The sequence below is a fragment of the Desulfuromonas sp. CSMB_57 genome, from assembly GCF_020194955.2.
Classification (GTDB): domain Bacteria; phylum Desulfobacterota; class Desulfuromonadia; order Desulfuromonadales; family Syntrophotaleaceae; genus JAFCIY02.
Genome location: NZ_JAFCIY020000004.1, coordinates 1 through 48096, shown reverse-complemented (window position 1 = coordinate 48096; position 48096 = coordinate 1). Strand labels below are relative to the sequence as shown.

Below are 48096 nucleotides of genomic sequence, written 5' to 3'. Positions count from 1 at the left end.
AAGCGATGCCACAGGTCGCCAGAGATACGTTCACGATCACTTTGCCGCTTTTGGCCTGCTCGGCCGCAGCCTGCAGTTCCTGGCGTTTCTTCTGCAGTTCCGCCATGCTCGAAATCTTGGTCATTGCTTTATCTCCCCGTTATTATTGGAAATCCGCGATGATGTTCTTGACCTGGTCGGGGGTAACGTTGGCATAGACCTTCTCGCCAATCATGACCACCGGCGCCAGGGCGCAGGCACCGACGCAGCGCAGACAGTCGATGGAAAATTTACCATCCTTGGTCACTTCGCTTACCGCGACGCCAAGCTGCTGCTTGAAGGCATCGGTAACCTTGTCCGCACCCTTGACAAAGCAGGCGGTACCCATACAGATGCTGATGGGAAACTTGCCCTTGGGGACCATGGTGAAGAAGGTGTAGAAGCTGACCACGCCATAAACCTTGGCCAGGGAAACACCCATCTGATCCGCAACGAACTCCTGGACTTCCCGGGGCAGGTAGCCAAAAATGGCTTGTGCCTTGTGCAGGGCGGTAACCAGATGGCCTTCCTTGGTCGGCAGCGTAGCGATAAAATCCGCAAGCTGCTTGTAGAGATCCTTGGGCAGCGTGGCACGATCTGGAATCCTGCAATCCCCGGTCATCTGACATGTTGACGTTTGCATACTGTTCTTCCTCTCCTTTTGATTCGCCAAATCGTCATTTGGCGTGGGTTTACGGAAAAAATCTAGAATTTTCTTTAACATTATGCCCCCTCCTTGAAACTAAAATCACCCGCTCATTCAATCATGTGGCTGCCAAAACTCGATTCAGGAAACCACCAAATGGAAACTTGACCTCTGCTCAACAGAGCCTGCACGGCAAGCTCCGACTAGTAAACCATAATCCACGGTTCCGATCCACTATCCAAGGCCTTGTTTTACCGAATCTTTCAGAAAATTTCCGATAATCGGGCCAGTCATTTCAGCCAGCCCCCCTACTGCCCGACAAATCCCCGCCAACCAGGGAGCGCACCCGCAAAGGGACAAATATCAACTCTAAACTTGGAGCACAGTGAAAAAAGCAACGAAAAATCGAGATAAAACAGCTCGGACCAGGGAAAGGCCTTCTCCTCCGAAAAGCTGTTTTACGTATACGTAGTGCTGTTTGCCAGTATACAGAAGAAGTCACGTCAGCTCCGCCGAACAGCAGTTAGTTTCCCGAAGGCATCGGGTCAATTCTGACGGCGGTATATAAACATTTTTCCGCAGCAGGGTCAATCGTTTCTTTTCGTCATTTTTGGTTTTCCTTCGTTTTTTTTAGCTTTAGCCTCGGGAAGGCAATAATTAAAATACCGTTTCAGTCAGTTATTATCACCTACCGTTAGACCTGCATCAGTATGCTGTCGGGCCGTCCGGAGAACTTCTCCGACAGACCGGAGTTTGGTGGCCTCCCAAACCTGGTATCCCCTGCGGCTAGTCGTGAATTCAAATTCCGGCCTTTTGGGTCCCTGGCTGCGTTCCGCTTTCTCTGCTCAACTCTGGCCAGGCTGCGGCAGCGCCTTGGCGGCAACCAAAATCTCTCGGAATTTCTTGACACGACTAACCGCACGGGATACTGGGTCATCGGAACCCTCGCATAAAAAGAACTGGCCTTAACGGACCGATCCTGCTATAAGCGATGTTCCAATTTCCTTTATAAATAGCGGAGGTTATGCATGACAGTTGGAAGAGCGTTGAAGGGCAGTCAGATCCGTTTCCTGCGGGCCAAAGGTCACCATCTCAAACCCATCGCTCTGGCAGGAAAGGACGGCCTGAGTGAAGCGTTTCTGCAAGCTGTGGGTACAAGCCTGGAATGCCATGAGTTAATCAAGGTGAAATTGCTGGAAACCTGTGCCATCGACCGGCACGAAGCGGCAACGGAACTGGCTGAGAAGACCGGCTCACATCTGGTGCAGGTTCTTGGACGCTCCATTCTTCTTTACCGGGCCGGAGAAAAACGGATCATCGAACTGCCCCAATAATGAATTGAGACATTGCCTCTGGCGGGTTCAGGCGCCGGCAATGGAGGCAAGCTTTGGGGAAGATTGATTCACGGACCGTCAGGGTTCGTACAATCGCTTGTACTCCTCCATCGCATAACGGTCGGTCATGCCGGCAATAAAATCGCAAACCACGCGTTCCTTGCCGAATTTTTCAAAGCGCTGCCGGTAGGAATCCGGCAATAGACGAGGATTTTCGATATAACTGGAAAAAATGAGACTCAGGAAACGCTCCGCCTTGACCCGCATCCGCTCCACTTTGTAATGGCGATAGAGTCGCTCCCGCAGAAACTGCTTCAATTGTCTATTCTGTTCCTGAATGATTTCGCTGAAGGCCACCAGGCGCCTTCCCTGTCCGCGCACACAGCCCTGGGAACAGATATTCAAAAGTCGCAGGTTGGCCGCCGTCGTGTCGACCACATCACTGATTAACTGACCGATGAGATGGCTGATGGTCTGGTAGATATGGCGTTCCCGATCGGCCATGGGGTATTTTTTTCCAACCCGCTCAAAGGCCGCCTGCCACAAGGGCACGCCCTGTAATTCTTCGAGGTTGATATAGCCCGCTTTGAGGCCGTCATCGATGTCGTGATTGTTATAGGCGATTTCATCGGCCAAGTCGATGATCTGGGCCTCCAGGGTCGGCTGTTCGCCGGGCAGATACTCCCCGGCTTCTTGGGGATATAGAGTTCCATCACCGGAGTGTTTGATGATGCCTTCACGGGTTTCCCAGGTCAGGTTCAGCCCCTGGAATCCGGGGTAGCGCTCTTCCAGAACTTCGACGATGCGCAGCGATTGACGATTGTGCTCAAATCCCCCATATTCGGCCATCAGACGGTTGAGGACCTCTTCGCCCGTATGCCCAAAAGGAGTGTGGCCGAGATCATGGGCCAGCGACAGGGCCTCGACCAGATCCTCGTTGAGCAACAGTCGGCGGGCGATGCCGCGGGCAATCTGGGCCACCTCCAACGAATGAGTGAGCCGGGTCCGATAATAATCGCCTTCGTGGTTGACAAAAACCTGGGTCTTGTATTCCAGGCGGCGAAATGCAGCACAATGGATTATGCGATCGCGATCGCGGGCATATTCAGAGCGATCGTCCTTATAGGGCTCTTTATGGCGCCGACCGCGGCTGTCGCTGCCGCGCGCCGCATAGGAAGCGAGATCGGGTCTTTCCATGTCCTGGCCTTTCCTGAAATAGCCAAGTCATCTTGACCACTTCGACAGCGGTATGCTAGTGTCCCTACACTTGATTGCCATGTCGATACAAATTGAACTCTGACCTAAGTTGCATCAAGAACGCAGGTTGATTCCAGTGAGAATAATCAGCGGCTCCGCCAGAGGTAAAAAACTGGGATCCTTTGCCGGGACCGGCATCCGCCCCACCGCCGATCGGGTTCGGGAAGCCCTGTTCAGCATCCTGACCAGCCGCCTCGGCAGTCTGGCCGGATTGAAGGTTCTGGATGCGTTTGCCGGAACCGGGGCCCTGGCCCTGGAGGCGCTGAGCAGAGGCGCGGCCGGCGCCGTGCTCATCGAACAAAATGCCCAGGCTTGCGCCCTGATTCGCCGGAATGCCGACCACTGCAGATTGTCCCACCACCTTACCCTGCTTCGCGGCAGCGCTCCAACCCTGCTGTCCCGGCTGATCGACCAGAAGCCCTTCGATTTGATCTTTCTGGATCCTCCTTACGGACGGGGATTGTTGCCCCCTGCCCTCACTGCCGTCTCCGAACAGGCATTGCTGGCACCGGAGGGCTTGATTTGCGTCGAATCGCCCCGGACAGAGTGCTTGCCGGAGCGGATCGGCGATCTGACGGTTGTTGATCAGAGACATTATGGCGATACGACCCTGACCTTTCTTACCCTTTCTCCCCGGAAAGCTCCGCAACCATGAAAAAGCGCATCGCGGTTTATCCAGGCTCCTTTGATCCCATCACCAACGGCCATCTCGACATCATCCTGAGAAGCCTGCAAATTTTTGACGAGCTGATTGTAGCGGTTGCGCACAATGTGGCCAAAAAGAGTCTGTTTTCCATCGAGGAGCGCCTGGCGCTGATTCGGGAAACGGTTACAGCCTATCCGCAGGTGCGGGTGGATACCTTTCATGGCCTGTTGGTGGATTATGTGTGCGAGCGCGGCGCCTGTGTGGTTATCAGGGGATTGCGAGCCGTGTCGGATTTTGAAAACGAATTCCAGCTTGCCCAGATGAACCACAGCATGAACCCCCGATTCGAAACCCTCTTCATGATGACTTCGGTACCCTACGGCTACCTGAGTTCATCCATCATCAAGGAGGTGGCCTCGCTGGGCGGCAACATCGAGGATTTTGTTCCGCCCGGCGTTCGCATCGCTCTGGAGAAAAAGTTTTCCGACCAGCAGCAAGACTGATCTCCCCTACTCCTGCCAGTTTTCAAAGGTGGTCACGAAACGATCCAAGGCCGCTACCACCAAGTCTTCAATCCGCCGGCCTTTTTCGGCGCTGGCCTGGCCCGGATCGCCCCATACGCCGCCCGGCCAATACCTGGTTTTGTTGCGGACCAGGATCCCCGGGGGAAAGGAGGGGAACTCCCGCGGCGCCGTCCCCCTGACCCACTGCGGACAAGAATTCAGCATGCGCGAGGTTTCTATTTCTCCGGCATGGGAGTCCCCGGCCGTCTCCACCAGCCCCCTGCCTTCACCGGCCGCCAACTGATACTCGGTCAAAACGGCCACCCGGATATCATCATAGGCTTTCAGCAGTTCCTCGCCGGCATCGATCAAGGCGGCATTGTGGGTGCCTCCGGCATGCCCGGTGAGCAGAATGAAGTTGCGCAGGCCCTGTCCATAAAGAGCATCCACCACATCGGTTACCAGAGCCTTCAGGGTGGCGGTACGAATGGTGATGGTACCCGGGTGGCAGGATGTGGAACGGCATACCCCATAGGGAATCGCCGGAGCGATGAAAATCGGGCGCAATTCAGCCAGACGCCAAGCGACATCCCGCGCCTGGAAGGTGTCGGTGCCCAGGGGCAGGTGCGGTCCATGCTCTTCCGTAGCGCCTATGGGCAGCAAAACCGTGCGCGTTTTTTCTAATCCATCGACAAATTCAGGGGTAGTCATCTGTTCGACAATCATGGCATCCTCCCGACAGGCACGCCCGCTCTCACAGCAGGTTCAAAAATACATGAGTCTGGGGAATGACCCGGATCAAAGGATGGTGTCCCGCGGCCAGGCACTGCAGGTCCATGAGCCATCCGAACCGGCGATCGGTCGCCCCCTTGCGGGTAACCGGTTGCAGAATCACCGGCACGTGGGGAGCCAGGGCCTGTACCATGCGCACCGCTTGAACGACTTCTTCGTCCGGGGTTTCCTCGCCCACCACCAGCTTAACGCTCCAACCCGTCGCACCGGCATGGGCCAAAAAGGCTTCATGGGCCTCCCAGGGCGTGGCCGCGCCGGTCATGGATTCCAGCTTCACGTCCATGGACACCCAGTCCAAATAGGGCAGCAATGGTGGCAGTGCCGCAGCCAGAGTACCGTTGGTTTCCAGGTGAATGGGCAACATACTGCATAAAACGGGCAGCCAGGCTGCCCAGACGGAAGCCTGCAGCAAAGGCTCGCCGCCTGTCAGGCTGATGGAGTGGTGCATGCCTGGTGCCTGCCGCAGCCAGGTGTCGATTATCGCCGACAGGGTTTCCAGAGCGACGGGATTAGGCAGGTTTCGAAACAGCCCGGCACCCGGGGCCTCTTCCATGCGGCAATGACTGCGCGAGGCAAAATCGGTGTCGCAATAGGCGCAGGTCAGGTTGCAGCCCGCGGCACGAATGAAGATCTGCCGGCAACCGATGAGCAATCCTTCGCCCTGAATGGAAGAGAAAATCTCGACCAGATCGGCCTCAGTCGGCGGTGTAACTGGCACAGGCATTGTCCGACTCCCAAACCTTCACGCTCTCCATCCGAACCTGACGTTCGGCAAAGCGCTGAACCAGGCTTTCATAAAGAAACCGGGCAATATTTTCCGATGACGGACTGACCTCCCGAAAGAACGGCAACTCATTGAGATACTTATGATCCAACTGGTCCAGGATCTGATTGGTTTCCCGTTTGAGAATCTTGAAATCGATACCGAGCCCGGCGGCATCCAACTCCCGGGTGGCTACGGTAACTTCAATCTTCCAGTTATGCCCGTGCAGATGCTCGCAGTCACCTTGATAGTTCATCAGTTTATGCGCAGCGGCGAAATGCGTCTTAATAGTAAGGTGATACATGAGATTTCCTCTTTAGGTATTTGATTTTTAGTATTTTTCAGGATTCATCATCATTTGAAAACTCCTCCGCCGGTTCTTCCGCGGGGACCCGGTAGCGTTCATCCACCCAGGCCCCGAGATCCATGAGACGACAACGCGGGGAACAGAATGGGCGGTCAGGGTTATGGTCCATCGGACTGGGTCGGCCGCATTGTGGACAGGGAAAAATGCGGATGGTCGAAGGTGTGTTTTGAGTCATCCTAGGTCGCCTTGCATGGAAAAAAACATTTGGATACAGGCTAGCACAGGCCTGGCCTGACGAGCAACGTCCGGGCATAAAAAAACTCCGACCCTCATGCAGGAATCGGAGCTTCAAATAGGTAATTGGAGCGGGAAACGGGATTCGAACCCGCGACCTTCAGCTTGGGAAGCTGACACTCTACCACTGAGTTATTCCCGCTTGTCGAGACGCAAATTATAGGAACCGTCAGCCAGGTTGTCAAATGTTTTCTTTTTCAATGAAATCAGAAATTTTCGGGCCTCCTCCAGGTTTTCGACCTGGCCGCGGATTTCGGCATCCGCCAGGGCTTCCTGCAACAGTCCGACCTGTGGCCCGGATACCAATTGGCAATGCTCCTGTATCCATCGGCCATCAACCAGGGGGGCAACGCGCCCTTCTACCTGGTGAGCCAGGTAGGCCTGCAGTGCCCGCCCAATCAATTCGCGGGTCAAGGCTCCGTCGTGGTACCAGCGACTCAAACCGAGCAGACTGCCGAGGGCATCTCCAGGCAGTTTGGCTACCCAGAGAGCCAGTCCCCGCTCCTGACAACGCAATGCCGCCAGACCTGCGGCCAGTTCGGGTGTCGACTGCATGTATCCGCCCAGCGCCCGAACCGATCTGCGGCCCAGTCGCCAGCGTCTGGCCAATTGTTCACTGCCGACCGAAGGCCCGACGCCAAAGAATGCCGCCATTTTCAGCAAAGCCCGACGAGTGAGGCGCTCTTCAAGTTCTTCCTCGAGGAGGGTGGCAATCGCCTCGGCCCCCGACCCGTCGGCCAAATGCTTGAGCCCGGCCTCAACCTGAAGCACTGCATCCCGGCAATGTTGCAGCATGGTCGGGGAAATAGGTCGATCCCACAGGACAGGAAGAATCCCGGCATCTCGTAGCAACTCGAAATGGTCTCCCAAGTCCTCGACATGGAAGATTTCCCCCACCTCACCACGGATGCGTTCGGGCGCGACTTGAGGGAGAAGGTGCACCGCCTGCGCCATTTTTTTCAAGGTTTCCGGAAGCGCTTCCAACCCGAGAGACAGGCAATGCCTCACCCCCTTGAAAACGCGCAAAGGGTCATGCAGAAGCACATCCGGTGAGCAGACCCGCAGGTGCCCGCCGAGCAAATCAGACCAGCCACCAAGAGGGTCGATCAACTCGACGGACTTGGAAGCTGCCCCCAAAGGGATGGCCATGGCGTTGATGGTGAAATCACGCAGGCGCAGATCCTGCTGCAGGGTTGGCGCCCGCAGCGGAGAAAAGTCGAAGGTATGAATCAGCCCCTTGCGCTTGATAACAACCCGATGCTGGCGCCGGACCGGATCGAGGGGCACCCAGGTACCCTGGCGCAACTCGGCAAAATCCCGGGCCAGTTGGGTGGGGTCACCGGCCAGGACCAGATCCAGATCCCGACTGGGGCGCCCCAACAGGGCATCGCGGATACTGCCGCCGACCAGGTGACATGGCGCATAATTTTGCAGAATGTGCTGCAGGGCGCATAAGTCCTCCTGCTGCATCAGTTCCTGCAGAGCAACCGGGATGGTCATCACCAACTCCCTTCGGCCGGGCTTCGGGATGTACCGGGATGCCGCCGGGCCAACCGGTAACCCCGGCTCAGACGGTCAGATCCCGTACCGCCTGATGAATCAACTGGAACAGTTCGGGAATATCCTCCTCCTCGATGCAGGAAAACGCGATACGCAGATCCGTTGCATTGATGGCGATGGTGCCCACGCCATAATTGTCGAGGAGATGCAGGCGCAGGCGCTCGGCATCCACATTTTTCAGTTTCAGGCACATGAAGTAACCCGAATTGAAGGGATAATATTCCCACGCCTGTTCAAAACCGCCGGCATCCAAAACTGCTTTGGTTTTACGGGCCCGGCCCCGGAGAATCTCGAATTTCTCCAATTTTTGAGCCTCGTAATCCGGCGATTTGAGAGCATCGATGACAAACGTCTGGGATGGATGGGGACAGTTGGAGATAGTTCCTCGAATGATCCCCATGGTCTTGGTTTCCAGCGCGGTCAGAACCTCGGGCTGCGGGCTGTCATGGCCATCGGCAAAGGTGATGAAGCCCGTGCGGAATCCCCAGGCGAATTCTTCCTTGGTTGCGCCATCCAACTTGACGGCCAGCAATCGCGGATGGCGGTTGGCCAGGCGGGCAAACAGGGATTCCTTCAGGACCTCCTCATAGAACAATCCGAAGTAGGCATCGTCCGTCACGGCAACCACGTTGCAGCCTGCCGCCGCCTCTTCATATAAGGCCTGTACCAAGGCATCGGCTTCGGACTCGGTGGGCGTGTAGCCACTCGGGTTGTTGGGGAAGTTGAGCAACACGACCGCCTTGCCTCGAGCCGCCGCGGTTTCCCGCAACGTCTGCCGGAAGGCGTCAACATGGTATCCGCCCGCTTGATTGAAGGTAACGTGCTTGCGCAAAATCGCTCCCCGCCGGGTAGCGAAAGTGAGATTGTAATTGCCCCACAGCATATCGGGCAGAATGATGTGGTCACCGGGCTCGACGAACAGATCGGCGACGATGGCCAGGCCGTGGGTCAGAGCATTGGTCACAATCGGGTTACTGAATTGTTTGCTCCGCAGCCCCGGATTGTCCCGCAACATTTTCTCCCGCCAAAGGCGGCGCAACTCGGGCTTGCCGGCCGGCGGTGCATAGGGGAAAATATCCTTGGGCGCAAAGGCACTCAACTTGGCCCCCATGCAAGGCAGGAACATGGGCTGGCCCTTTTCCGTGGCGATACCGATGGTGGCATCGAAGCGGTGGGCTTTTTCCTTGGCTTCCGCCGACTGGCTGAGAATCCCCTTGGGGAAAAACAGCTCCTTGCCCAGGGTGGAAAGCATGGCCAAAACGGCCGGACTGTGCTGCTCCAACTTTTTGTTGAGTTCGATTGCCAGCGGATTCACGCCTTTTCCTCCAAGGTCCGTTGCGTCGTCAAGTCCTGTTCGGAACGGGCTTTTCCCGGGCCGAATCGGGCCGCATTAAATCAGGATTGCGGTTTTTTTTCAACGGAAATATCCGTAGCGAACGGGCTCCCGCCAAAGCTCTTCACACCACCTGAAACGTGATTTTGCCCACCCCGAAGGCAGAAGCCTGCCAATTCATGTAAAGGGTTCACGCCGACCATTGAACAATGCTATTCCCAGTTCTCCTTGCTACCAGGTCCTGGCTGGGAAAGTGTCGATGCCGGCATGGTATCCCACTGCCTTGTAAATCTTGACCCCGTCCCAAGGACGTCCCAGGATGCCGTCATGAATAGCCCAACTCCGGCCGCGTACCGTGCGTTCCATGCCCGGTTGCCGAAAGGGCGAAGTACCGTCCAGCCGTCCAAAAAGGACGCCTCCAGGCTGAAACTCCCGATCGATCCAGAGCATCAACTGCTTGCCGGTGATATAGTCGAATCCAAGCTGTTCATATTGAATCGCATTATTGTAGGAAAGAGGTTCCGCAATAATCGTGTCCCGACCCAACTGCCCGACAAAGGCTTCGAATTCTAGAAAAAAATCCCTGAACAACCCTAGTCCGGGTCGCACCTGGTGAGGACAGAGACCCGCCTGCATGGCGAGGACCTCCGCCTCCAAGTTGCGGCGCACCGTGGCGAAAAGATTGTCACGCCCCGAAGCATCCCGGTCCACGTCGAAACGGGGTCCCTCCGGCGCATTGATGATGCAAAAAGCCAATTCGATTTGTCCGTAAGGAGTATCCAGCATCTCCAGAAAAAACAGGCAATCCTCATCGTCCGGCCGAAGGCGTACTTCGATGCGGGCCAAGCCCAACCCTTCGGGACCGACGAACAGCACGCAACCGGTTTGCTCAAGGGAGTATCGCTGAAACAGACGGGCAGGTATCAGGCGACGATACCACGCTTCCTTTTCCCTAATCGGCAGGGCATTGATATCCCTCAGGCTGTTTGGCGCCATTCCCGGCATATCGATAGTCGATTTCCGATCGATTGCCATTACTAGCCCCTGGAAGGAATTCCATGCAGTGGAAACAGGCGCCGCTCCAGAAAGGCCACATGGCGTTCCAGAGAATCCTGGGCCCGGCAAAAGTCGTCTGGATGAGCCAGATGCGGCAAGTCCCGCAAACGACCGGAATGATATCCCAAAGAGGAGGCCAAGCGATTGAATCCGGGGGGCAACAGATCGGGTACCGAACAGCCCGTCATGATGGCCCAAACCAGGGACCAACCTCTGGCCACATTGATCTTATCATAGCCGCCACCGCCAAGGGCCACCCAAGGCAACCCGGTATGCAGAAAACAGCGGGCGGCATATTCCACGGAGCCGGTGGTCAACTCCAATCGGGTCAACGGATCGGTACGAAGCACATCCATACCCAGTTGCGTGACCAGGATATCCGGACGATATGCCGACAACAAGGGCAGCACGACACGCCGGAAGGCCTGTTCAAAAATCAAATCGTCGGAATGGGCCACCAAAGGGACATTTGCCGCATAGCCATAGCCTTGACCGCGTCCCATTTCCCTGGGAAACCCGGTATGCGGAAAGAAATCCTTGCCGGTTTCATGCAGGGAAATGGTCAGCACCCGATCCGTGTCGTAAAACGCCTCCTGGACCCCGTCGCCGTGATGGGCGTCGAGATCGACATAGGCCACCCGGCGCCCTTTGCGCACCGCCTCCTCAATGGCGATGACGGCATCGTTGACATAACTGAAACCGGATGCGCGGGCGGCATGAGCATGATGCCACCCGCCGGCAATATTGAAGGCGCGCCGGCACCGCTGATCAAGAACCTGCCTGACTGCTTCCAAGGTACCGCCGCAACCCAACAAAGCCCACTCAAAAAGACCTGGAAACACAGGATTTTCAACATCGCCCAGACCAAACATGAAGTTGGCACGGCCGCCCTCGCCCTGACTGAATTCCCTCAAGGCTTGAACGTAGTCCCGACGATGAAAGACCAGCAGATCCTCTTCGCGGGCCGGAGGGCATTCAACTAAATCCACGGACTTTCCATCCAGCAACCCCAATTCCTGGCATAATTGGAAAGTCAGCGCCAGCCGCTGGATCTTGAAAGGATGGTCCTGTCCAAACGAAAAGGCGTTGAACCGGTGCGAATAAATCCAGGCGACGCACTCATCCATACAATTCTCCACCGAGCCACGGCACCTAAAACCCTTTGGCGCCGGGCCATTTGGCCATCAATCAGCGTGCGGTGGTTCTCATTGCCATCCAGTCTGCCAAAGAACCGGGTGCAGAGATGTTGGGTAAGTCATCCCACGCCGCAAGACCGGTCTTTTGTTTTGCTACAGCTTCGGCAGCAGCCTCTGGGAGGGGGTAAGACCCGAGTTTTTCCGTATCAAACCACAAGCCATAACTCCCGGACGGTTCGACGGCAATGGTAAAAGTTCCATGCGAGCAGTAAAAGTACCACATGTTTGCCTCCTGCGGACTGGTTTGAATATAGCCGGCACAGAGAGCCGGCGTTAGGCCGTGAGCCCAAACGTAGAACAGAAACGTATGAATTCTAGAAACTTAGCATTCTTGCTCGAAAAGCGCAAACAGAGAAAATCTAAATTCCAAAAGAGAGGCAATCTATTTTTTTATAATTAATTATACTGAATTTTTTTGCTACAGATCTTTTATAATAGAAAACACATAGTAGAATGGTAGCAAACATTCCTGCCTACACATTCTTGTTGAACTTTTAGCCCAAATAGGAGAATTTTCAAATATGAAGATTGCTATCCATGGAGCCGATGGTGACTTTTCTGAAAGATGGATTGAATATTGTGAAAAAAATCATATAGATTTTCAAATTGTTGATTGTTTTGATTCGAAAATTATTAAAACACTCGAAAATTGCAAGGTATTGCTATGGCATTGGCGGTGGATTCAGCCAGAAAGTCAAATTGTTGCAAGGCAAATCATTGCATCTGTTGAAAAAATGGGAATACTTGTATACCCAAACCTTGATACATGTTGGCATTACGATGACAAAATTGGGCAAAAATATCTACTGGAAGCACTTGGTGCACCATTAATTACAACAGATATCTTTTATTCAAAAGAAAAGGCCCTTGAATTTATTAAAAACGCTCATTTCCCTAAAGTTTTCAAGCTCAGATGTGGATCTGCATCAACCAATGTAAAATTGGCAAAAACTCGCAAGGAGGCTGAGCGTCTTTGCCAAAAGTCTTTCTCTTCTGGATTTAAACCAATGGGTGAATTTTTTGCTGACAGCAAAATAAAAATTAAACATACAAAAGACATGTCACATTTTTTCGAAAAAATCAAAAGAATGCCCAAATTTTTTATTAAATACTACTATGCCAACAGAATAATTCCCAGACAAATTGGTTACATATATTTTCAAGATTTTTTGCCGGGAAATGATTTTGACACCAGAATTACAATCGTTGGCGATAGAGCGTTCGGGCTTATAAGACACGCAAGGAAAGATGACTTCAGGGCCTCCGGCAGCGGATCTGTTGACTACGATCATAAAAAAATAGACAAAAGATTTCTAAATATTGCCTTTGAAATCACCGAAAAAATCGGTGCCAGAACCCTGGCTTTTGATTTTCTCCTTGATGCATTCGGTGAACCGAAAATTTGTGAAATAAGTTACTGTTTACCAAGTTTTCGAATCTTCGAGTCTGAAGGATATTGGGACAAAAACCTGGTATGGCACCCTGGGAATTACTATATAGAAGATCTCATAATTCAAGACATCTTGCAAGAATTGCAGATTAAAAGATAACTTTACCATTGGAAAAATATTGGATGTTTCTGGTATCCAAAATTTTCATTCGCTATCTGATAAATGCTTACGTCAAGGGACAGAATTTCAATTGCATTGTACCAGCAATGCAGAATCGTTTAGGTCATTCCCTCAAAAAAAAGCCGCCCAATCAATTTTCGGGGCGGCCCTTCTAGTTCAAAACAACTTTCGGCATCTACTATAAAAAAAGGGCCACGGAAATGTCGTGGCCCTTTGTAGTGTATGGCTGGGAGACTAGGATTCGAACCTAGGTTGACGGAGTCAGAGTCCGTAGTCCTGCCGCTAGACGATCTCCCAAAAACGAGGACAACTTTTAACAAAGTCAGGTTTGACTGTCAAGGAAAAATCGCAGCATTTGTGTTCTGAAAAGCACCCCGTCGCCAATGAAAAAAATGTCTTGTCAAGGACAAACCGGCTGTGCTAGGTTACCCAAAATTGTAAATTTGTGCATTGTAGCGTCGACGAAGAAAGCCTGCCGCACGTCTTTCGAAGACGGTGCGGCTTTTTGTTGGGTCGAACTGCTCTGCACCCCTGAGAACTTGGTTGAGCCAAGAAAAGGAGCAAGACGTGGCAGAAGGCACTGTGAAATGGTTTAATGACTCCAAGGGCTACGGTTTCATTCAGCAAGACAATGGTCCGGACGTATTTGTCCACTTCTCAGCCATCCAGGGCGAGGGTTTCAAATCCCTGGCCGAAGGGGAGCGGGTGCGTTTCGACGTGGTACAGGGTCAAAAGGGTCCCCAGGCTTCCAACGTCACCAAGCTCTAAGCCCCATTCCATCCCCTCGTGATTGACTACAGGCTCCGCGGCGCTGAAACCGCGGAGCCTTTTTTGCAGGCCATTTTCGCCCCTTTGACCTTCAGGCCAGCATCCCTATGGCTTGCCGCAAACGCGCCAGGGTCCGCTCTTTTCCGAGGAGAACCATGATCTGACAGATACCGGGTCCGGCACTACCTCCCGTGAGAGCAACACGTACCGGCTGGGCCAATTTGCCGAATTTCAGGCCGGTTTGATGCAACACCTCTTCGAAGGCCCGCTCAAGGGTGGATTCCTGCCAATCCCCTTCCCCTTCCATGCGACGCAGAAGAGTTTCAAATGCCGATCCCAGGGCAGGAACCAGAAACTTTGCCGCCGCATCCGGATCGAAAACCACTTCGGAACGATAATAACAGGCCGCCTGCTCAGCCATTTCCAGTAAGGTCTTGGCACGTTCCTTGAGAGCATCCACAACGGCAGCAGGAGCCGGCCCGTCGCCCACCTCAATGCCTTTTTGGACCAGATGTCCGGTCAGCAATTCGCCGAGCCTTTGGGAGTCGCCGTGCTTGATATAGTGGGCATTGAGCCAAAGTAATTTCTCCGGGTTGAATACACTGGCCGATTTTCCGACTGCTTCAAGGCTGAACTTCTCGATCAATTCCTGCATGGAAAAGATTTCCTGATCGCCGCAGGACCAACCCAGGCGTACCAGATAGTTGACCAAGGCTTCAGGCAGGTAGCCCATATCCCTGTAAGCCATGACGGAGGTGGCGCCATGCCGTTTGGACAAGCGGCTCTTGTCGGCACCCAGGATCATGGGGACATGGGCAAAATCCGGCACCGGATAGCCCAGCGCCTGATAAAGCAGGATCTGACGCGGCGTATTGTTGATATGGTCATCACCGCGTACAACAAGGCTGATGGCCATCTCGGCGTCATCCACCACGACCACGAAATTATAGGTCGGTGTGCCATCGGACCGCTGGATAATCAGATCGTCAAGTTCCTCGTTCTGAAAGGTTATGGGGCCCTTGATGCGATCCTCAAAAGTGGTGGCACCGGAACCTGGAGCTCGAAACCTCACCACGAAGGGTCGCTCTGAAAAAGTCCCCTGCAACGCGCGACAGGTCCCGTCATACTTGGGCTTACGGCCCTCCTGGAGCGCCTGCTCACGCTTGGCTTCCAGTTCCTCCGCAGTGCAATAGCACCGATAGGCCAGGCCTTGGTCCAGCAACTGCCTGACCTTCTGTCGATAAAGATCAAAGCGGGCCGATTGAAAAACCGGCCCTTCATCGCACTGCATTCCCAGCCATTCCATGGCCTGCAGGATGGCATCCACCGACTCCTGGGTGGACCGGGCAACATCCGTATCCTCGATGCGCAAAATGAAGGAACCGCCTTCCTTGCGTGCCAGCAAATAATTGAACAAGGCGGTTCTCGCGCCGCCGATATGGAGATAGCCGGTGGGACTGGGGGCAAAACGTACACGCAACTTCGACATGCTCGACTCCTGTCAGGAAGAAATCCATGCAGAGGTTCATTCCTGAAATTAAATACTGAAATTGCAACATTCTAAAACGGATGGTTTGGTGTGAACATTTGGAATGCGGAAAAAGGAAGGGGCTGTCCCTGACAGCCCCCCCTCTTATACTGCAATCCTGCCGGCTTGACAAGTTCTTTTGCCGCTCCCGCTAATCAACCAAAACGCCTGAATAGCCCACAACTTCGGCTTGGTCGCCGGTTACGTCACCCGAATTGCCGTAGCGAATGACCGTTCCCTGGCGCCCACCCAACTCCTGCGCGGCGGCCAGCATGACCACGGCCGGAACCACCCCGCACATGCTGATATTATGCTTGACGACCGTGGAGAAAAGACCCTCCGCGTCCAAGGCACAGATGTGGTCCAAAGCCAGTTGGTCCTTGCGGCGAGCGGTGGCGCCGGGTTCGTAATGGGTCATATCGGAACTGGCAACCAGCAAAATCGGCTCGGTATGGGCGCTGATCACCCGAGCCAGTATCCGGCCCAAGTCAAGCAGTCGTTCCAGGGGAACGGGGGCGAGGCAAATGGGGACGATCCTGGCCGTAGCAGCCAGAACCTGAATGAAGGGCAGTTGCACTTCCAAAGAATGTTCGAAACGATGGGCCAGGGCATCGTCGGTCAAACCGCTATCCGCAGCCAGGATTTCACCGGCAAGATCGGCATCGATAGAAGTCTCGCCAAGGGGCGTCACCCATTCCCCGGCTGCGGCCACCGCCATGGGCTTGCCGTGTCCAGTATGGTTGGGGCCAAGAAGAATGATTCTGGGAGGCAAAACTGCCGCAGCAAAGGTGGCTCCGGCAATGGCGCCAGAATAGAGATAACCGGCATGGGGCACCATAAGACCAATGGCCGGTCGAGGCGCCACAGCGGTGGTCACATATTCTTCCACCAGCGCCCGCAATTCAGAAGATTTGCCAGGATAAAACTGACCGGCCACCGCCGGCGCACGTCGCATGGCTGACCTCCCCGTTCTGTTTGCCCGCTCGGCGACCTCACGCAAAAGGCAAGTACGAGGTTCTGCCATCCGGACAAAAAATACTTGTCGCCGCAACAGTTAGGACGACTATGCCAAATCTAGCATGAAAATGCCGTCTAGCAAGAACGGTAATTGGGACGGTACAAAAAAAGCCGGCTGGCGCCGGCTTTTCAGTTTGATTTGGAGGCCCCGACCAGATTTGAACTGGTGATGGAGGTTTTGCAGACCTCTGCCTTACCACTTGGCTACGGGGCCCTTCAAAAGCTCGATATTGATAACAAAATGGGCCTTGAGGTGTCAAGGATAAAATTCAAAAACCGACCACTTGGCGGGAATCGCCGGCCATGAACTGCAGCAGATCGGACAGAACCGCGGCGGCTTCCCTGGCGTAAGGATCTTTTTTCAAGATGCTGGAAAGATCCCCGTTTTTCGTGCCCCTGCCGCCGAACCACCCCGGCATTTCCGCTCCCTCATCAACGTTGCGCAATTCCGCCATTTCCTGCACCATTGCGGCGAGACGCAGGGAGCGCAGGCTGTTTTTGCTGCGTTCCACATTGCGCCGGTTTTCCGTTTTTATGGCGGCGAAGTCCGCATCCCTCGATACCCTGGCCCGACTCTGCCGTCGCAAGGCCTCCAAATCGGGCCGTGGCTCGGACCAAGGCTCAAAGGACACGGCCGCCACGGTATCCCAGGGCAGGGGGTTTTTGCTGAACTGTTCGCCGCTTTTCAAAAATTCCAGGCTGTCGGGCAGAACAATGTCCGGCACCACTCCTTTGACTTGCGTCGAGGCACCGGTGATGCGGTAAAATTTCTGCATGGTGACTTTCAAAGCGCCCAGCGGGCCGAGGCCTCGCAGGGGCCCATATTCCAGGGCCTGATCGAGACTGAACACTCCCTGTACGGTTCCCTTGCCATGGGTACCGTCACCGCCAACCACCAACCCCCGCCCATAATCTTGAATAGCTGCCGCAAGAATCTCAGATGCGGAGGCACTGAACCGGTTGACCAGGACCACAACAGGGTCGTGATATACAATCCGCACATCCTGATCATTGAAAACAGTCATGTCGCCTTGGCCGTCGCGAACCTGCACCATAGGTCCCTGGGGCAGGAACAGCCCGGCAATACTGATGGCGTCGGTCAGTGCCCCGCCACCATTGTTGCGCAAATCCAGTACCAGACCGACCACACCCTGGTCCTGCAGCTGTTTCAGTTCCCGCTCGACATCATCCGTAACATTCCGGGCCACCCGGCCATTGCGATTACCCTCAAAATCCCGGTAGAAGGAAGGAATGCGCAAATAGCCGATTTTAGCGGACCCATCTCCGGGCAGCGGCAGCACAGCAGATTTGACGAACCCTTCCTCTATTTCCACCACATCTCGGATCAGGGGAATGACCAGGGTTACACCGGTCGGTTTGCGGACCGTCAAACGGATCTCGGTCCCTTTTCGGCCACGGATCAGGCGCACCGCCTGGCGAACCCGGGTATCAGTAATATCCACCGGTTCGCGCTTGCCTTCGGCCACCTTCAAAATAATGTCTTCGGGTTGCAACTGCCCTTGCCGGGCGGCCGGACTGCCCGGCAGAATTTCCACCACCCGAATAAAACCTTCGTCCTCTCGCAAGGTCGCACCGATGCCCTCCAGCGACCCCTTCATGCTGATTTCAAAATCTTCCATTTCGTCAGGAGCCAGATAGTTGGTATGCGGATCGAAGGCCCTGGCAAAAGCATTAAGGTAACGCTCCAGATGTTCCCGCTCCGACTCGTTCAGCAATCGCGTCAAGAGATGCCGGGTGCTGGACAGGGTTTTTTCCCTTGCCTGCCGCAACAGGTCTTCATTCAAGGGTTTTGCCGCCAGCGCCGCCGGATCCGCCTTGGCCTGCTGGTCCAGAAGCAATTCAGCATAGTGCAGCAGAACCTGGTATTTCAGCATCCGGCGCCAGCGCTCGCGCAGTTCCTGCAGAGTGCCGCAATAATCACGCTTGGCCGGATCGGTCTCAAAAAATTCCTGCTTTTGAAAATCTTCTTCCTTGGCCATCAACTGGGGCACCATATCCTGCACCGCGGCAATGCGCAGGCGCAGCAACCGGGAACCGGCACGTACCAGCTGGATGTCGCCACTGATCATTTCATCGTCGATGCGATCGGCATAATGCCGGAGTGACTCCACATCCTCCCGGAGCAGAAAACGTTTTTGAAAATCGAGTTGTTCCAGATATAGCTCGAAAGCCGCTCGGGACAAGACGTCATCCACGGCTTTGCCGCTGTAGTGGTTTTCCGCCAACTGGTTTTGGATCAGGTGGGCCAGCAGTCGGGTACGCAGGGCTTCCGTATCGCCGGAATCCTTGGCCAAGGGAACCGCCCAGAGACCGAAAGCACCGCAGGCGACCAGAACCAGAGCGACGAAAATGACAATATTTCTGACTTTGCGGACCATTTTTGGATCATCTTTCAAAAAGTGCAGTCCGATTTGACCGGTACCTGAACTCTGAGCATACCTTGCGCCTGTAAGTCAGGGAATCTCTGCCTGCAAAGTATGCATGGACCTGACTCGGAGAGCAACCCGGGCTTCTGAATTTGCAGGAATGGCGGAGAGGAACGAAAGACAAGATGGAAGACCAGCGCCCTAATCCCGCGCCAAAGGTTGGTCTAAAGCGGTGGCCCGGGACCTTGATGCGGCCCGTTCCCCGGGCCTTCCTCGGCCACAGCCCCTATGACTCATACCATGTTTTGGAGGCGAGGACAAACAATAAAAAAGCTTTCCACCCCCCCGGAGCAGGGGCGAAAAAACAGCCAAGAGGTGGCAATAATTATCCATCAACAATCTGAGAGGGGGAGAAAAATCCAGGGCCGTTCATACCCCCTGTACCGTGCCTGGACCGGGAAACGCGGATCCATGACGAGGAAATCGGCTGGTGATTCACTCCTTGAACGCCCGCAGCAGATGCGGTAGCAACTGCTTTTTGCGAGACAGAACTCCTTTCAGTTCGAACAGGTTGTTTTCCTGCATCGGAAAACCGATGCGCCGGGTCAACTCGCGAGCCCCGGCTACCAGTAAAAGGCTTGTCTCCCGGACGATGTCGGTCACCAGCAGGGCGCCGAGATCGATACCGCGTGCTTCCACCAGGCTCTTCAAACTGTGTGCGATATCCTCTTTGCGCGCATCGAATTCTACGAAATTGACCACTTCCACCTGCCCTATGCCAAACAGACGGTTGCCGATACGGTATTCCTTGAAATCGGCCAGAATGAGCTCTTCCGATGTGGCATAGGCGCTCAGCACGCTGCCGGCGGCAAACAGCTTTTCGCCCAACTCCATGGCATCCACCCCGGCCAGTTCGGCGAGCCAGACGGCCAGTTCCCGATCCAGGTCGGTAGTCGTCGGCGATTTGAGAATCACGGTATCCGACAACAAGCCGCTCAGCAACAGGCCGGCAATCGGCCGGTCAGGAACCAGGCCGGCCTGCTGATACAGGCTGGCGACAATGGTACAGGTGCTGCCCACCGGCTGATTGATGAATCGAATCGGCAAATCGGTATGAAAATTACCCAGCCGATGATGGTCGACCACCTCGAGGACCTCGACCCGCTCGGCCCCCGGCACCGATTGGCTCAATTCATTGTGGTCGACCAGGATCAACCGGATGGGGCACGGCGCCAGCAGCGTGCTCTTGGTGCCAACGGCCTCCACCCTGCCGTCCTCATCCAGAACCACAACGCCGGGCAGACCGCTTTCCAGCAGTTTGAAACGCAGCTCATCCAGCGGTTCATTGATGCCGACGGAGGCCCATTCCGGTTCCAGCAATTCCGAAACCGGGGTGGACAGCCGCGCCAACCAGGTGGCGGTTGCCGTATCGAAGGCTGTTCCCAGCACGGTAACACCCTTGTCCCGGGCTTCCGCCAAGAGTTCCTCGGCGACCGGTTTGCCGCCGGTGACAACCAATATTCTTGCTCCCAGGCGGATGGCGTATTCCTGAATTTCGCGCCGATCCCCGGTAAGCACCAGCAGGCGACGGCAATCCGTGCCCTTCAACCGCTCTCGGAAACTGGCGAACTCCATGGCGCCGACATACAGATCAAGGTTTTCCACATTGGCGGCTTGAACCGCGTGAAGAACCTGCGCCTGCAATGCTTTAATCAGGCCGTCGACCGTTGTACGCACCTGTCGCAGCCCCTCATTCTGCCCGGCCACCAGAAAACGTTTGGCAACCTCCTTCAGCAGCAGCAAACCCAGAGGCGCTCCCATGGCATCGAGCACCGGCAGCAAGCCGATGTCATGCCTGTGAAACAGATCCACGGCCCAGGCCAGAGGGGCATTCTCAGCAATGGTTACCGCCGGCCGCCGGACCAGATCGCCGACCCGCGGCACGACATCCGTGAGCAGTTCGGGTTGCGGTACGCCGAAGTATTCGAGGGCGAATTCCGTCTGACGATTGATGTTGCCCGCGCGCGCCGCCATTACCTGGGTCAGCCCCTGCATCCTGCGCAGCTGCGCATAGCCGATGGCACTGCAGATGGAATCCGAATCAGGATTTCGATGTCCGACTACATAAATGCGTTCCACTCCCATGTTCCTCCCGTAAACCGGTCCTGCCGGCCTAGGTGCATGCAATGCCAACTGCATAGGCCCCTGCATCCGGATTGGGGCGTTCTCGTTCGTGGTCTTCAGAGGATGGACGGCGACCGATCAGGGGCGCAAGGTGCCCCGCACATCGCCAAAACCGACCACATTTTTCACTATCACCCGTGCCGGCCGTCCCTGGGCGTCAAACCAGACATAGACGGTGCCGTCCCCCGTATCGAAGACCTCCGGATCCATGTTCACCCGAATCGCCAGACCATTGGATGGCAGCCTGGCCCTGAGGGCCTCCTCCGACGTCAGCACCCGAACCTTGATTTCCGATTCCTGCCCACGGGCAAAGGTGGGAATCCGGAATTGGGCACCAACCGTCAAAGGACCAAATGCACCGGCGCGAAAATTGTAAAAGCCGGCCAAAAAATCAAAAGGCATGGGACCATCCAAGGTAAACACCTCTTCGGGGTTCCGATTGCCGTTGCGCACCACCTGCTGGATGATTTTCCGTCCTTTTGCATCGTAACGGAGATGTTTCAAACGACTGCGGGTCGCTCCCCGTTTGGTGGAGTGGGTGTCGGAATCATGTTTCAGGGTGCGCAGAACCCCCTTCTCATCCTTCTGTACCAGACTGACGAAACGCTGTCGGCGATCCCCGGTCGCCCAAGCGCTCAAACCGAGGGTTTTAGCTTCGAGCTCCACCCGAAAACGCCCGTCATGGCCGTCGGGCTGTAGGGATATTTGGGCTTCCGCAGCCCGGTTCAGCCATAGAAAGGAAATATCGTAATGCAGCTTTTCCGCAACGAGGGTTCCTCCAGCCACAGTGGCCGGCGGTTCCTGGGCAGCAGACTGTAGTGTCCCTGCCTGCCAGCAAAACAGCAGTGCTACCAGCCCAATCAGATATCGCATAGCCAATTTCCTTTTTTGTCCAGTCGGTTAATTCCTTGACATCAGCACCACCTGCCAATAATATTCATATATTCAAATCAATTTAAAAACACCATCGGATTTTCATCATGCCAACACCTGTTGAGTTCAACAAAAATTGCGAGTACCAGCGCGAAGCGGATATCCTCAAGGTATTGGGCCACCCGGTCCGCCTGAAAATCGTTGCCGGACTGCTGTCCGGTTCCTGCAACGTCAAACATATCTGGGAATGCCTGGGCTTACCGCAGGCGACCGTATCCCAGCATCTGGCTTTGCTCAAGAACAAAGGCATCATCGAAGGTCACCGCAGCGGCGTTGAAGTTTACTATTCCGTGGTTTCCGACCATGCCAAGGCGATTATCCAAGCGCTCCTCGGAAAAGCGGGTCCGGCATGATTCGTCTGCATCTTCGACCCGGCCATGAGCGTCGGATACGCAGTGGTCACCCCTGGGTATTCAGCAACGAAATCCAACGAATCGAAGGATCCGTGGAACCTGGAACCGCAGCTCAGGTATTGAGTGCCGGCAATGAACTCCTCGGCACCGCTTATTATAACCCCCATTCTCTCATCGCCGCCCGGATCCTGTCACGGGCAGCCGCGGACATCGACACCGCCGATTTTTTTCTGGACCGCATCGGACATGCCCTGGCGCATCGCCGCACCCTCTACGGAAATGCCGGCGCCTTGCGCCTGGTCCATGGCGAAGGCGATCATCTGCCCGGCCTGGTGGTGGATCGCTACCAGGATGTGCTGGCGGTTCAGTTCCTGACCCTGGGCATGGAGCACCGTCGCGACCTGATCCTTGCCGCATTAAAAAACCTGTTGCAACCTCGGGCCATCGTCGCCCGCAATAATGCCGCCGTACGCGAACTTGAAGGGTTGCCGCAGCAGGTGGAATTGCTTTATGGCAGCCTCCCGGAGCCGGTGGAAATCATCGAGCACGGCCTGCGTTTCCGGGTCGATATCCTGGGCGGACAGAAAACCGGCCATTTTCTCGACCAGAAGGAAAACCACCTGGCGCTGCAGAACCGGGTCGAGGACCAACGGGTGCTGGACCTGTTTTGTTATTCCGGCAGTTGGGCCATCCATGCGGCCCGTTTCGGCGCTGCCGAGGTTCTTGGGGTGGACATCTCGCCGACGGCGGTGGCGCTGGCCGAAGCCAATGCCCAGCTCAATTTCCAGGAGTCCACCTGTCGGTTCGTGCAGGCCGATGTGTTCGAACTGCTGCGCCGGTTGCGGCAGGAAAAACACCGGTTCGGAACCATCATTCTGGACCCGCCGGCATTTGTCAAAAGCCGCAAGCGCCTGCCCGAAGCCATCAAGGGCTATCTGACCATCAACCGCCGGGCCATGGAATTGCTGGCTTCGGGGGGATACCTGTTTACCTGCAGCTGTTCCCATCACATGGATCGGGATACTTTCCTGCACACCATACGCCATGCGTCCCGTCAGGCCGGCAGGGAAATGCGTCTGGTGGAAATGCGCGGGCAGTCCTTCGATCACCCGGTGCTGCTTTCCTGTCCGGAAACCGAATACCTCAAATGCGCCGTTCTCCAGGCCTGCGACTGAAGCCCCCCCCTTTTCAGCGATTGTTGCCTCAGACGCATCAGCCATACGGAGGTTTACCGCTTTTCCGCCAAACCGTAGATGACCTGATAGGTTGCCGGAATTCCCCGTTCATGGCCAAACCCGCGCCGGTAGCGCGCTTCCAACTCCTGCCAGAATCGGCGGGAGGTCAGACCTCCCGCTTCGCGACCACCGGCGGTTTGAGCCCCGATCTGTTTCAGGGAACGGACCAGATCGGCGACACTGTCCAATTCATCCTGCTCCTTCTGTTGCTCCAGTTGGCGGATGGTCAAGCCGGCGTCGGACAAACTCCGTCCTACCTCCGCCATGGTCGGCAGGGTCAGCAGGTGATTCGGCAGCGGCCGACCGCAGGCCCTGGCTGCTTCCCCATAGGCCTCGCGCAGCTCCCAAAGGGTTTCGCGCCCGAACAGGGCGAAGGCAAACTGGCCGCCGGGGCATAAAACCCGCTGGGCCTCGCCAAACGCCGAAGGGAGTTCGGGTATCCACTGATAGACGGAAGCGGCGCAGACCAGGGCCATGGAACCGGTTGCAAGCGGCAGGGCGCGGGCATCGGCGACCACCGCACCATCCTTTCGCAGTTCCCGGTCCAAAGCCCGGATCATGTTTCCCGCCAGGTCCAGGACCAGCATCCGGCATTGCGGAAGCGCCAAACGCAGCAACCGGGTCAGGTTGCCGGTTCCGCAGCCGACCTCCAGGATCGGCCCGGCCGGCAGTGTCAGCCCGGCGATACCCTCGGTCAGTTGTTGCGCCACCCGCTGCTGAACCCGGGCATGGTGATTATAGCTGACCGCACCGGCCTCGAAATTGCGCCGCACCCGGATCCGATCCGGTTTATTCCCGGTCATTCAACAAGATATTCCTGCCACAGCCGGGCACAACTCTGAGGCCGGCTGAGCATGGGGGCGTGACCGCAGCCGCTCCACAATTCCAAGCGGCTGCCCGGTAACCGCTCGGCCAGAAAACGGCCGGCGGCAACTGGGATGACGACATCTTCAGCTCCATGCTGGACCAGCACCGGACAGGCCGGTACCGGCAAGGATGTGCGCCAGTCATTGCCGGCCAACATCCGCAACCCGGCCAGAGTGGCGTCCTCTCTTGGCGGGTCGGCTCTGCGCAACTGTTCGCTCCACAAGCCCTCCAGGAGGTCGTTGGCCAGGGTCTCCCCCTGAAACTGGCTGCGGAAGAATCGTTCCAGACCACCAAGAAAATCCCGCCTTAACTGACGCTCCAGAAGGCGTAGCCGGCCCACCGGCTGTCCGGCCGCCCAACAGTCCTTTTGGACGAAACAGGGAGTGCTTGCCACCAGCAGCAGCGCCCGCATTCGACCACCGAGATGCCGCACCATTTCTAAAGCCAATTGCCCGCCAAAGGACCAGCCAAGCAGTACCAGATCCTGCACATTGAGTTCATCCAGCCATTCCAGGAGATCCTGCGCCACCAACGGCAGTTCGTAACCCCGGCCCGGCCCACTGTGGCCATGCCCCGGCAAATCCGGTGCCAGCAGGCGCCCGGGACCGTTCCAGCAGTCCCGCACCCTTTCAAAGGCCACGGATGAATGACCCCAGCCGTGCAGCATGACCAGTGCCGGGCCATGTCCCGAGTCCCGGTAGGCAAGGCGTCGACCGCCCATGAGCATGGCGAATTTCAGCATACATCACTCCTTACTGCGGCGGCGATGCGAACCGCCGCCTGTTTCAACTCTTCTGCCCGATGCGTGGCCATGACCGTGGCCCGCAGTCGACAACACCCTTCCGGAACGGTGGGCGGCCGGATCCCCTGCACAAAAAAACCCTCTTCGAGCAATCGGGCGCTGGCGGCCATGGTCGCAGCCGGTTCCCCCGTCAGGATGGGAATGATGGGGGTCGATTGCTCCATCACCTGGAGACCGGCCGACTTCAAGCTCTGAAGGAACCGAACCCGGTTGGCATGCAGCGACTCTCGCAGCGCTCGTCCTTCCGCTCCGGCCACCAGATCCAAAGCAACCAGGGCGGTGGCAGCCACTGCCGGCGGCAGGCTGGTGGAAAAAATGAAGGAGCGGGCCCGGTTGATGAGCAGGTCGACCAGCGGGCGGGAGCCGGCGACAAAGGCCCCGAATCCGCCCAGGGCCTTGCCCAGGGTCCCCATATGAATATCGATCTGTGGCAGGCAATCCAGATATTCGGCGGTGCCGCGGCCCGTTTCGCCCAGGACTCCGGTGCCGTGGGCATCGTCGACCATCAGCAGACAATCGAAACGCTCCTTGAGACGCACCAGTTCCGGCAAGGGTGCCAGGTCGCCGTCCATGCTGAACACACCGTCGGTGACCATCAGCCAGAGCCCTTTGCGCCGGACTTGTTCGGCAACCATCATCCGTTCCAGAGCCTCCACATCACCATGGGGAAACACCAGGGTTCGCGCCCGGCTCAACCGGCAACCGTCAATAATGGAGGCATGATTGAGTTGATCGGAAAAAATGACATCATCAGGGCCGAGCAGAGCTTGAAGGATCCCGGTATTGGCCGCATACCCGGAATTGAACAACAGCGCCGCCTCGGTGTGCTTGAAGGCGGCAAGCCGGTCTTCCAGGTCGGCATGCAGGCGCATGCTGCCCGAGATCAGCCGGCTGCCGCCGCTGCCGGCGCCGTAATCCTGCAGGGCGCGGCAGCCCGCCTCGACCAAAAGGGGATGGTTGGCCAGGCCGAGATAATTGTTGGAACACAACAGCAACACCTCGCGATCGCCCAGGGTGATCCGGGTGTCCTGGGCGCCATCGACGGTACGCAAAGTGCGCAACAGGTTCGCGGCGGAAAGCTGCTGCAGTTGTTTGCGCCAAAGTTCCATGATTCATCCTTGCCAGTCCATGGGAGGGTGGATCCGCCCCACCCTGTCGAATATCCAGACCGATTTTTCCAAGTGCTCCATAACCGCGTCCAAACAGCATCCCGGCCGCACAAAAAAGGCCCGCCCCCCCAACTCATCGCCCATGGGCTTGAGATGACTGATACGCAGGTAACCGTCCCGAGGGGTGGCCACATAGCCGGTCACATACCCGGGATCATCGGACCAGCACAACTCGGCCACCAACCCCGGGGTTGCCAGAACCTTGGCCGCCAGAACCAGGGCGTCGCGCACATGCTCGTTGTCCAAGGCATACGGCGCCAGGCGCCGGCGCAACTCCTCCTCGGCTGCAGGGTCCAGATCCATGTGGCTGGCCCGGATGCCCCGGGCCGGATCCGGTTCCATTCGGTGACCGTCACGAGCATCCACCAGCATGGCGCCACGCATGCAGCCGCCATCCGGCGCGGCACCGGCAGCCAGGCGTTCGATGGCCTGGCGGGCAGCCTGCATCCGGACACCGGCCCGCTCCAAAAGCACCAGGGCGGCCTGACGACCCTGTCGGAAGTTGGCGACCCGCAGGGTATGGACATCGGGCAGATGACCCCGGTTCAGGCGCCCAGGTGGAATTTCTTCGATGGTCAGCTGGATTTCTGCGGCGGCACCCCGCGGATGTTGCAATGCGCGTCGCACCAAAAACCCTGCCAGGCCCTCAAGTTCGCCGGCCGGCACCAGACGCTCGGCGCCGGAAATATGGCGTCCGTCGCGGGCTGACCGCATGCGAATACTGTACAAAGTCTGACTCATGGGCGAAAAACTAGCATTCGGTCCAGGGGAATGTCAACCAACTTGTCATATTGAGTTGACATGCTTGGACGATGATAAAAAACCGGTTCCTTCACGCGGGAGATGAGGGAACCGGTTTTGACATCAGGCAGACGTAAATGGATTTCAGGAGGCCTGGCCGGGTGCCGCCGAGGGCTCCAGAAAAGCCCGAACCGAAGCGGCAATCCCCTTGGCATCGAGTCCGCACAGTGCCCGCAGTTCGTTTTGGGTGCCCTGTTCGATGAAATGGTCGGGCAAGCCGATGCGGAGCACCGCAGCCGAAATATTCTCATCGTTCAACATTTCGAGCACGGCGGAACCGAAACCGCCTTGCAGGGCATTTTCCTCAACGGTGATGACCCGGCCGGTGCGACGTGCCTCGCCAATCAGCAATTCCTTGTCCAGCGGCTTGAGGAAACGGGCATCGACCACCGCCAGGGACAGTCCCTCCTCCTGGAGGAGTTCGGCGGCGGCCAGGGCGTCGTTGGCGACCACGCCCAACGCCAGGATGACCCCATCCTTGCCATCCCGCAACTTTTCTCCCTTGCCAACGGGCAGCGGAACGGGCGGTTCATCCATGGACAGCCCCAGGGCATCACCCCGCGGGTAACGGTAGACAAGCGGTCCATCGACGACCAGGGAGGTTGCCATGGCCCGCCGCAGTTCCACCTCGTTGCGCGGTGCCATGATGGTGAGGTTGGGGATGTGCCGTAAAAATGAATGGTCGAACACGCCGTGATGCGTAGGGCCATCGGCGCCGACCAGGCCGCCGCGATCGATGGCCAGGGTCACAGGCAGCTTCTGCATGGCGACATCGTGCAGAACATTGTCGTAAGCACGCTGCAGGAAGGTTGAATAGAGCGCCACCACCGGGCGCAGTCCCTGACAGGCGAGCCCGGCGGCAAAGGTAACGGCATGCTGCTCGGCGATGCCGACATCGAAAAACCGGTCCGGAAAACGCTCGGCAAAGGCCTTGAGACCGGTCCCCTCGACCATGGCGGCGGTAATGGCCACCAGCCGCGAATCCTGCTCGCCCAATTCCACCAGGGTACGGCCGAACACACCGGTATAGCTCGCCGCACCGCCCTTCACCGCCTTGACGGCCCCCGTCTCCCGTTCAAAGGGACCGACACCGTGAAACAGCGAAGGCTGCTGTTCGGCCGGGGCATAACCCCGGCCCTTGCGAGTCACGACATGCACCAGCACCGGTCCCTCCAGGTGGGCGAGATTTTCCAGAGCCGGCAGTAGCCTGTCCAACCGATGGCCATTGAGGGGCCCGACATAATCAAATCCGAAAGCCTCGAACAACATGCCTGGAGTAAAAAAGCCTTTCAGGGATTCCTCGGCACGTCGGGCCACTTTCAACAGGTCCTTGCCGATACGCGGCACGTGACTGAGGAAGTTTTCCGCTTCCCGCTTCAGCCTCACCACCAGTTCCGAGGTCATCTTGCGGTTGATCAGGGCTGAGATGGCACCGACGTTGGGCGAAATGGACATTTCGTTGTCGTTCAGGATCACTACCAGGTTCTTGCCCAGATGGCCGGCCTGGTTGAGGCCTTCGAAAGCCAGGCCGCCGGTCAGGGAACCGTCGCCGATCACGGCCACGATTTTTTCCTTTCCGCCACGCACGTCCCGGGCCGCGGCCATGCCCAGAGCCGCCGAGATGGAGGTACTGGAGTGACCGACATCAAAGGCGTCATAGGGGCTTTCGCTACGCTTGGGAAATCCGCTGATGCCGCCGAACTTACGCAGGGTGTGAAATCGTTCCAACCGGCCGGTCAGCAATTTGTGGGCATAGGCCTGATGTCCGACGTCCCAGACAATTTTATCCGTAGGTGTGTTAAGTACCCGGTGCAGGGCGATGGTCAGTTCCACTACACCAAGGGAACTGGCCAAGTGGCCACCGGTTTCCGCAACGGTATGGATGATCTGCTCCCGCACTTCCGCTGCAAGAACTTCAAGCTCCGGCACAGAAAGCTGCTTTAACCCATCGGGAGACTTAAGATTTTTCAAAATACTCACGAGTATGTTCTCCTCGCTTAAAAAGACCGGTCAACAATGTAGTGCGCGATCTGCCGCAGAGGTTCGGCCTTTTCGTCGAAGCCGTCGAGGGCCTCAAGGGCGACGTCACGCAACTCCCGGGCCCGCTGCCGGGCCCCTTCCAACCCCAACAGGGCCGGATAGGTCGCCTTGCCGCGCGCTTCGTCGCTGCCGACATCCTTGCCCAGCAACTGCTGGTCACCGACGATATCGAGAATATCATCCGCAACCTGGAAAGCCAGTCCGATGGCCTGGGCGTAACGGGTCAAGGCTTCCTGTTCGGCAGGCGAAGCACCCCCGATCAGGGCACCGGACTGAACCGAGGCCAGGATCAGGGCTCCGGTCTTATGGGTGTGGATGTATTCGAGGGTAGCCAGATCGATGGTTTTGCCCTCCGAATCCATGTCCACCACCTGGCCGCCGACCATACCCTTGGAGCCGGCGCAGCGGGCAATGGTATGGACCACCTGGCAGACCGTTTCCGGCGCAACGCCTTGCTCCCCCAGTCGGGACATCAGGATAAAGGCCTCCGTCAGCAGGGCATCGCCGGCCAGGATGGCCAGGGCTTCCCCATATACCTTGTGGCAGGTCGGACGACCGCGGCGAAAATCATCGTCGTCCATGGCCGGGAGGTCGTCATGGATCAGGGAATAGGTATGAATCATCTCCATGGCGCAGGCGGCCGGCATGACCCGCATCGAATCTCCGCCCACGGCGTCGCAGGCCGCCATCATGAGGATCGGCCGGACGCGCTTGCCGCCGGCCATGACCGCGTAGCGCATGGCCTGATGCAGACTGGCCGGCAGCATGTCCTCGCCGGGCAGATAATTGTTCAGAGCAGCATCGACCAGCGCCTGGCGCTCTTTGAGATAGGCTTTCAACTCCATTTATGGTCCTCCGATCAAACCAAAATAAAAATTTATTCCTCGAGCTTGCCGACACCAAAGGTTCCGTCCTGCTGTTTGAGCAAGGTTTCGACCTGCAGTTCGACGGCTTTCAGCAGTTCCTGACAACGCGCGGCATGCTTCACCCCCTGCTCAAAACAATTCAGGGAGTCTTCCAGGGACAAGTCCCCGCTTTCCAACCGCTCCACTATCTCTTCCAGGGCCCGCAACGCGGTCTCGAAAGACATTTCCGACATGGTCATCTCGCTCCAATGTTAAATGCCAATTATCACCGTCCGGTCCGCGATCAGTCAAGGCTTTTTGCCGAGCCGGGAACCTGGGCGGTGGGAGAAGGGCAATCCAGGGGACCATCCTCAAGAGGTTGCACAGCCTCCACCCGGCTGCAGAAGCGACCTCGCGGCAGGCGTATCCGGACCTGCTGGCCGGGCGTCAGCTGTGCCGCATCCCGAATCACCGACTGACCTTGGGCGTCGAAAACGATGGCATAGCCGCGTTGCAACGTGGCCAGAGGCGACAGGGCATCCAAACGGCCGCAGGCCAGGCCCAGACGATTGCCGGCCTGCCGTTGCCGTTGCGCCATGGCGCTCTGCAGGCGGCGCTGCAGATCCACCAGCTGACGGCCGCCCTGCCGCAAGCGCTCCTGGGGCGAACGCAGACGCCGCCGCAGGCCGTTCAGGCGTTCCCGCAAGACCACCAAACGGCTCTGCATGGGCCCGGTGAGCCGCAGCAGAAGATGATCCACGTGTCGCTCCAACTCCTCCCGTCCCTTGGCCACCATTTCCGCGGCCGCACTGGGCGTGGGCGCCCGCAGATCCGCCACCAGGTCGCTGATGCTGACATCCACCTCGTGCCCAACGGCGGAAATAACCGGAATTCGGGATGCATACACCGCACGGGCCACCGGTTCCTCGTTGAATGCCCAGAGGTCTTCCGTCGAACCGCCGCCGCGCCCCACGATCAAGACATCGGCCTGGCCATGGAGGTTGAGGTCGGCAATGGCTTCGGCGATTTCCAGGGCGGCGCCGTCGCCCTGCACCCGCACCGGCCGCAACAGCACCCTTACTCCGGCACCGCGTCGCCGCAGCACCTGGAGTATATCGTGAATGGCGGCGCCGGTCGCAGAAGTCACCACCCCGATGGTGCGGGGGAAGGTCGGCAACGGCCGTTTCCGCGCCGCATCGAACAATCCTTCGGCAGCCAACCGGGCTTTCAACTGCTCGAAGGCCACCTGCAAGGCGCCCTGCCCCTGAGGCTCCATATGATCGACAACCACCTGCAGTTCACCGCGCTGGGAATAAAGGGAAACCCGTCCGGCACACAGTACCTGCATGCCGTTTTCAGGACGAAAGCGCAGCAACCGATTCTGCGTCCGGAACATGACCGCCCGCAGTTGGGCGTTGTCATCCTTGAGGGACAGGTAGAAATGGCCCGATGCCGGAGCGGAAAAGTTGGCGATTTCCCCCAGGATCAGCACCTGCATGAAGTTTTCTTCCACCACATCCTTGATCAGCCCAACCAGCCGGGAAACACTCAACGCTCCCGCCCCATCCGGAAATTTCATAACCTGTCCACTTGTCGAGTTATTGACAACCGTCCGCCATTCCCCTATACATGAAACGCCCACCACGGAGGAAGGTCAGACCATACCATGCTGAAGCCTTATATCGTCACCGTCTCGAGCGAAAAAGGCGGGGTGGGAAAAACCACCCTGGCCACCAACCTGGCTATTTACCTCAAAGCCCTTTGCGAGGACTTGCCCGTCACCCTGTTCAGTTTCGACAACCATTTTTCGGTGGATCGCATGTTCCGCATCGGGCGCAGTGCGCCCAACTACGATCTGACGGATATGCTGAAGGGTATCCCTTTGGATCAGGTCCTGCAAGTCGGCGAATACGGCGTCCAGTATATTCCTTCCAGTCGGCATCTGGACAGCGTCGCCGAAGGACTGGCAAAGGTCGATGCCCTGGCATCCATCCTGGCGGCTTCCAGTCTGGAAGGAATCGTGATCATCGACACCCGCCCGACCCTGGATGTTTTCACCCGCAATGCCCTGTTTGCATCGGACCGGGTCATCATTCCCGTCAAGGACGCACCTTCGCTGGAAAACTGCCGCAACCTCTATGCCTTTTTCGATGCCTGGGGTCTTTCCAAGCGGCCGCTGCGGGTTTTGCCGTGCCTGATCGACAGCCGCATTCGTTATGAAGGGCCCTTCAAAAATGCCCAACAGTTGCTGCGCGGCTATGCCATCAATCGCGGCTACCGGTGTCTGGATGGCTTCATCGCCAAAAGCCCCAAAGTCGAATCCCTGAACACCAACCCCGAAGGCAAAATTTATCCGATCCTGACCTATGGACGCGGGACCACGGTCCACAGTCAGTTCGCCCATCTGGCCCGCCAGGTCTTCATCGGCCTGCGGGAGTCCACCGAGCGCCGCCTGGAGGAAATATCCAGCCGCCAGCAGCACGACCTCGAACTGCGCCAGGCGGCCCGCCGGCAACGGCATGCCGAGTTAATCCGGGACTGTCTGATCTGCGGCCAGTCCCTGGCAGACGAAGACCCCTTCCCGTTGCCCGGATTTTTTTGCCAGACCTCCGACGGCACGGTGGCCGGTTTTCTGGAAGAAGAGTGTTTTGCCGCTCTCGTGTTCCGCTACTTCTACCAGGCCCAAAAAGAGATCCCGGCGGGCGATCCTCTGCGGGAACTGTTCCGGGAATCCGCCCGGCGTTCCTATTTCGTTTTGCGTGGTCACACGGCGGTGGCCGGCACGCCGCAGTTGGAGTTCTTCCGGTTTGATGAGGAAGGCTTTGAAATTTCCCGAAAAACCCTGGACCTGAAGGAATTTGAGAGCCGTTTTCTGTCTCGGGAAAAGTCCCGCCTCTATGAACTGGCGGCCCGGACGCTGTTCACCAGCGACGGGTTGGCGTGCGAACGCTTTTTGCTCGTCCGCCGTATCAGTGAAACGGATCAGGATATCCTGGCCGAGGAACCCTACCGCCGCTTTGCCGCCATGATGCAGGCCATTGCCCGCAAACTCCCCTTGGAGCAGGCCCAACAAGACTGACGGTTCGCCCCTCCATCAATCCGTTGTTGATTTCACCGGGTCTTTCGCATCGGCATCCGCCGCTGCAGCCAGGGCCTTGGTCCGCTTTGGAGCCTCCTTCAGCAACGCCGAAACCGGCACCACCGTAATCCCCTGGCTGCGAATCCAGGCCGCCTCTTGCGCCAGAGCAGCCACCGTCTCCGGATAAGGATGACAGATGCCGATGGCCTGGCCCTGGCGTTGGGCCCTGGCCGCCAGTTTCCTGATCTGGGCCCGAATGGCCGCTACCTCACGGTCGTTATCCAGAAAAACATCTCTGCTGCGCACCGGCACCCCGGCCGCAGCCGCGCTGGTCGGGCCGACAGAGTCGGGACTGGTGCGGCTGTCGATGAAGAACCAGCCCCCCTCTTTCATGGCGGACATCACGGCTGCCATGCCCTCCGAGTCGGCGGAAAACCGCGACCCCATATGATTGTTGCCGCCGACGGCATGGGGGACCCTGCTGAAATAGCCGGCCACCCGCTGACGGATCTCCGCCGCATCCAATCCGACCATCAACGCGTTGGGGCCGGGATCGTGCTCCGGAAACCGGGTCGGTTCCATGGGCATGTGCACCAGGATTTCCCGTCCTGCCCGATGGCTCAGGATGGCCACCTGCTCGGTATGCCGTTCCTCCGGCATGATGGCCATGGTCAGTTCCAGATCCAAACCCAAAAGCTTGCGGGCGACAGTCAGATCCTGGCCCATATCGTCGACGATGATGGCGATACGACCGCCGCCGGCTACCGGTGGAGGCAACTTCGGCGGCGCCATTGGTTCCGGCTCCGGCCCCTGAAAATGCAGATAAAAGAGCGGGACGCCTCGGCTCAGAATCACCACATCGCTGCCTGACTCGCCCTGACGCGCCGCTCTAAGAGCGGGGTCTTGTCGCCCCAGGGTCTGCTGCAGAGCCTCCAGCCATGCCTCGCCGGGAAAGGCGGCCGGCAAATCGTAGTGCAGGACCCCCGCTTCCCGCCTGGGCTCGTGACCGTCCAAGATAATGCCGCGACGTCCCAATGCCTGTTCAAGCTCTTCCTGCAACATCGCCCGCAAGTCATGGGCGGCAGGCGGCACTTCTGCCACCCCGGGCGGACCCGGGACCGAAGGTTCGCCAGACGGCCCGGGCACCGGAGGGGCACCCATCCGCGAGCGATGCCAATAAGTCAGCGCACCAAGGGCCCCGACCAGAAAAGCGACCAGAACAAGGCAGATCAGAAGTATGTTCACAAAGCGCCGATTGCCTTTGGCAACCGAGCGCCGACGACGTGGTGGTTTTTTTTCGGCCATGGCACAAAAACAGGGGGGATGACGGGCATCCCCCCTTGGCAAGCAAAAAGATGATGAATCAGGCGGCGCGCTTCAAGCTATTGAATATCTGCCAACCCTTGAGCAGATCCAGAGCCCGCAGCAGTTGATAATCCTTCTGGTCCTGATCCTGAAGCGCAGCGTTCCCCGGTTCCTCCCCGGGAGCAGGCGCCGGCTTCTCGCTCGGCAGCTCCGGCGTATCGATGTGGTTGCGAAGATCCTGTTCCCGCACGGTCAATCCTTCGGCCGCCTCGCGAATTTCAAGGGGCTTGACCTCGATATCGGGACTGATGCCTTTGGCCTGAATGGAGGTTCCCTTGGGCGTAAAATAACGCGCCGTGGTCAGACGCAGCCCGGAATCGTCGCCGAGAGGAATCACCGTCTGCACCGAACCTTTGCCGAAGCTCTGGGTGCCGAGCACCACCGCCCGACCGTGATCCTGCAGGGCGCCGGCCACAATTTCCGAGGCGCTGGCCGTGCCGCCATTGATCAGCACCACCATGGGATAAGCGGGTTCCGTATCCCGGCTGCGTGCCTCAAAACGCATCTTGCTGGCGGCTTCGCGACCGTCCGTATAGACAATCAATCCCTCGTCCAAAAAGGCATCGGCGATCTTCACGGCCTGATCGAGCAACCCACCGGGATTGTTGCGCAAATCAAGCACCAGTCCCTGCAGGCTGCCCTGATTTTCCTTGCGCAATGCTTTCAGGGCGGCGCGCAGGTCGTCGTAGCTCCGCTCCTGGAACTGCGCCAGGCGCACATAACCGAACCCTTTTTCCAAAGTTCGGGCCCGGACACTGCGTACCTTGATGATCTCACGGGTCAGAGTGTATTCCCTGGGCTTTTCAAACCCCTCCCGCATGATGGTCAGGGTCACTTTGGTACCCTTGGCGCCGCGCATGAGTTTGACCGCTTCCATGATGGTCAAATCCTTGGTGAAGCGGTCGCCGATTTTGACGATGATGTCACCGGATTGCAACCCGGCGCGGAAAGCCGGGGTGTCTTCGATGGGAGCGACGATGAGCAGTGCCCCGTCGCGGATGGAAATTTCGATGCCCAAGCCGCCAAACTGGCCCTTGGTATCGATCTCGAGTTCGCGATACATGTCCGGCGGCAAATAGCCGGAATGGGGATCCAGCGAACTCAGCATGCCGTCAATGGCACCCTGAACCAGATCCTTGAAGGCCACTTCATCAACATAGCTTTTGCGCACGATGGACAGTACATCGGTAAACCGTTGCATTTCCTGATACATTTGTCCGGGTTCGGCGGAATGTGCCCGGCACAGCAGCAAGCCGACGGTGCCCCCGCCGAAAAACAGCCCGGCCAGCAGCACCGCCAGCCCAAAGCGTTTGAAAAGCATCATGTTCGATTCTCCCAGAAACAGTTGTTTTCAGCGCGGCGCCAGCCAATGCAGCGGATTCAGGGGCGTGCCGCGATGACGGATTTCAAAATAAACTCCGTTGCCTTCATATCCGGAGGTGCCGAGAACCTCCCCGGCACCCACCTTGTCTCCCACTCTGCGCTCAAGCCGTTGTGCCTGGGCATAGAGGGTATAGTAATTGTCACCATGATTGAGAATGATCAGGTTGCCAAACCCCTTGAAGGGGTTGGCAAAAATGACCTCACCTTCAAGGCAGGCGCGAATCGGGGTGCCGACCGGAGCCGCGATTTCAATGCCCTGGCTGTCGAACAGGGTGTCGGTCTCCGGGTGGCGCTGTTGCCCATAGCCGACCCGCACCGCACCCGGCGCCGGCCAGGCCAGCTTCCCCTTCTGCCGACCGAACACCCCCTTTGCCATAGCGGTTTGCGGTGCCGGGCGAACTCTTTCCTCCCTCCGGCCGTCTTGGGGCTGACCAGCCGTTTGGCGAGCCCGCGCCGCCTCCCTGGCCCGAGCTGCCTCGCGGGCGGCCTGTCGGGCCTGCTCCGCTTCGAGCCTCCGCAACAGACTGCCGAGCCGCACCGCCCGCTCCTTGAGCTGACCGAGCTCCTTGCTCATGGCGGTCCGATCCTGATCCAGGCGGGTAGCCATTTGGGCCTTGACCTGACGCCCGCGAGCCAGCACGCTCTGCTGCTGCTTCAAGCGCTGCAGGTTTTCCGCTTCCTGCGCGGAAATTGTTTCCAGGCGACTCTGGGCGGACTGCAGTTCCCGGACGTTTTCCCGGAAGGCCGCGAGCAGTTCCCGATCGCGCCGGATGACGCGGGAAAGAAAAAAGCAGTTCTGCGCCGCCGAGCCCGGATCGTCGCCGAGGAAAATGGCCTGCAGCAACCGGGTTTCGCCCTGGCGATAAATGACGCCGAGGCGCTTGGCCACCCGCGCCTCCCCAGCGGCGATCTGCTGTTCCAAAGCCTTGACTTTACGATCCGATTCCTCTCTTTCCCTGCGCAATTCCTGCAGCCGGCGTTCTCCGCGACCGACGTTGTCCGTCAGACCCTTCAATTCTTTTTCCAGCTGTGCCAGTTCTTTTTGAACTTCTCCCTGCTGGCGGGTTTTTTTCTGCAACTCGGCCGCCAGACCTTCTATGCGACGCTGCATCTTTTCCAGGTCGCCCCGTTGGCGGGCCAGATCGTTGGCCAGGGCCGGAACCGCGCCGATCAGGGTCAGCCAAAGGCAAAGCATGCCAGTCCAGCGATGGATGCGGGCCAATCGCTTCATGCCTCAGATCCTGACAAACTTGCGTAGGGAAGCTGCACTGCCCAGCAACCCCAGGGCGGTACCGGCTGCAACCAGCAGAAGCTGCTGCGGCAGGGACAGAAACAGGATATGGCCGATTCCCGAAATGAGCAGAAAACCGGCCAATCCCTCCTTGAGCAACCATTGAAACAGGCCGAAAGCTCCGGCCACGGCCAGCAGGCCGCCGACCAGACCCTGCAAGGCGCCTTCCAGCAAAAAGGGGGTTTTGATGTACATGGACGAGCCGCCGACCAGACCCATGATCTCGATTTCATCGCGACGGGCATAAAGGGTCAGCTTGATGGTGTTGGCGACGATGAACAGGGCCGCGAACAGCAGAAAACCGCCGAAAATGACCCCTCCCAGCTTCAGCAGGCCGATGAAGGCGTCAAACCGGGTCAGCCATTCCTGCTCATAGGTCAGATCGCTGAAATTGGCATCCTGGCGCAGCCGCCCCACCAGTTCGCCGACCCCGGCCTGGTTCCGGTACGGCGGCTTCAGGGTGATTTCCATGGCCGCCGGCAGGATTTCGGGACCGAATCCCTCCAGCAGTTCGGCATCCGGACCCAGGCGTTTCTGAAACCGCCGAAAGGCCTCATCCCGGGATACGAAGACAACTTTTTCCACTTCCGGCATGGCCTTGATTTTGGCGGTCCAGGCCTGGATCTGCGAGGCGCTGGGCGATTGTTCCAGGTAGGCGATGACCTGGATGTCCTGGCTCCATTGCCGGGTAACCTGCTGCACGTTGAGAACCACGATGCCGAAAAAGGCAATAATGGTCAAGGCGACCGCCACGGTACCGATGGCGGCGGTGCACAACACCGGACTCTGTTTCAGGTTGCGCCAAACCCGGCGCATCAGGCAACGGACACGATCCAGCACGATATCAACCTCTTACATGGATGGAATAAACGAAACACCACGGTGCTCCAGGCAGGATTATCCGGCCGGATGCACCCGGGCCTCAGGGCGTGTAATCCTCTTTGAGCCTGCCCTTATCGAGCAACAGCACGCGGCGCGGAAACTGCCGAATCAAGTCGCGATTGTGGGTCGCCAGGATCACCGTGGTGCCGCGGGCGTTGGCACCCTTGAACAACTCCATGATTTCCTGGGTCACTTCGTCGTCCAGGTTGCCCGTCGGTTCGTCGGCCAGAAGAATCATGGGATCGCCGACCAGGGCCCGGGCAATGGCGGCACGCTGCTGCTCGCCGCCGGACAACTGCAGGGGGAAGCGATGCAGTTTACCGTGCAATCCGACGTGCTTCAGAGCCTGGTAGACCTTGGTGCTGATTTCGAAACGCTTGCGCCCCTGTACTTCAAGGGGAAAAGCGACGTTTTCAAACAGGGTTCGGCTGTTGAGCAGCTTGAAATCCTGAAAAACGATGCCGATTCGACGTCGCAGGTGGGGAATCCGGCTTGAGCGCAGGCGGGTGATGTTCTGCCCGTCGATGAGAATCTGGCCGCGGGTGGGTTTTTCGGCCCCATACAGGAGCTTTAGAAGGGTCGATTTACCCGCCCCGGATGCGCCGGTCAGATAAACAAAATCGCCCTTGGGGATCCGAATGGTCAGATCGATCAGGGCGGTGGAATCCTTCTGGTAGGACATGGATACGTTGCAGATCTGTATCATGGTAGGTTCTTATGCCGTCATTTTGCAGGCTGAGGGAAAAAATCCAAATCGAGCACTTTGAGCCGTGCTCCCGACCGCTACCATTCCCGATAGGGCACCCCGTCAAGTCCGACCAGATCGCTGCCGCTGTGCACATCAAAAATGCCGCCAGGCACGACCTCGCCATCCTCCGTGGCTTCCGGTGCTAAGGTGTACCATGTTTCCGTGCTTTGCGTAAAGGGGTCGCGCGGCAGGCCACGCAGATAGCGCCGCTCCACCAGCTCCTCCAAGGTGTCCGGATAATGGCCTCGATCGGCAAAATAGGCATCGATGGCCTGTCGCATCTGGTATAGATTCTCGCGCAGCACCGATTCCCGGGCGCGAATCACGCTGCGTTGGTAGGAAGGTACCGCAATGCTCGCCAGAATGCCGATAATGGTCATGACGATCAGCAGCTCAATGAGGGTAAACCCGACTGTTTGCCGGAGCCTACCAAGTATTGTAGGTGCTGCCGTCGAGGGCGGTGGCGGTACTTTGCGAATAGACATCATATACGTCCTTGCCGTTCCAGGACAGGGCGTCGGGTTCGTCGGTATATCCCCGCAAGCCCCAGCCAAGCTGGTCGCGATCGAAGGGATCCCGGGGCAGACGCCGCAGATATTTGCGGGCAAAGGGATAGAGTTCTCCCCAGTCCACGCCATGGACCAATTCATCCAGGTTTTTGGGATAGCCCGTCTCATCGACATCGGCCGTGATGGTCTGCTCCCTGACGGCGCGATCGAAATCGGCCTTGTAGGCGTCAATGGCGCTGCGCAGCAACCGCAGGCTGCGTCGCAGTTCCAGTTCCCGGTTGCGCTGCACGCTGACCTGCGCCAGAGGCAAAACCGCACCGGCCAGGATCCCCAGTATGGTTACGGTAATCAGCAACTCAACCAGGGTCAGGCCGCGGCAGGAAACGGCAGACCATCGGCCCAAAAGCCTCATGCTTTCAACGCACCTCCACAAAAGACGCTTCATCCCGCACTGCCAAGGCGGCTCCGGCCGAATTTCGGAAATCGGGGTCCATCAGTTGCACCTGACCCTTACCGGGTGCCATGGCTCGGAAGCGCAAGGTCAACAGATTGCCGAAACCCGAAGCACCTGTTTTATCGCCGGTCTTCTGCAGCCGCAGGGTTACCGTTCCGGCGGCAGCATCTTCCTCGCTGGTCAGAACGACGGATTTGTCGGGACCGCTGAACAGAGTGCCCGGTTCGGCGCCTTCAAAGGCGACCAGCTGCTGAGGATAGCGCACCGTCAGGGCAATCTGCCGCAAATCGTGCACCGCAGATAACCCGACCTGCACCACCAGATCCTGGCCGACCGTTGCCGGCGGAACCTGCAACGACAGGCTCGCGCCGGGCGGCCCTACCCCGGCTGCCGGGCCAGGGCTGCGCCCGGTCCCCGGCAACAGAGGTTGCTGCAGGCTGCCGGGGGTATTGCCGGGCTGGAACCGCTCTCCGGCAAAGGTTATGAAGCGCGGTCCGGCCTGGAGATCCTCCTCCCCGCTGGACCAGATGGTGGCCAGCTCCGCATGCGGCAATTCGATGTTGCGAACGATGTAGGGCGTGATGGACAGGAGAATTTCACGTTTCTGCTTGCTTCTGTTGCGCCCGGTGACCAGGGGCCCCACCAGTGGCACGCGGCCAAGGCCTGGCAGCGTATCGCGGGTTTCGGAAATATCGTCGCGGATCAGGCCGCCGATGATGGTGCGCTCGCCGTCCTTGAGGGTCAGGGAGGATTGGGCATTGGTGGTGCTGATACGCAGGGCTACCCCGCCACCGGCAATGACCTGGCGTTCCAGCACATTGCTGACTTCCAGAGCCAGGTTGGTCACTACCGTATTATCGAGTTGGATGATGGGTTCCACATCCAGTTTTACGCCGACGTCGACATACTGGACATTGGTCGAGGTGACGTCCGAGGTGGTGGTGCTGATGTTGGTGGTGACGATGGGCTCCCGGGTACCGATGTGCACCTTGGCTTTTTCGCGGTTTTTGACCCGGATTTTCGGGTTGGCGAGGATTTCCGTGTCGGCCAGGGTCTTGGCGAAGTCGAAGGTTGCCGAGGGCAAAGTATAGAAGGATTCAAGACCGCTCAATCCCCGCGCCAGACCGGTCGTAGGGACGAGAGGGGGGGTGCCCGGAGCGGCAATGAAGGTATCCGGCACCAGGTTTTCCGCATTGGGCCCCTGACCGAAACCGATACCGACGCCGTAACGACTCAGGCGCGGGCCCAGATTCAGATCGTCACGATGGCTGACTTCCACCAGTTCCAGGTCGAACACCACTTCCGAATCGGCCCGATCGGCGGCTTCCAGGATCTGTCGCGCCAACTTGACCACATCGGGCTTGTCGCGCATTACCAGGGCATTGCGCTCTTCATGCACATACAACTTGGTAATCTGCAGCATGGCCCGCAGCATGGTAATGGCCTTTTTCGCGTCGATGTTGGACAGGTAAAAGACCTGGATGATCTGATCTTCGTATTGTTTGACCTTGGCGGGGGTCTGCGGATAGATCAGGATGGTTTTGGCATTCAGTACCCGCCGCCCCAATCCGTTGAGCTTAAGGAGAATCTCCAGAGCCTGGGCAAAGGACACCTTTTTCAATTCCAGGGAGATGACCCGTTGCGGCACCTCTTCATCAAAGATGAAATCGATGCCCGACAGCCGCGCCAGAATTCCGAAGGCCTGCTGCATGTCCACGCTTTCCAGCCGCAGAGTGATTAACTGATCGGAGGCCAGTTCCAGCTCAAAGCCGTCGATGACGGTCTGACCGGTGCGTTCGACTTTCTGCAACAGTTCCAGCGCCTGGGTATTGCCGGGCTGCAACTGCAAGGCCCGCTGCAGGCTGGCCCTGGCTTGGTAATACTGGCGTTGGACAAACAGCCGTTCGGCAGCGGCTGTCAGCACCTGAGCCTGCTGCTCAGCCTGGATGCCCCGCAGTTGCTGGCTGGCCAGGGTCAGGCTGCTGTCCAAGGCCAGGGCCTGTTGAAAAGCGGCGGCCGCGGCCATGGGATTGCCGCGGTCCAACTCCTGCCGGCCCAGGTTCAAATAATTTAAAGCCGCGCGATTACGCGCTCCCAGCCATTTCATCCGATACTCGTGACGACCCGGATCTTCGGCAATCGCCGCCTCGAATCGCTCCATGGCCCGTTCATACTCTCCGGCCTGAAGCAACGCCTCCCCTTCACGAAAGGCCGTCGTCCCGGCCGCGCAGCCCATGACGCAGAACATCAAGCCGACCACCAGCCAACGTCCCTTGTTAATCGTCGATGATTTCATCCGGCGACACCTCCTCTCGGGTTGCCCCGTCATTGGCGGGTAATACCGGTTCGGCGCCATTCGTCACTGGCGGCCCGATATCCTCGAGGCCGACCCTTGGCGTTTCCGGAGCAGCACCGGAAAGCACCCAAACTGGGCGCTGGTCGACGGCAATCAGGTGCGGCTGGGGCCGACGTCGCTCTTCAACCACCAGCAACTCGGATCGTGCCTCGCGCAACCGGTACATGCCATCGGGACCAAACCTCTCCCCCACAGCCACAATAAATACATCCCCATTCAAACCGAAAAAGATCTTCTGCCGGCCCTGCTGGCGCAAAAAGCCCAGAAACCGGGGTCGAATTTCTTCTACTACCACCGCTTCATCATCCAAGGGCTCTTCCGGCGGCGACTCCACGCCTGCCGCCAGATCCGCAGTGCCGTCCAGGGGCGCAAACAGGTTGTGCCGCACCTCCACTCCGGGTTCGGTTTCCCGCTGCAGGAGATCGAGCCGGACACGCCCGCCAGTCCGTACCGGGATCTCCGGTCTTTCACTGCGCGGCACGAAGGGAGTCGTGACCCGCCGCCGGCGGGGGCACTGACTGATGCCGAAAGCCAGGGCCAGGACAAACAGGGCACTGAGTATGAGCAACAGACGAACCTGGCGTGTCATGTTTTGTCCATCCTGAAAAAGGTGGCGAGTTGCATCTGGACGCTGACCCGATCATCCACGGCGCTCTCTCCCTTCAGGGTCATACTTTCCAGCACAAACAGTCTGGCGGCGTTTTCGACTTCATGGATGAATCGCTTGACCTGATCATAGCTGCCGGTGACGGCAAAGGACAGACCGTAACGCAACAGGGGCCGCGGACCGAATTCAGTCGGACGATAATCGATGCGACTGATGCTCAAACCATGACTGGCGGCCAGGGCCGGCAGTTCGACCACCAGAAACGGCCAAGTGTCCTCGGTGGGCAGCAGTTGGTAGAATTGATCCAACTGGTTGGCCAGTCGTTGTTGTGCCGCGGGATCCGAGCCCTGTACCTCCCCCCGCGCATAGCCCTGGCGTTCCAACAACAGATTTTCCTGCTGCTCCAGACGCGGCAGCAGATAACTGTTCAGCAGGATCAGCCCGCCGACATTAAGCAACAGCAGAATTGCGCAAATCAGCGGCGCGATGCGGCTGATTTTCCAGAGGGTGACCAGAAAGGGCTCTTTGGCCATCTCACAATCCTCCCTGCAGTTCCACGCGGCATATGAGTGCCGGCGGCTGATCCGCTGCCGGGGCCTGCAGCATCTGGCTGAGCAGCCGAACCTGACTGTTCGGCCCATAGCCCTGAAGACTGGTCAAAAAGGCCGCCAAAGCCTCCGGATCCCGAGCCGCCAGTTCCAGGCGCAACTGGCCGCGCGGGAAATCGGGCGTCAGGCTGCGCAACTGGATGCCGGGAACCATGAGCTCTTCAAGACGATCCAGCATGCCGACCCAGCGCGGTTTGGCCATTTCGAGAATTTCATTGCTGGCGGCGATTTCCGCAGCCAGGCGCTGCGGATCGATCTTCCGGGTCGCCGGCAGGGGTTCGCCTGCCCCGCTGTTCGACTCCAACTGCCGCAATTGATCGGCGGCCACAAAGGACCGATCATGGGCGATGACCATATAACGCAGGGTCGCAAACAGCCAGGCGGCCAGCAGCAGCATGATGATGCCGTAACCGACCAGCACCGGCCGCCGTCCCAGATAGATCCTTCTGGCCAGATTGACACGAATCTTCATGCCCCCCTCCAGCACAAGGCTGCCGCAACGCCGCGCACGGCATCCATTTCGCGACCGGGTTCCTCGAAAACATCTGCCGCGGCCGCCGGAGGATGCAACGGAATGACCTCCCGCCCGAACAGGGATACCAGGCCTTCGGACAGTCGTCCCGCCTCCGGTTGTTCCTGGTGGAAAAACAGGGATGCCCTTTCAAAGCCCGGCACGACTTGCCGGCAATGAACGGCCAGACGGTGAATCTCCTGCAAGGCGCGGGTTTCGCCATCCGTCGCAGTACGGGATCGGTAAAACTCCAATTGCCCGGACCGGAAAAACTGCAGGGCGACTTCCTCGGCACTGACAGCCACCAACACGCAGTCACCGAGAGTGTCCAACTGCTGGCGGTAGAAGCGGTAGAGGTCGAGGAAATGAAAGGAGACCAGCACAGGGCAAAAGCCCATGGCTCCCAGAAGCTGTTCGTACTGGGTCAGAATGCCGCCCGCAAGGGCCACCACCAAGGCCCGCGAACGGCCTACTTCCCGGGTGTCCAGCAACTGGTAATCGAATTCGAAATCATCCAGTTCCGCCGGCAGAAGCTGTTGCGCCTGCCACCGGAATATCGCCCTGCCTTCCTTGCGGGAAGGCACGGCGACCTCCGATTCCACCACCTGCACCAGTCCGCAGTGGTCCGGAAGGGACAGGGCCAGACGGCGCTCTGAACCCGCTAACGGCAGCAGCACCTCTTCCAGCGCCTCGGAGAACGGCTTTTCCTCCCGCACCTGGGCCTCACGCATATCCGAGTTGAACAACCCCTCAGGCAAGGGCACGCTGCGGCTGGCCACCACCGCAAAGTCCTGCGAGTGCCTTTCAAGGGCCACCGCCCGCAGCATACGGGGGCGAATGTCCAGACCAAGGTAACGACGCCGTTTCATGTTTTTGGCTCCTGGTCCACAAAGGTGACTCGATTGATTTCCGTCAGACTGGTAACCCCCTGCACCACCTTTTCCAGAGCTGCTTCGCGCAGAAAAACGGTGCCGTTGCGACGCGCCTCCTGGCGCAGCGTGGCAACGGGAGCACGGGCGATGATCAGTTCCCGCAGGGCATCGTTGAGAACCAAGAGTTCGATAATGGCGCTCCGCCCCACGTAGCCCTGACCATGGCAATGTTCACAGCCACGGCCTTGAAAAAAAACCACATCCTTGAACCGTTCCGGCTGCAGTCCGGAAGCCAGCAGAAACTCCCGTTCATAACGTACCGGCTCACGACACCCATCGCAGATTTTGCGCACCAGACGCTGGGCCAGAACCCCATTGAGACAGGACACAAACTGATAGGGCTCCAACCCCATGTGCAAAAACCGTCCAATGACATCAAAGACGTTGTTGGCATGCACTGTGGTGAACACCAAGTGACCGGTCAGGGCCGATTGCACCGCGATCTGCGCGGTTTCCGGGTCGCGAATCTCCCCGACCATGATCTTGTCCGGATCGTGTCGCAGCACCGAGCGCAGCCCGCGGGCGAAGGTGAGCCCCTTTTTTTCATTCACCGGAACCTGCACGATGCCCCGCACCTGATATTCCACGGGATCTTCGATGGTGATGATTTTTTCCTGCTCCGTGTATATTTCCGCCAGGGCGGCGTACAGGGTGGTGGTTTTACCGCTGCCGGTGGGCCCGGTCACCAACACCATGCCATAGGGTTCATGAATCAAACGCCGAAAGCGTTTCAATTCGCGTTGATTGAAACCCAGCGCCGTCAGGGTCAAGCCACGCAGATCGGCGTCGATATTGCCCTTGTCGAGAATGCGGATGACTGCATCCTCGCCGAAACTGCTGGGCAGGATGGACACCCGGAAGTCGATGGAGCGGCCGCCGATGCGCGCCTTGAAACGACCGTCCTGGGGGATGCGCCGCTCCGAAATATCCAAATCGCTCATCACCTTGATGCGGGAAATAATCGGCCCCTGAAAGCGCCGATCCAGCGGCTCGGTAGCCCGAAACAGTACCCCGTCTACCCGGTATTTGATTACCACGCCGATGGGTCCGGATTCGATGTGAATGTCGCTGGCACGTTTTTTGAGGGCATCCACCAAAGTGGTGTCGATGAGTTTGATGACCGGGCTGGTTTCTGCATCGGCCTTTTCCGGCGACAGCAATTCTTCGCCGCCCTCATCTGCAGTCAGGATGTGAGGCCGCAGGTCTTCGGAGGCTTCCTGAAGAGCCTGACGGGAAACGGGCTGTCCCTGCTCCAGCCAGCGTTGAATTTCCCGGGCGGCGGCGACGCGCAGGGTGATGGGCGCCGCCAAAGCCGCTTCCACCTGTGCCAGGGCGTCAAGATTGGTAGGATTGGCAATGGCCAAAACCCAAAGGTCGCCATCCCGGGCCAGGGGTATGACGCCCAGTTTGCGACTCAAATCGGCCGGAAACTGCTCCTGCAGAGCGAGGTCCGGAGTTTCCACGTTCAGGTCAACGAACTCGAGGTTATACTGCCGAGCCAATGCCTGAGCCAGATCCCGCTCATCAAAACAGCCCAGTTCCAGACCCGTATCGCCGAAATTGCGACCACTGGTTTTCATCTGCTCGAGGATCAGGGTAACCTGGTCCGGCGCCAAAGCGCCGGCCTCGACCAGTAATTCTCCCAGTTTTTTCCAGATCTGCGGCATACCTGCCTCACGCCTTTTTGAACTGCCCGCCCCGGAAACTACCCTTGCCCTTCGTTCAACGAACGGTACCCGCCAATTGAAAGATGGGCAGGTAAATGGCGACGACAATGACTCCTATCAGCAGCCCTACTACAATCATCATGGCCGGTTCCGCAAATCCTGCAAGCCGCCCCAGGCGATTTTCCACCGCGGCCTGATAAAATTCCGCGACTTCTCCAAGCATGCTGCTAAGGCTCCCGGTTTTTTCCCCGGTTGCCACCATCCGCACCGCCAAGGAGGGGAACACGCCGCTCTGCTGCAAGGCTTCCGCCAGGCTGCCGCCGCCACTAATCTCACGCAGTACGCCCCGCAGGCGCCGCTCGAGAACCCGATTGTTCAGTACCCCGCAAGCCAATTCCGTGGCCGGAAGCAATGGCATGCCGCTGTTGAGGACGGTACTCAGGGTCTGACAGTAATTGACCAGACCCACCTCCTGCAACAACGGCCCGAGACCTGGCAGACGCAATAGCCAGCCATCGAAACGGAGCCGCCAACGGGGACGCTGCAGAGCACGCCGGAAAACAAAGGGTGCCAAGGCCAGAGCCAGCAGCAACAGCGGCCAAATGCGCCCGAGCAGACCGGCCACGGCCATGAGCGCCCGCGTTACCGGCGGCAGTACCACCTGAGCATCGGCGTATATCTGGGTAAAAGTGGGTATAACGTACAGGAGCAGGAAAACCAGCACCCCCGCCGAAGCGAGAATCAGCAGGCTTGGATAGATGGCGGCGGAACGAAGTCGCTCACGCAGATGCCGAAGATGCTTTTGATAGGAGATGAAACGCTCCAGAACAATAGGCAAGTCTCCGGTCTGTTCGCCGGCGCGAATGATGGAGCAATACAGAGAGGGAAAATATCGCGGATGCCTGGCAAAGGCCTCCGCCAAGGCACTGCCACCCGCGACGGCGCTGCGCACAGAGGTCAGAACCTGTACCGTTTCCTGGTCCCAGCCCTCCTGCAATACGGCATCAAAAATATACAGGATCGGCATTCCGGCCCGTACCAGCGCCAAAAATTCCTGATTGAAAAGGAGAAATTGCTCCTTTTCCCAGCGTCGCGGACCGCCCTTGGACAGCAGGCGTGCCTGAATCCACACCCGTCGCATGGCAAAAACTCGACATCCCTGTTGTTCGAGTTCCGCTCGAAGCACGGCGCGACTGCGGGCCTGAAACTGCTGCTGAACGAGACGTCCGTCCGGCATGCCGATTTTGCAGATGAATTGGCTCATGGTAGTGGAATTTTACCATAGCCAAGGGAAATAACGAGATTTTCTAAGGCAACAAAAGGATGATTGACGGAAAATTGAAAACCGGAACACCATGCTTGGGGACAATAGCGACCGCGATCTCCATGTACCGGAAAAAAACAAGGCACCGCCCGTGGGCAGTGCCTTCAATGATGGCGGGGCTGACGGGACTCGAACCCGCGACCTCCGGCGTGACAGGCCGGCGTTGTAACCGACT

At 58.1% G+C, this 48096-nt stretch carries 46 protein-coding genes and 3 tRNA genes; 8 read left to right on the top strand and 41 right to left on the bottom strand.

Annotated features, from left to right (window positions below; all coding sequences use genetic code 11):
- Positions 1-142: 142 nt before the first annotated feature.
- A complete protein-coding gene (locus JQN68_RS01980; protein WP_225073024.1) occupies positions 143-661 on the bottom strand; it encodes an NADH-quinone oxidoreductase subunit NuoE family protein in 519 nt (172 codons plus the stop codon).
- A 1031-nt stretch (positions 662-1692) separates the two neighbouring features.
- On the opposite strand from JQN68_RS01980, the gene yhbY reads away from it, so the two are divergent.
- The gene (gene yhbY / locus JQN68_RS01975; protein ID WP_225073023.1) at positions 1693-1998 is read left to right on the top strand and encodes a ribosome assembly RNA-binding protein YhbY; all 306 of its coding nucleotides are present in this window, start codon (positions 1693-1695) and stop codon (positions 1996-1998) included.
- A 78-nt stretch (positions 1999-2076) separates the two neighbouring features.
- Here yhbY and JQN68_RS01970 read toward each other — a convergent pair whose 3' ends face one another.
- Positions 2077-3195 (bottom strand): deoxyguanosinetriphosphate triphosphohydrolase, encoded by a 1119-nt coding sequence (locus JQN68_RS01970; protein WP_225073022.1) that lies wholly within the window; start codon positions 3193-3195, stop codon positions 2077-2079.
- A 136-nt stretch (positions 3196-3331) separates the two neighbouring features.
- Between JQN68_RS01970 and rsmD the strand changes: the two genes are divergently transcribed.
- Both rsmD and coaD read left to right on the top strand, forming a co-directional pair.
- The gene (gene rsmD / locus JQN68_RS01965; RefSeq protein ID WP_225073021.1) at positions 3332-3910 is read left to right on the top strand and encodes a 16S rRNA (guanine(966)-N(2))-methyltransferase RsmD; all 579 of its coding nucleotides are present in this window, start codon (positions 3332-3334) and stop codon (positions 3908-3910) included.
- On the top strand, positions 3907-4404 hold the full coding sequence (coaD, locus tag JQN68_RS01960; RefSeq protein WP_225073020.1) for a pantetheine-phosphate adenylyltransferase: 498 nt from the start codon (positions 3907-3909) through the stop codon (positions 4402-4404). The genes rsmD and coaD overlap by 4 nt, the downstream gene beginning before the upstream one ends.
- A 6-nt stretch (positions 4405-4410) precedes the next feature.
- Here coaD and JQN68_RS01955 read toward each other — a convergent pair whose 3' ends face one another.
- The 10 genes from JQN68_RS01955 to JQN68_RS01910 form a co-directional block, all read right to left on the bottom strand.
- Positions 4411-5130 (bottom strand): creatininase family protein, encoded by a 720-nt coding sequence (locus tag JQN68_RS01955; protein WP_225073019.1) that lies wholly within the window; start codon positions 5128-5130, stop codon positions 4411-4413.
- Positions 5131-5158: 28 nt separating this feature from the next.
- The gene (locus JQN68_RS01950) at positions 5159-5920 is read right to left on the bottom strand and encodes a 7-carboxy-7-deazaguanine synthase QueE (RefSeq protein ID WP_225073018.1); all 762 of its coding nucleotides are present in this window, start codon (positions 5918-5920) and stop codon (positions 5159-5161) included.
- Complete coding sequence (queD, locus tag JQN68_RS01945) at positions 5892-6263, bottom strand: 6-carboxytetrahydropterin synthase QueD (protein WP_225073017.1); 372 nt, start codon at positions 6261-6263, stop codon at positions 5892-5894. Before queD ends, JQN68_RS01950 begins: the two co-directional genes overlap by 29 nt.
- A gap of 37 nt (positions 6264-6300) precedes the next feature.
- Positions 6301-6501: a DNA gyrase inhibitor YacG gene (locus tag JQN68_RS01940; protein WP_225073016.1), complete on the bottom strand. Its 201-nt coding sequence runs from the start codon at positions 6499-6501 to the stop codon at positions 6301-6303.
- 126 nt (positions 6502-6627) lie between these two features.
- A tRNA-Gly gene (locus JQN68_RS01935) sits at positions 6628-6702 on the bottom strand.
- Positions 6693-8060 (bottom strand): tRNA nucleotidyltransferase/poly(A) polymerase-related protein, encoded by a 1368-nt coding sequence (locus JQN68_RS01930; protein ID WP_225073015.1) that lies wholly within the window; start codon positions 8058-8060, stop codon positions 6693-6695. Before JQN68_RS01930 ends, JQN68_RS01935 begins: the two co-directional genes overlap by 10 nt.
- Positions 8061-8127: 67 nt before the next feature.
- Positions 8128-9435 (bottom strand): aminotransferase class I/II-fold pyridoxal phosphate-dependent enzyme, encoded by a 1308-nt coding sequence (locus tag JQN68_RS01925; protein WP_225073014.1) that lies wholly within the window; start codon positions 9433-9435, stop codon positions 8128-8130.
- Positions 9436-9684: 249 nt separating this feature from the next.
- Positions 9685-10488, bottom strand: coding sequence for a hypothetical protein (locus JQN68_RS01920; protein ID WP_225073013.1), 804 nt, complete (start codon positions 10486-10488; stop codon positions 9685-9687).
- A gap of 2 nt (positions 10489-10490) precedes the next feature.
- A complete protein-coding gene (locus tag JQN68_RS01915; RefSeq protein ID WP_225073012.1) occupies positions 10491-11636 on the bottom strand; it encodes an acetoin utilization protein AcuC in 1146 nt (381 codons plus the stop codon).
- Positions 11637-11697: 61 nt separating this feature from the next.
- The gene (locus tag JQN68_RS01910; RefSeq protein ID WP_225073011.1) at positions 11698-11928 is read right to left on the bottom strand and encodes a hypothetical protein; all 231 of its coding nucleotides are present in this window, start codon (positions 11926-11928) and stop codon (positions 11698-11700) included.
- A gap of 298 nt (positions 11929-12226) precedes the next feature.
- On the opposite strand from JQN68_RS01910, the gene JQN68_RS01905 reads away from it, so the two are divergent.
- Positions 12227-13255, top strand: a complete 1029-nt coding sequence (locus JQN68_RS01905) for an ATP-grasp domain-containing protein (protein WP_249620980.1) — start codon at positions 12227-12229, stop codon at positions 13253-13255.
- Between the two features lie 244 nt (positions 13256-13499).
- On the opposite strand, the gene JQN68_RS01900 is transcribed toward JQN68_RS01905, so the two are convergent.
- Positions 13500-13573, bottom strand: a tRNA-Gln gene (locus JQN68_RS01900).
- 270 nt (positions 13574-13843) lie between these two features.
- Between JQN68_RS01900 and JQN68_RS01895 the strand changes: the two genes are divergently transcribed.
- Entirely contained in the window at positions 13844-14044 is a 201-nt protein-coding gene (locus JQN68_RS01895) for a cold-shock protein (RefSeq protein WP_225073009.1), read from the top strand.
- 91 nt (positions 14045-14135) lie between these two features.
- Here the strand turns inward: JQN68_RS01895 and gltX are convergent, their stop codons facing one another.
- From gltX to JQN68_RS01865, 6 genes are all read right to left on the bottom strand, one after another.
- Positions 14136-15533, bottom strand: a complete 1398-nt coding sequence (gene gltX, locus JQN68_RS01890) for a glutamate--tRNA ligase (protein ID WP_225073008.1) — start codon at positions 15531-15533, stop codon at positions 14136-14138.
- A gap of 190 nt (positions 15534-15723) precedes the next feature.
- Positions 15724-16527 (bottom strand): AmmeMemoRadiSam system protein B, encoded by an 804-nt coding sequence (gene amrB / locus JQN68_RS01885; protein WP_225073007.1) that lies wholly within the window; start codon positions 16525-16527, stop codon positions 15724-15726.
- A gap of 202 nt (positions 16528-16729) precedes the next feature.
- Positions 16730-16803 (bottom strand) — tRNA-Cys (locus tag JQN68_RS01880).
- A 55-nt stretch (positions 16804-16858) separates the two neighbouring features.
- Positions 16859-18988 (bottom strand): carboxy terminal-processing peptidase, encoded by a 2130-nt coding sequence (locus JQN68_RS01875; protein WP_225073006.1) that lies wholly within the window; start codon positions 18986-18988, stop codon positions 16859-16861.
- A gap of 483 nt (positions 18989-19471) precedes the next feature.
- Positions 19472-21121 (bottom strand): putative manganese-dependent inorganic diphosphatase, encoded by a 1650-nt coding sequence (locus JQN68_RS01870; RefSeq protein ID WP_225073005.1) that lies wholly within the window; start codon positions 21119-21121, stop codon positions 19472-19474.
- 117 nt (positions 21122-21238) lie between these two features.
- A complete protein-coding gene (locus JQN68_RS01865; RefSeq protein ID WP_225073004.1) occupies positions 21239-22033 on the bottom strand; it encodes a DUF3108 domain-containing protein in 795 nt (264 codons plus the stop codon).
- Positions 22034-22140: 107 nt separating this feature from the next.
- On the opposite strand from JQN68_RS01865, the gene JQN68_RS01860 reads away from it, so the two are divergent.
- Together JQN68_RS01860 and JQN68_RS01855 are read left to right on the top strand one after the other, a co-directional pair.
- Positions 22141-22446, top strand: coding sequence for an ArsR/SmtB family transcription factor (locus JQN68_RS01860; RefSeq protein ID WP_225073003.1), 306 nt, complete (start codon positions 22141-22143; stop codon positions 22444-22446).
- The gene (locus JQN68_RS01855) at positions 22443-23621 is read left to right on the top strand and encodes a class I SAM-dependent rRNA methyltransferase (protein ID WP_225073002.1); all 1179 of its coding nucleotides are present in this window, start codon (positions 22443-22445) and stop codon (positions 23619-23621) included. The genes JQN68_RS01860 and JQN68_RS01855 overlap by 4 nt, the downstream gene beginning before the upstream one ends.
- Before the next feature lie 53 nt (positions 23622-23674).
- On the opposite strand, the gene JQN68_RS01850 is transcribed toward JQN68_RS01855, so the two are convergent.
- From JQN68_RS01850 to xseA, 8 genes are all read right to left on the bottom strand, one after another.
- A complete protein-coding gene (locus tag JQN68_RS01850) occupies positions 23675-24484 on the bottom strand; it encodes a methyltransferase domain-containing protein (protein ID WP_225073001.1) in 810 nt (269 codons plus the stop codon).
- On the bottom strand, positions 24481-25290 hold the full coding sequence (locus tag JQN68_RS01845) for an alpha/beta fold hydrolase (RefSeq protein ID WP_225073000.1): 810 nt from the start codon (positions 25288-25290) through the stop codon (positions 24481-24483). Before JQN68_RS01845 ends, JQN68_RS01850 begins: the two co-directional genes overlap by 4 nt.
- The gene (gene bioF / locus JQN68_RS01840) at positions 25284-26459 is read right to left on the bottom strand and encodes an 8-amino-7-oxononanoate synthase (protein WP_225072999.1); all 1176 of its coding nucleotides are present in this window, start codon (positions 26457-26459) and stop codon (positions 25284-25286) included. Before bioF ends, JQN68_RS01845 begins: the two co-directional genes overlap by 7 nt.
- 3 nt (positions 26460-26462) lie before the next feature.
- Positions 26463-27260 carry a 6-carboxyhexanoate--CoA ligase gene (locus JQN68_RS01835; protein ID WP_225072998.1) on the bottom strand — a complete coding sequence of 266 codons (798 nt, stop codon included), beginning with the start codon at positions 27258-27260 and terminating at the stop codon, positions 26463-26465.
- 144 nt (positions 27261-27404) lie between these two features.
- A complete protein-coding gene (gene dxs / locus JQN68_RS01830; RefSeq protein WP_502799343.1) occupies positions 27405-29306 on the bottom strand; it encodes a 1-deoxy-D-xylulose-5-phosphate synthase in 1902 nt (633 codons plus the stop codon).
- Between the two features lie 11 nt (positions 29307-29317).
- Complete coding sequence (locus JQN68_RS01825; protein ID WP_225072996.1) at positions 29318-30205, bottom strand: polyprenyl synthetase family protein; 888 nt, start codon at positions 30203-30205, stop codon at positions 29318-29320.
- A gap of 32 nt (positions 30206-30237) precedes the next feature.
- Complete coding sequence (xseB, locus tag JQN68_RS01820) at positions 30238-30459, bottom strand: exodeoxyribonuclease VII small subunit (protein WP_225072995.1); 222 nt, start codon at positions 30457-30459, stop codon at positions 30238-30240.
- A gap of 50 nt (positions 30460-30509) precedes the next feature.
- Positions 30510-31784 carry an exodeoxyribonuclease VII large subunit gene (gene xseA / locus JQN68_RS01815; protein ID WP_225072994.1) on the bottom strand — a complete coding sequence of 425 codons (1275 nt, stop codon included), beginning with the start codon at positions 31782-31784 and terminating at the stop codon, positions 30510-30512.
- Between the two features lie 87 nt (positions 31785-31871).
- Between xseA and JQN68_RS01810 the strand changes: the two genes are divergently transcribed.
- Complete coding sequence (locus tag JQN68_RS01810) at positions 31872-33284, top strand: ParA family protein (RefSeq protein WP_225072993.1); 1413 nt, start codon at positions 31872-31874, stop codon at positions 33282-33284.
- Between the two features lie 15 nt (positions 33285-33299).
- Here the strand turns inward: JQN68_RS01810 and JQN68_RS14675 are convergent, their stop codons facing one another.
- From JQN68_RS14675 to JQN68_RS01740, 14 genes are all read right to left on the bottom strand, one after another.
- Positions 33300-34529 carry a divergent polysaccharide deacetylase family protein gene (locus tag JQN68_RS14675; protein ID WP_249620979.1) on the bottom strand — a complete coding sequence of 410 codons (1230 nt, stop codon included), beginning with the start codon at positions 34527-34529 and terminating at the stop codon, positions 33300-33302.
- A gap of 118 nt (positions 34530-34647) precedes the next feature.
- Complete coding sequence (locus tag JQN68_RS01800; protein WP_225073026.1) at positions 34648-35970, bottom strand: S41 family peptidase; 1323 nt, start codon at positions 35968-35970, stop codon at positions 34648-34650.
- 30 nt (positions 35971-36000) lie between these two features.
- Positions 36001-37263: a murein hydrolase activator EnvC family protein gene (locus tag JQN68_RS01795; protein ID WP_225072991.1), complete on the bottom strand. Its 1263-nt coding sequence runs from the start codon at positions 37261-37263 to the stop codon at positions 36001-36003.
- Between the two features lie 3 nt (positions 37264-37266).
- Entirely contained in the window at positions 37267-38163 is an 897-nt protein-coding gene (gene ftsX / locus JQN68_RS01790) for a permease-like cell division protein FtsX (protein ID WP_225072990.1), read from the bottom strand.
- Between the two features lie 82 nt (positions 38164-38245).
- Positions 38246-38911 (bottom strand): cell division ATP-binding protein FtsE, encoded by a 666-nt coding sequence (ftsE, locus tag JQN68_RS01785; protein WP_225072989.1) that lies wholly within the window; start codon positions 38909-38911, stop codon positions 38246-38248.
- Between the two features lie 77 nt (positions 38912-38988).
- A complete protein-coding gene (locus JQN68_RS01780; protein WP_283775334.1) occupies positions 38989-39438 on the bottom strand; it encodes a prepilin-type N-terminal cleavage/methylation domain-containing protein in 450 nt (149 codons plus the stop codon).
- A complete protein-coding gene (locus JQN68_RS01775) occupies positions 39380-39874 on the bottom strand; it encodes a type II secretion system protein (RefSeq protein ID WP_225072988.1) in 495 nt (164 codons plus the stop codon). The genes JQN68_RS01780 and JQN68_RS01775 overlap by 59 nt, the downstream gene beginning before the upstream one ends.
- A gap of 4 nt (positions 39875-39878) precedes the next feature.
- A complete protein-coding gene (locus tag JQN68_RS01770) occupies positions 39879-42212 on the bottom strand; it encodes a secretin GspD/PilQ domain-containing protein (protein WP_225072987.1) in 2334 nt (777 codons plus the stop codon).
- The gene (locus JQN68_RS01765) at positions 42193-42861 is read right to left on the bottom strand and encodes a hypothetical protein (RefSeq protein WP_225072986.1); all 669 of its coding nucleotides are present in this window, start codon (positions 42859-42861) and stop codon (positions 42193-42195) included. Before JQN68_RS01765 ends, JQN68_RS01770 begins: the two co-directional genes overlap by 20 nt.
- Positions 42858-43412: a type 4a pilus biogenesis protein PilO gene (gene pilO, locus JQN68_RS01760; RefSeq protein ID WP_225072985.1), complete on the bottom strand. Its 555-nt coding sequence runs from the start codon at positions 43410-43412 to the stop codon at positions 42858-42860. Before pilO ends, JQN68_RS01765 begins: the two co-directional genes overlap by 4 nt.
- Before the next feature lies 1 nt (position 43413).
- Positions 43414-43959 carry a PilN family protein gene (locus tag JQN68_RS01755; RefSeq protein WP_225072984.1) on the bottom strand — a complete coding sequence of 182 codons (546 nt, stop codon included), beginning with the start codon at positions 43957-43959 and terminating at the stop codon, positions 43414-43416.
- Positions 43956-44867 (bottom strand): type IV pilus biogenesis protein PilM, encoded by a 912-nt coding sequence (pilM, locus tag JQN68_RS01750; protein WP_225072983.1) that lies wholly within the window; start codon positions 44865-44867, stop codon positions 43956-43958. Before pilM ends, JQN68_RS01755 begins: the two co-directional genes overlap by 4 nt.
- Entirely contained in the window at positions 44864-46597 is a 1734-nt protein-coding gene (locus JQN68_RS01745; protein WP_225072982.1) for a GspE/PulE family protein, read from the bottom strand. Before JQN68_RS01745 ends, pilM begins: the two co-directional genes overlap by 4 nt.
- Positions 46598-46652: 55 nt before the next feature.
- A complete protein-coding gene (locus tag JQN68_RS01740) occupies positions 46653-47861 on the bottom strand; it encodes a type II secretion system F family protein (RefSeq protein ID WP_225072981.1) in 1209 nt (402 codons plus the stop codon).
- Positions 47862-48096: the final 235 nt, after the last annotated feature.

Bases quoted from the DNA above. Each gene is read 5' to 3' on its own strand.
- JQN68_RS01765 (WP_225072986.1), bottom strand. From the start codon at position 42,861: ATGACACGCCAGGTTCGTCTGTTGCTCATACTCAGTGCCCTGTTTGTC.
- pilO (WP_225072985.1), bottom strand. From the start codon at position 43,412: ATGGCCAAAGAGCCCTTTCTGGTCACCCTCTGGAAAATCAGCCGCATC.
- JQN68_RS01875 (WP_225073006.1), bottom strand. From the start codon at position 18,988: ATGGTCCGCAAAGTCAGAAATATTGTCATTTTCGTCGCTCTGGTTCTG.
- JQN68_RS01920 (WP_225073013.1), bottom strand. From the start codon at position 10,488: ATGGCAATCGATCGGAAATCGACTATCGATATGCCGGGAATGGCGCCA.
- JQN68_RS01745 (WP_225072982.1), bottom strand. From the start codon at position 46,597: ATGCCGCAGATCTGGAAAAAACTGGGAGAATTACTGGTCGAGGCCGGC.
- JQN68_RS01970 (WP_225073022.1), bottom strand. From the start codon at position 3,195: ATGGAAAGACCCGATCTCGCTTCCTATGCGGCGCGCGGCAGCGACAGC.
- JQN68_RS01835 (WP_225072998.1), bottom strand. From the start codon at position 27,260: ATGAGTCAGACTTTGTACAGTATTCGCATGCGGTCAGCCCGCGACGGA.
- JQN68_RS01980 (WP_225073024.1), bottom strand. From the start codon at position 661: ATGCAAACGTCAACATGTCAGATGACCGGGGATTGCAGGATTCCAGAT.
- JQN68_RS01930 (WP_225073015.1), bottom strand. From the start codon at position 8,060: ATGACCATCCCGGTTGCTCTGCAGGAACTGATGCAGCAGGAGGACTTA.
- JQN68_RS01865 (WP_225073004.1), bottom strand. From the start codon at position 22,033: ATGCGATATCTGATTGGGCTGGTAGCACTGCTGTTTTGCTGGCAGGCA.
- xseB (WP_225072995.1), bottom strand. From the start codon at position 30,459: ATGTCGGAAATGTCTTTCGAGACCGCGTTGCGGGCCCTGGAAGAGATA.
- JQN68_RS01780 (WP_283775334.1), bottom strand. From the start codon at position 39,438: ATGTCTATTCGCAAAGTACCGCCACCGCCCTCGACGGCAGCACCTACA.
- JQN68_RS01795 (WP_225072991.1), bottom strand. From the start codon at position 37,263: ATGAAGCGATTGGCCCGCATCCATCGCTGGACTGGCATGCTTTGCCTT.
- JQN68_RS01825 (WP_225072996.1), bottom strand. From the start codon at position 30,205: ATGGAGTTGAAAGCCTATCTCAAAGAGCGCCAGGCGCTGGTCGATGCT.
- JQN68_RS01940 (WP_225073016.1), bottom strand. From the start codon at position 6,501: ATGACTCAAAACACACCTTCGACCATCCGCATTTTTCCCTGTCCACAA.
- JQN68_RS01775 (WP_225072988.1), bottom strand. From the start codon at position 39,874: ATGAGGCTTTTGGGCCGATGGTCTGCCGTTTCCTGCCGCGGCCTGACC.
- JQN68_RS01845 (WP_225073000.1), bottom strand. From the start codon at position 25,290: ATGCTGAAATTCGCCATGCTCATGGGCGGTCGACGCCTTGCCTACCGG.
- amrB (WP_225073007.1), bottom strand. From the start codon at position 16,527: ATGCGACGTGCGCCGGCGGTGGCCGGTCAGTTTTATCCTGGCAAATCT.
- JQN68_RS01855 (WP_225073002.1), top strand. From the start codon at position 22,443: ATGATTCGTCTGCATCTTCGACCCGGCCATGAGCGTCGGATACGCAGT.
- yhbY (WP_225073023.1), top strand. From the start codon at position 1,693: ATGACAGTTGGAAGAGCGTTGAAGGGCAGTCAGATCCGTTTCCTGCGG.
- JQN68_RS01740 (WP_225072981.1), bottom strand. From the start codon at position 47,861: ATGAGCCAATTCATCTGCAAAATCGGCATGCCGGACGGACGTCTCGTT.
- gltX (WP_225073008.1), bottom strand. From the start codon at position 15,533: ATGTCGAAGTTGCGTGTACGTTTTGCCCCCAGTCCCACCGGCTATCTC.
- JQN68_RS01770 (WP_225072987.1), bottom strand. From the start codon at position 42,212: ATGAAATCATCGACGATTAACAAGGGACGTTGGCTGGTGGTCGGCTTG.
- queD (WP_225073017.1), bottom strand. From the start codon at position 6,263: ATGTATCACCTTACTATTAAGACGCATTTCGCCGCTGCGCATAAACTG.
- JQN68_RS01810 (WP_225072993.1), top strand. From the start codon at position 31,872: ATGCTGAAGCCTTATATCGTCACCGTCTCGAGCGAAAAAGGCGGGGTG.
- xseA (WP_225072994.1), bottom strand. From the start codon at position 31,784: ATGAAATTTCCGGATGGGGCGGGAGCGTTGAGTGTTTCCCGGCTGGTT.
- JQN68_RS01860 (WP_225073003.1), top strand. From the start codon at position 22,141: ATGCCAACACCTGTTGAGTTCAACAAAAATTGCGAGTACCAGCGCGAA.
- JQN68_RS01905 (WP_249620980.1), top strand. From the start codon at position 12,227: ATGAAGATTGCTATCCATGGAGCCGATGGTGACTTTTCTGAAAGATGG.
- JQN68_RS01915 (WP_225073012.1), bottom strand. From the start codon at position 11,636: ATGGATGAGTGCGTCGCCTGGATTTATTCGCACCGGTTCAACGCCTTT.
- JQN68_RS01910 (WP_225073011.1), bottom strand. From the start codon at position 11,928: ATGTGGTACTTTTACTGCTCGCATGGAACTTTTACCATTGCCGTCGAA.
- pilM (WP_225072983.1), bottom strand. From the start codon at position 44,867: ATGAAACGGCGTCGTTACCTTGGTCTGGACATTCGCCCCCGTATGCTG.
- JQN68_RS01800 (WP_225073026.1), bottom strand. From the start codon at position 35,970: ATGCTTTTCAAACGCTTTGGGCTGGCGGTGCTGCTGGCCGGGCTGTTT.
- JQN68_RS01950 (WP_225073018.1), bottom strand. From the start codon at position 5,920: ATGCCTGTGCCAGTTACACCGCCGACTGAGGCCGATCTGGTCGAGATT.
- JQN68_RS01870 (WP_225073005.1), bottom strand. From the start codon at position 21,121: ATGGGAGTGGAACGCATTTATGTAGTCGGACATCGAAATCCTGATTCG.
- JQN68_RS01755 (WP_225072984.1), bottom strand. From the start codon at position 43,959: ATGAAGATTCGTGTCAATCTGGCCAGAAGGATCTATCTGGGACGGCGG.
- JQN68_RS01850 (WP_225073001.1), bottom strand. From the start codon at position 24,484: ATGACCGGGAATAAACCGGATCGGATCCGGGTGCGGCGCAATTTCGAG.
- JQN68_RS01955 (WP_225073019.1), bottom strand. From the start codon at position 5,130: ATGATTGTCGAACAGATGACTACCCCTGAATTTGTCGATGGATTAGAA.
- bioF (WP_225072999.1), bottom strand. From the start codon at position 26,459: ATGGAACTTTGGCGCAAACAACTGCAGCAGCTTTCCGCCGCGAACCTG.
- ftsE (WP_225072989.1), bottom strand. From the start codon at position 38,911: ATGATACAGATCTGCAACGTATCCATGTCCTACCAGAAGGATTCCACC.
- coaD (WP_225073020.1), top strand. From the start codon at position 3,907: ATGAAAAAGCGCATCGCGGTTTATCCAGGCTCCTTTGATCCCATCACC.